At 61.8% G+C, this 57,091-nt stretch carries 53 protein-coding genes; 13 read left to right on the top strand and 40 right to left on the bottom strand.

The window, feature by feature from the left end; translation table 11 throughout:
- Positions 1-139: 139 nt before the first annotated feature.
- Together pepN and T424_RS0100565 are read left to right on the top strand one after the other, a co-directional pair.
- Positions 140-2,788 (top strand): aminopeptidase N, encoded by a 2,649-nt coding sequence (gene pepN, locus T424_RS0100570; RefSeq protein ID WP_027485988.1) that lies wholly within the window; start codon positions 140-142, stop codon positions 2,786-2,788.
- Positions 2,789-3,030: 242 nt separating this feature from the next.
- A complete protein-coding gene (locus T424_RS0100565; protein WP_027485987.1) occupies positions 3,031-5,382 on the top strand; it encodes a PAS domain-containing sensor histidine kinase in 2,352 nt (783 codons plus the stop codon).
- A gap of 16 nt (positions 5,383-5,398) precedes the next feature.
- Here T424_RS0100565 and T424_RS0100560 read toward each other — a convergent pair whose 3' ends face one another.
- The 30 genes from T424_RS0100560 to T424_RS19860 form a co-directional block, all read right to left on the bottom strand.
- A complete protein-coding gene (locus T424_RS0100560; protein ID WP_027485986.1) occupies positions 5,399-8,371 on the bottom strand; it encodes a bifunctional [glutamine synthetase] adenylyltransferase/[glutamine synthetase]-adenylyl-L-tyrosine phosphorylase in 2,973 nt (990 codons plus the stop codon).
- Between the two features lie 73 nt (positions 8,372-8,444).
- Positions 8,445-9,848, bottom strand: a complete 1,404-nt coding sequence (locus T424_RS0100555) for a sensor histidine kinase (protein ID WP_027485985.1) — start codon at positions 9,846-9,848, stop codon at positions 8,445-8,447.
- A 2-nt stretch (positions 9,849-9,850) separates the two neighbouring features.
- Positions 9,851-10,597, bottom strand: coding sequence for a response regulator transcription factor (locus T424_RS0100550; RefSeq protein WP_027485984.1), 747 nt, complete (start codon positions 10,595-10,597; stop codon positions 9,851-9,853).
- A 126-nt stretch (positions 10,598-10,723) separates the two neighbouring features.
- Positions 10,724-12,286 carry a Do family serine endopeptidase gene (locus tag T424_RS0100545; RefSeq protein ID WP_027485983.1) on the bottom strand — a complete coding sequence of 521 codons (1,563 nt, stop codon included), beginning with the start codon at positions 12,284-12,286 and terminating at the stop codon, positions 10,724-10,726.
- 135 nt (positions 12,287-12,421) lie between these two features.
- A complete protein-coding gene (locus T424_RS0100540) occupies positions 12,422-12,892 on the bottom strand; it encodes a cytochrome c-type biogenesis protein (protein ID WP_027485982.1) in 471 nt (156 codons plus the stop codon).
- Positions 12,889-14,877, bottom strand: a complete 1,989-nt coding sequence (locus tag T424_RS0100535; protein WP_027485981.1) for a heme lyase CcmF/NrfE family subunit — start codon at positions 14,875-14,877, stop codon at positions 12,889-12,891. Before T424_RS0100535 ends, T424_RS0100540 begins: the two co-directional genes overlap by 4 nt.
- Positions 14,874-15,317 carry a cytochrome c maturation protein CcmE gene (gene ccmE, locus T424_RS0100530; RefSeq protein ID WP_027485980.1) on the bottom strand — a complete coding sequence of 148 codons (444 nt, stop codon included), beginning with the start codon at positions 15,315-15,317 and terminating at the stop codon, positions 14,874-14,876. The genes T424_RS0100535 and ccmE overlap by 4 nt, the downstream gene beginning before the upstream one ends.
- Positions 15,314-16,468, bottom strand: coding sequence for a c-type cytochrome biogenesis protein CcmI (gene ccmI, locus T424_RS0100525; RefSeq protein WP_027485979.1), 1,155 nt, complete (start codon positions 16,466-16,468; stop codon positions 15,314-15,316). Before ccmI ends, ccmE begins: the two co-directional genes overlap by 4 nt.
- Positions 16,469-16,703: 235 nt before the next feature.
- A complete protein-coding gene (locus tag T424_RS0100520; protein WP_407921368.1) occupies positions 16,704-17,150 on the bottom strand; it encodes a hypothetical protein in 447 nt (148 codons plus the stop codon).
- Positions 17,151-17,502: 352 nt separating this feature from the next.
- Complete coding sequence (locus T424_RS0100510) at positions 17,503-18,906, bottom strand: sensor histidine kinase (protein WP_027485977.1); 1,404 nt, start codon at positions 18,904-18,906, stop codon at positions 17,503-17,505.
- Positions 18,896-19,570 carry a response regulator transcription factor gene (locus T424_RS0100505; protein ID WP_027485976.1) on the bottom strand — a complete coding sequence of 225 codons (675 nt, stop codon included), beginning with the start codon at positions 19,568-19,570 and terminating at the stop codon, positions 18,896-18,898. Before T424_RS0100505 ends, T424_RS0100510 begins: the two co-directional genes overlap by 11 nt.
- Positions 19,571-19,748: 178 nt before the next feature.
- Entirely contained in the window at positions 19,749-20,045 is a 297-nt protein-coding gene (locus tag T424_RS0100500; protein ID WP_027485975.1) for a hypothetical protein, read from the bottom strand.
- A gap of 172 nt (positions 20,046-20,217) precedes the next feature.
- Complete coding sequence (locus T424_RS0100495) at positions 20,218-20,433, bottom strand: hypothetical protein (RefSeq protein WP_027485974.1); 216 nt, start codon at positions 20,431-20,433, stop codon at positions 20,218-20,220.
- A gap of 29 nt (positions 20,434-20,462) precedes the next feature.
- Positions 20,463-24,302, bottom strand: a complete 3,840-nt coding sequence (locus tag T424_RS0100490; protein WP_027485973.1) for a baseplate multidomain protein megatron — start codon at positions 24,300-24,302, stop codon at positions 20,463-20,465.
- Positions 24,302-24,736, bottom strand: coding sequence for an NlpC/P60 family protein (locus tag T424_RS0100485; RefSeq protein ID WP_027485972.1), 435 nt, complete (start codon positions 24,734-24,736; stop codon positions 24,302-24,304). The genes T424_RS0100490 and T424_RS0100485 overlap by 1 nt, the downstream gene beginning before the upstream one ends.
- 470 nt (positions 24,737-25,206) lie before the next feature.
- Positions 25,207-26,097, bottom strand: a complete 891-nt coding sequence (locus T424_RS0100480) for a DUF2163 domain-containing protein (RefSeq protein WP_027485971.1) — start codon at positions 26,095-26,097, stop codon at positions 25,207-25,209.
- Between the two features lie 428 nt (positions 26,098-26,525).
- Positions 26,526-27,161: a DUF2460 domain-containing protein gene (locus T424_RS0100475; RefSeq protein WP_027485970.1), complete on the bottom strand. Its 636-nt coding sequence runs from the start codon at positions 27,159-27,161 to the stop codon at positions 26,526-26,528.
- A gap of 94 nt (positions 27,162-27,255) precedes the next feature.
- A complete protein-coding gene (locus T424_RS0100470; RefSeq protein ID WP_027485969.1) occupies positions 27,256-27,852 on the bottom strand; it encodes a phage tail tape measure protein in 597 nt (198 codons plus the stop codon).
- A gap of 57 nt (positions 27,853-27,909) precedes the next feature.
- Positions 27,910-28,104 (bottom strand): rcc01693 family protein, encoded by a 195-nt coding sequence (locus T424_RS0100465; protein WP_027485968.1) that lies wholly within the window; start codon positions 28,102-28,104, stop codon positions 27,910-27,912.
- Positions 28,101-28,484 carry a gene transfer agent family protein gene (locus T424_RS0100460; RefSeq protein WP_027485967.1) on the bottom strand — a complete coding sequence of 128 codons (384 nt, stop codon included), beginning with the start codon at positions 28,482-28,484 and terminating at the stop codon, positions 28,101-28,103. The genes T424_RS0100465 and T424_RS0100460 overlap by 4 nt, the downstream gene beginning before the upstream one ends.
- Positions 28,481-28,891, bottom strand: a complete 411-nt coding sequence (locus T424_RS0100455) for a phage major tail protein, TP901-1 family (protein WP_027485966.1) — start codon at positions 28,889-28,891, stop codon at positions 28,481-28,483. Before T424_RS0100455 ends, T424_RS0100460 begins: the two co-directional genes overlap by 4 nt.
- Before the next feature lie 227 nt (positions 28,892-29,118).
- Positions 29,119-29,517, bottom strand: coding sequence for a DUF3168 domain-containing protein (locus tag T424_RS0100450; RefSeq protein ID WP_027485965.1), 399 nt, complete (start codon positions 29,515-29,517; stop codon positions 29,119-29,121).
- The gene (locus tag T424_RS22375) at positions 29,498-29,635 is read right to left on the bottom strand and encodes a hypothetical protein (protein ID WP_154664753.1); all 138 of its coding nucleotides are present in this window, start codon (positions 29,633-29,635) and stop codon (positions 29,498-29,500) included. Before T424_RS22375 ends, T424_RS0100450 begins: the two co-directional genes overlap by 20 nt.
- Entirely contained in the window at positions 29,632-29,970 is a 339-nt protein-coding gene (locus T424_RS0100440; RefSeq protein ID WP_051558703.1) for a phage head closure protein, read from the bottom strand. The genes T424_RS22375 and T424_RS0100440 overlap by 4 nt, the downstream gene beginning before the upstream one ends.
- Entirely contained in the window at positions 29,967-30,536 is a 570-nt protein-coding gene (locus tag T424_RS0100435; RefSeq protein ID WP_027485963.1) for a head-tail connector protein, read from the bottom strand. Before T424_RS0100435 ends, T424_RS0100440 begins: the two co-directional genes overlap by 4 nt.
- A gap of 191 nt (positions 30,537-30,727) precedes the next feature.
- Positions 30,728-31,972: a phage major capsid protein gene (locus T424_RS0100430; RefSeq protein WP_027485962.1), complete on the bottom strand. Its 1,245-nt coding sequence runs from the start codon at positions 31,970-31,972 to the stop codon at positions 30,728-30,730.
- A 124-nt stretch (positions 31,973-32,096) separates the two neighbouring features.
- A complete protein-coding gene (locus T424_RS0100425; protein ID WP_027485961.1) occupies positions 32,097-32,669 on the bottom strand; it encodes an HK97 family phage prohead protease in 573 nt (190 codons plus the stop codon).
- Positions 32,670-32,698: 29 nt separating this feature from the next.
- Entirely contained in the window at positions 32,699-33,013 is a 315-nt protein-coding gene (locus tag T424_RS0100420) for a DUF6107 family protein (RefSeq protein WP_027485960.1), read from the bottom strand.
- A gap of 155 nt (positions 33,014-33,168) precedes the next feature.
- Positions 33,169-34,341 carry a phage portal protein gene (locus T424_RS0100415; protein ID WP_245269372.1) on the bottom strand — a complete coding sequence of 391 codons (1,173 nt, stop codon included), beginning with the start codon at positions 34,339-34,341 and terminating at the stop codon, positions 33,169-33,171.
- Positions 34,341-34,952, bottom strand: a complete 612-nt coding sequence (locus tag T424_RS19860) for a glycoside hydrolase family 19 protein (RefSeq protein WP_051558702.1) — start codon at positions 34,950-34,952, stop codon at positions 34,341-34,343. The genes T424_RS0100415 and T424_RS19860 overlap by 1 nt, the downstream gene beginning before the upstream one ends.
- A gap of 252 nt (positions 34,953-35,204) precedes the next feature.
- On the opposite strand from T424_RS19860, the gene T424_RS22800 reads away from it, so the two are divergent.
- Entirely contained in the window at positions 35,205-35,357 is a 153-nt protein-coding gene (locus T424_RS22800; RefSeq protein ID WP_154664752.1) for a hypothetical protein, read from the top strand.
- An 81-nt stretch (positions 35,358-35,438) separates the two neighbouring features.
- Here T424_RS22800 and T424_RS0100400 read toward each other — a convergent pair whose 3' ends face one another.
- From T424_RS0100400 to T424_RS0100370, 6 genes are all read right to left on the bottom strand, one after another.
- Positions 35,439-36,695 carry a DNA-packaging protein gene (locus T424_RS0100400; protein ID WP_027485958.1) on the bottom strand — a complete coding sequence of 419 codons (1,257 nt, stop codon included), beginning with the start codon at positions 36,693-36,695 and terminating at the stop codon, positions 35,439-35,441.
- Positions 36,696-37,533: 838 nt separating this feature from the next.
- Positions 37,534-37,980, bottom strand: coding sequence for a hypothetical protein (locus T424_RS22925; protein ID WP_051558701.1), 447 nt, complete (start codon positions 37,978-37,980; stop codon positions 37,534-37,536).
- Between the two features lie 512 nt (positions 37,981-38,492).
- Entirely contained in the window at positions 38,493-38,699 is a 207-nt protein-coding gene (locus tag T424_RS0100390; protein ID WP_027485957.1) for a heavy-metal-associated domain-containing protein, read from the bottom strand.
- A 58-nt stretch (positions 38,700-38,757) separates the two neighbouring features.
- On the bottom strand, positions 38,758-39,186 hold the full coding sequence (gene cueR / locus T424_RS0100385) for a Cu(I)-responsive transcriptional regulator (RefSeq protein ID WP_027485956.1): 429 nt from the start codon (positions 39,184-39,186) through the stop codon (positions 38,758-38,760).
- A gap of 394 nt (positions 39,187-39,580) precedes the next feature.
- On the bottom strand, positions 39,581-40,633 hold the full coding sequence (locus T424_RS0100375) for a hypothetical protein (protein ID WP_027485955.1): 1,053 nt from the start codon (positions 40,631-40,633) through the stop codon (positions 39,581-39,583).
- Between the two features lie 142 nt (positions 40,634-40,775).
- Positions 40,776-41,246, bottom strand: coding sequence for a YcgN family cysteine cluster protein (locus tag T424_RS0100370; RefSeq protein WP_027485954.1), 471 nt, complete (start codon positions 41,244-41,246; stop codon positions 40,776-40,778).
- A 210-nt stretch (positions 41,247-41,456) separates the two neighbouring features.
- Between T424_RS0100370 and T424_RS0100365 the strand changes: the two genes are divergently transcribed.
- From T424_RS0100365 to T424_RS19845, 5 genes are all read left to right on the top strand, one after another.
- Positions 41,457-43,592, top strand: coding sequence for a transglycosylase domain-containing protein (locus tag T424_RS0100365; protein WP_027485953.1), 2,136 nt, complete (start codon positions 41,457-41,459; stop codon positions 43,590-43,592).
- A gap of 104 nt (positions 43,593-43,696) precedes the next feature.
- Complete coding sequence (locus tag T424_RS0100360) at positions 43,697-44,287, top strand: DUF1214 domain-containing protein (protein ID WP_027485952.1); 591 nt, start codon at positions 43,697-43,699, stop codon at positions 44,285-44,287.
- Positions 44,280-44,894: a DUF1254 domain-containing protein gene (locus T424_RS0100355; RefSeq protein ID WP_245269370.1), complete on the top strand. Its 615-nt coding sequence runs from the start codon at positions 44,280-44,282 to the stop codon at positions 44,892-44,894. The genes T424_RS0100360 and T424_RS0100355 overlap by 8 nt, the downstream gene beginning before the upstream one ends.
- Positions 44,895-45,077: 183 nt before the next feature.
- Positions 45,078-45,500: a helix-turn-helix domain-containing protein gene (locus T424_RS19850; protein ID WP_154664751.1), complete on the top strand. Its 423-nt coding sequence runs from the start codon at positions 45,078-45,080 to the stop codon at positions 45,498-45,500.
- A complete protein-coding gene (locus T424_RS19845; RefSeq protein WP_037066199.1) occupies positions 45,493-46,317 on the top strand; it encodes a DUF6456 domain-containing protein in 825 nt (274 codons plus the stop codon). The genes T424_RS19850 and T424_RS19845 overlap by 8 nt, the downstream gene beginning before the upstream one ends.
- A 546-nt stretch (positions 46,318-46,863) precedes the next feature.
- On the opposite strand, the gene T424_RS0100340 is transcribed toward T424_RS19845, so the two are convergent.
- On the bottom strand, positions 46,864-47,460 hold the full coding sequence (locus tag T424_RS0100340; protein ID WP_037066196.1) for a hypothetical protein: 597 nt from the start codon (positions 47,458-47,460) through the stop codon (positions 46,864-46,866).
- Between the two features lie 454 nt (positions 47,461-47,914).
- On the opposite strand from T424_RS0100340, the gene T424_RS0100335 reads away from it, so the two are divergent.
- Positions 47,915-49,072, top strand: a complete 1,158-nt coding sequence (locus T424_RS0100335; protein WP_154664768.1) for an efflux RND transporter periplasmic adaptor subunit — start codon at positions 47,915-47,917, stop codon at positions 49,070-49,072.
- A 3-nt stretch (positions 49,073-49,075) separates the two neighbouring features.
- Complete coding sequence (locus T424_RS0100330) at positions 49,076-51,031, top strand: MacB family efflux pump subunit (protein WP_027485948.1); 1,956 nt, start codon at positions 49,076-49,078, stop codon at positions 51,029-51,031.
- Between the two features lie 162 nt (positions 51,032-51,193).
- Here T424_RS0100330 and T424_RS0100320 read toward each other — a convergent pair whose 3' ends face one another.
- Positions 51,194-51,610 (bottom strand): SufE family protein, encoded by a 417-nt coding sequence (locus T424_RS0100320; RefSeq protein WP_027485947.1) that lies wholly within the window; start codon positions 51,608-51,610, stop codon positions 51,194-51,196.
- A 186-nt stretch (positions 51,611-51,796) separates the two neighbouring features.
- Positions 51,797-52,270 (bottom strand): DUF5330 domain-containing protein, encoded by a 474-nt coding sequence (locus T424_RS0100315; RefSeq protein WP_027485946.1) that lies wholly within the window; start codon positions 52,268-52,270, stop codon positions 51,797-51,799.
- A 428-nt stretch (positions 52,271-52,698) separates the two neighbouring features.
- Here T424_RS0100315 and T424_RS0100310 point away from each other — a divergent pair, with 428 nt between their 5' ends.
- The 3 genes from T424_RS0100310 (at position 52,699) to T424_RS0100300 (ending at position 55,557) form a co-directional block, all read left to right on the top strand.
- Entirely contained in the window at positions 52,699-54,267 is a 1,569-nt protein-coding gene (locus T424_RS0100310) for a sensor histidine kinase (protein ID WP_027485945.1), read from the top strand.
- The gene (locus tag T424_RS0100305; RefSeq protein ID WP_027485944.1) at positions 54,239-55,126 is read left to right on the top strand and encodes a peptidoglycan-binding domain-containing protein; all 888 of its coding nucleotides are present in this window, start codon (positions 54,239-54,241) and stop codon (positions 55,124-55,126) included. Before T424_RS0100310 ends, T424_RS0100305 begins: the two co-directional genes overlap by 29 nt.
- 95 nt (positions 55,127-55,221) lie before the next feature.
- Positions 55,222-55,557, top strand: coding sequence for a DUF1491 family protein (locus tag T424_RS0100300; RefSeq protein ID WP_027485943.1), 336 nt, complete (start codon positions 55,222-55,224; stop codon positions 55,555-55,557).
- A 360-nt stretch (positions 55,558-55,917) separates the two neighbouring features.
- On the opposite strand, the gene T424_RS19840 is transcribed toward T424_RS0100300, so the two are convergent.
- Positions 55,918-56,967: a DUF2336 domain-containing protein gene (locus T424_RS19840; protein ID WP_051558723.1), complete on the bottom strand. Its 1,050-nt coding sequence runs from the start codon at positions 56,965-56,967 to the stop codon at positions 55,918-55,920.
- Between the last annotated feature and the right edge of the window lie 124 nt (positions 56,968-57,091).

Raw genomic sequence — 57,091 nt, 5'->3', positions numbered from 1 at the left:
CATCTAAAAAAGTGAAAATTCCGCCAAATGACGGAACAAGATCAGATTTTAGCAATCGTTCAGGAATTCCTGCCATATTTCCGGAAATTGCGCGGGGAGGTCTGCGCAACACCTTGCAATAGACGATCAGGATTATTTGATGCGTACAGAAGCGGGCCAGGTGGTTAATCTGGCGGATTATCGCCCGACTGATTTCGTCCTGGAAAGAGTCGATCTTACTTTCGAACTGGATCCGACCGAAACCAAAGTCGAAGCCCGTCTCATCTTTCACCGCCGCGAAGGTGCCGATACCAAGGCGCCGCTGGTGCTGGATGGTGAAGATCTGGTGCTGGTCAGCCTGTTGTTCGACCAGATGGAAATGGAACCGGAGCGCTATCAGGCCGCTGCCACCCATCTGACCATCCGGGATCTGCCGGAAGCCGAGCCCTTCGAGATCACCATCACCACCCTGCTCAATCCGCAAGCCAATACGCAGCTGATGGGGCTATACCGCTCCAACGGCATTTATTGCACGCAATGCGAAGCGGAAGGCTTCCGGCGCATCACCTATTTCCCTGACCGTCCGGACGTTCTGGCCGTCTACACGGTCAATATCATTGCCGACAAGGCCGCCAATCCGCTGCTTCTGTCCAATGGCAACTTCCTTGGCGGCGCAGGCTATGGCGAGGGCAAGCATTTTGCCGCCTGGTTCGACCCTCACCCCAAGCCGAGCTATCTGTTTGCGCTGGTTGCCGGCGATCTTGCCCTGGTCGAAGACAGTTTCACCACCATGTCCGGCCGCGAGGTGGCACTGAAAATCTATGTTGAGCATGGCAAACAGGGCAATGCCGCCTATGCCATGGATGCACTGAAGCGCTCGATGAAATGGGATGAAGAGGTTTTCGGCCGCGAATACGATCTCGATATTTTCATGATCGTTGCCGTTTCGGACTTCAATTTCGGCGCCATGGAGAACAAGGGCCTCAACATCTTCAACGACAAATACATCCTTGCCGATCCGGAAACGGCCACCGATCAGGATTACGCCAATATCGAAGCCATTGTTGCGCACGAATACTTTCACAACTGGACCGGCAACCGCATCACCTGCCGCGACTGGTTCCAGCTTTGCCTGAAGGAAGGCCTGACCGTTTATCGCGATCACGAATTCTCGGCAGACCAGCGCTCTCGCGCCGTCAAGCGGATTGCGGAAGTGCGCACTCTTCGCTCGGAGCAGTTTGCCGAGGATGCAGGCCCGCTTGCCCATCCCGTGCGCCCTGCCGCCTATCGCGAGATCAACAACTTCTACACCACGACCGTCTATGAGAAGGGCTCCGAAGTCACGCGGATGATTGCGACCATTCTCGGCCCGCAGGCGTTCAGAAAAGGCCTCGACCTCTATTTCGAGCGCCATGATGGGCAAGCCGTGACCGTGGAGGATTTCGTGCAATGCTTTGCCGAGGTATCGGCCAGGGACCTTGCGCAATTCTCGCTCTGGTATAACCAGTCCGGCACGCCAGCCGTTGCGGTGGAAACCGCCCATGACGCGAAGAAGAAGCAATTTACCGTCACATTGACCCAGACCATTCCGGCAACACCCGGCCAGCCGGAAAAGCAGCCCATGCACATTCCGCTGCGCTTTGCCCTGATCGACGCGAAGGGAAAATTGGTTGCCGCATCGGCCTCAGCCGGTTCTGCGATCGAAGGCGACGTGCTGCACCTGACCCGAGAGCGGCAGAGCTTCGTCTTCGAGGGCGTGGCAAAGCCTCCGGTCCTGTCCCTGAACCGTGGTTTTTCCGCACCCGTCATCATCAGGTTTGCCCAGAGCGGCGATGCGCTGGCGCTGATCGCCCGGCATGAAAGCGACCTCTTTGCCCGCTGGCAGGCGCTGACCGATATGGCGCTTCCCGCACTTGCCGCGGCGGCCCGCAAGCTTGCCGCAGGGGAAGCCGTGCAGGTCGATCCCGTGCTGAAGCAAAGCCTGCTGGCAATTCTGGCCGATGACACTCTGGAGCCCGCCTTCCGCGCCCAGGCACTCTCATTGCCCTCCGAAATGGATATTGCCCGCGAACTTGGCTCGGACATCGACCCGGACGCAATCCACGCCGCGCGGCAGGCTATCATCAGCCAGATCGCGCAGGATGGCTCCGAAATCTTCCTCGCGGTCCACAAGGCTATGGCGGAGGCGGGCGCCTACAGTCCCGATGCGCCCAGCGCCGGACGGCGCGCCCTGAAGAATGCCGCCCTCTCCTATCTCGGCCACGCCATCAAAACCCCGCAGCTTGCGGCTGAGGCCTATGCAAATGCCAACAACATGACGGACAGATCGCAGGCGCTCACCGTGCTGGCGCATCAGTTTGCCGGGACCAACGAGACGAATGCGGCTCTGGCAGACTTCGAAAAGCGGTTCGGCGATAACCCGCTGGTCATGGACAAATGGTTTGCCATTCAGGCGACCGTGCCGGGTGGCACGGCCCTTGAGCGCGTTCGTTCCCTGATGACAAGCCCGCATTTCAACAGCGGCAACCCGAACCGGGTGCGTGCGCTGATCGGTAGTTTTGCGGCGGCAAACCCCACCGGCTTTCACCGGGCAGATGGTGAGAGCTACCGTTTTCTGGCGGCAGAAATTCTGGAAATCGACAAACGCAATCCGCAGCTTGCCGCGCGGCTGCTGACCTCCATGCGAAGCTGGCGATCGCTGGAAACGCGCCGCGCCGGTGAAGCAAGAAAGGCCCTGGAGACCATTGCCGCCTCCGACGGTCTCTCTAACGATGTGCGCGACATCGTCGATCGCATCTTGAAAGACTGACATCGGGAAAGGGCCGGGCGAGACCGGCCCTGCCTTGGCTGCTTTGTGCCAATGCCCGCAAGTCTCGAGCGAGGCCCGACCCTTATTGATTCCCGTGACCGCTGCGGGCGAAAAAATGCGATTCTTCGCAAGGGGTTAACAAAGGGTTATTTTTTCCTCTGGACAGGCAGAATCACAAATGATTCATTAGCTTAGATTCGGGCGAGCGGCGCGTCGAATCAGCGAGGATCAAGGCAGGAAGAATGGTGGACGTGCAGCGGGCAACCGCAGCCGATGAGCGGTTGCGTCTCAGATTTCCCCGGCTGATGGAATGGATTCTATCGGTTGTTCGGAAGATGCAGGCGGCCGAAAGCCTGTCCGTTACCCATACGGATGCGGCCTTGCGCCACATCATTCCCGTTCTCGTTGTCGCCTTTCTCATTGTCATCGCGCTGGCGCGCGGGCTTGGGCTTTTGTCGGAATATTCCCGCATGGAAAGCGCCATTCGCCATTCCACGGCAATGATGGCAAGCGTGGCGGCAACCGCCCTTTCCAGCACGCAAACGCCTCCCGCCGCGCTGTCGCGCCAGGAGGCGGAGGCGTTGATTTCCCGTTTCCTGCCGCAGTCACGGCTCGATAACGAAAGCTTCGTGCTGCTGCTCAATCCGGAGGGCAAGGTGATGGCCGCCTCCGATGCAGGCGCAGGCTTTATCGGCTCTCATGTCATGGATCTTTTCCCGGAGGTTGCCACCTTCCGGACCTATGCCGACCAGACCGGCGCCATTGAAACGGACATTAACGGTCTGAGCCATATCGCCGTTCTGACGCCGACCGGCACGGAGGGCGCGCTGGTCATGGCGGCTCATTCGCTGAAATCGGCGGCTGACTACTGGCGAGCCGAGATTGCGTTGAATGTCACGCTGTTTTCGGCGATCTCGCTCATTCTCATGGGCATTCTCTATGCCTATTTCACCCAGGCGCGCCGGGCGCGTGAAACCACCGATATTTTCCTGGAATCCAATCGGCGTATCGAGACGGCGCTGTCGCGCGGGCGTTGCGGTTTGTGGGATTTCGATCTCGCCAGCCGCAAGCTCGTCTGGTCACAATCCATGTATGACATTCTCGGGCTCTCGCCTCGTGCGGGCGAGGCTTTGGCCTTTGCCGACGCCGCAAGGCTGATGCATCCCGACGACGGCAATCTTTATGCGCTGGCGAAGGCGGTGGGGCGTGGCGAAAGCCGCCAGATCGATCAGGTCTTCCGTATGCGCCATGCCAATGGCCATTATGTGTGGCTTCGCGCCCGCGCACAGGTCATTCGCACCAGCAGCGGCGCACCGCATGTCATCGGCATTGCCATGGACGTCACCGAGCAGCATCGGCTGGCGCAGCGCTATGCGGAGGCCGATCAGCGCCTGGCCGATGCCATCGAATGCACGTCGGAGGCCTTCGTGCTGTGGGACAAGCATGACCGGCTCGTCATGTGCAATGCGCATTTCCAGCAGGTCTACGGCCTGCCCGATGGGGTTCTGGTGCCCGGCACGGAACGCGCCGTCGTCAATGCGGCAGCCGCCCGGCCCATCATCCAGCGCCGCGTCAGCGACCCGTCCGGTTTCGGCAGCGCCCGCACCATGGAATTGCAGCTTGCCGATGAGCGCTGGCTGCAAATCAACGAACGGCGCACCCGCGACGGCGGCATGGTATCCGTTGGCACGGATATTACCCAGCTGAAGCGCCACCAGGAGCGCCTGCGCGAGCAGGAGCGGCGATTGATGGCGACGATCGGCGACCTTTCCGCCTCGCAGAAAAAACTTGAGCGGCAAAAATCCGAGCTTTCGGAAGCCAATGAAAAATACCTTGCCGAAAAACAGCGCGCCGAAGCCGCCAATAAGGCGAAATCCGAATTCCTCGCCAATATGTCGCATGAGCTGCGCACGCCGCTGAACGCCATTCTCGGCTTTTCGGAAATCCTCTCCACCGGCATGTTCGGCCCGTTGGGCTCGCCGAAATATTGCGAATATGCCCGCGATATTCACGATAGCGGCAAGCATCTGCTCAATGTCATCAACGACATACTGGATATGTCGAAGATCGAGGCCGGGCACATGGTGCTGAAATGTGAAACGATAGACTTCGCGCCGCTGATCGATGAGACACTGAGGCTGACGACAATTTCCGCCACGGGGAAAAACATCTCCATCGAGCCGAAAATCGACAGCGGTCTGACGCTCACGGCAGATCGCCGCGCCATAAAGCAGATATTGCTCAATATTCTCTCCAATGCTGTGAAGTTTACGGATGAAGGCGGCAGGATCGCGGTGCGCGCCCGCAAGGTGGCGGGCGGCGTGTCGCTGATTATCGCGGATACGGGAATTGGCATTCCGCGGCAGGCCATCGGCAAGATCGGCCAGCCGTTCGAACAGGTGCAAAGTCAATATGCCAAGAGCAAGGGCGGCTCCGGCCTTGGGCTGGCCATTTCACGCTCGCTCACCATGATGCATGGCGGGCGGCTGAAAATCCGCTCACTGGAAGGCCGCGGCACCGCCGTTTGCATTGCCATGCCCGATTGCCCGCCCGCCATGCCGCTGGAGCGCTATCGCGGGACGCGGAAAAACTGATCTCCCGGACCTTTTTCTACCCCGCCACCAGCGCCAGAAATATCTTGCGCACCGCCTTTGCGGTTTGTCGCACATGCGCTTCAAGCGTCTTGATGTCCGGGCAATCGCCAAGGCGCAGCAGCCGGTCCGTCAGCCCAGCCGGAGCATTGGCGCTATCCATCCCGCCTTCGATCGAGGCACGGATCAACTGGGACAGTTCGGTGTAAAGCATCAAGGCTTGCAAGATGGTCTCTGCATCCGAAGGGCTGAGCGTTTCTGGCGCAAGCTCTTGCAGGGCCTCCATGGTCGTCAGGCCCAGTTTCATCGGCCGGTCATCCGTCAGCCGCAGATATTGCGCCATGAACTCCAGATCGATCAGGCCTCCGGCCATCAGCTTGAAATCCCACACCCCCTGCGGCGGCTTTTCCTTGTCGATCAGGTCGCGCATTTCACGCACATCCGCCGCCACCTTTTGCCGGTCACGCGCAAGGCCCACCATTTCGCGAATGATCAGGCCCGCTTCGTCAATCAGCATGTCGTCGCCGGCAATCAGCCGTGCCCGCGTCAGCGCCATATGCTCCCAGGTCCAGGCCTCTTCCCGCTGATAGCGCGCAAAGGATTTAAGCCTTGTGGCGACCGGCCCCTTGTTGCCGGAAGGGCGCAGCCGCATATCCACTTCATAGAGCACCCCTTCCGCCGTGGGCGCGGACAAGGCGGCAATCAGCCGCTGCGTGAACCGCGTGTAATAGCGCACGGGATCCAACGACTTTGCCCCGTCGCTTTCGCCTGACTCATCGTCATGTTCATACAGCAGGATGAGATCGACATCCGAACCGGCAGTAAGCTCCCGTGAGCCAAGCTTGCCCATGCCCACCAGCGCCACGCGCCCCCCGGCAATGCGGCCATGCGCCAGTTCCATTTCGCTGCGCACGGCGCGATAAGCCTCCGCGATCACCAGATCGGCAAGATCGGTGAAGGCAAGGCCTGCGGCATCGCCGGAAATGGCACCCGTCAGCAGCCGAATACCAATCAAAAAGCGCTGCTCCGCCGCAAAAATGCGCAACCGGTCGAGAATATCCTCATAGATCCGCGCTCCACTCAGAAAGGCCGACAGCCGAACGGAAAGATAATCCCGCGTCGGAAGATCGCTCATGAGGCGCGGGTCGAGCATTCCGTCGAAGACATGCGGGCGCGCTGCAATCAGTTCCGCAAGCCTCGGCGCCGCAGCCATCACATCCACCATGAGTTCCAGAAGCGGCGGATTGCTGGCCAGCAGCGAAAACAGTTGGATACCTGCCGGAAGGCCGGAGAGAAACTGATCGAAACGCAGCAAGGCCTCATCGGCCCGCCGGCTCTTGCCGAAGCTTTGCAGGAGAAGCGGCGTCAGTTCCGTCAGCCTTTCGCGCGCTTCCACCGATTGCGTGGCGCGGTAGCGGCCATAATGCCAGGTGCGGATGACCCTCGAAATATCCCCGGCTCGCTCGAAGCCCAGCTTTTCAAGCGTGCGCAGCGTATCCGGATCGTCCTTCTGGCCGGTAAAGACGAGATTGCCGTCAACCGACAGCCCCTCCTCATGCTCGAAAAGCTGCGCATAGCGCCGTTCCACCACCCGCAGCCGCCTTTCCAGCGCGGCGGAAAATGCGGCCGCGCCATCAAAGCCCATCATCAGGGCAATGCGCTTCAATTCGGCTTCCGTCGTGGGCAGCACGTGGCTCTGCTCATCCCGCACCATCTGGATGCGGTGTTCGACATCGCGCAAAAACCAGTAGGCTTCCGTCAGTTCACCGGCGGTCGCGGCATCGATCCAGCCTGCCACCCGCAAGCCCTCCAGTGCAGCCTCGGTGCTGCGCAGCCGCAAATCGGGCATTCGTCCGCCTGCGATCAATTGCTGGGTCTGGGCAAAAAACTCGATCTCGCGGATGCCGCCGCGACCTAGCTTGACGTTATGGCCCTTGACCGCAATGGCCCCATGCCCCTTGTGAACATGGATCTGCCGCTTGATCGAATGAATATCGGCAATCGCCGCATAATCGAGATAGCGCCGATAGATGAAGGGCTGCATTTCCTTGATAAAGCCGCGTCCGGCGGCCAGATCCCCGGCCACGGGCCGCGCCTTGATGAAGGCGGCGCGCTCCCAGTTCTGCCCGCGCCCCTCGTAATAGATCAGCGCGGCCTCCACCGGAATGGCCAGCGGCGTAGACCCCGGATCGGGCCGCAGGCGCAGATCGGTGCGAAACACATAGCCGTCTGCCGTGCGTTCCTGGAGAATGCGGATCAGGCGGCGCATCATCCGCCCATAGGTTTCGCTGGCATCGTCAGGATCGATCAGGATTGCGCTCAGCGGCTCGAAAAACACCACGAGGTCGATGTCGGACGAGTAGTTCAGCTCCATGGCGCCGAGCTTGCCCATGCCCAGCACCACCAATCCGCTGCCGGTAGATGGCGCCGCCCGGTCCGGCAGGCGAAGCTTGCCGCCGTCATGGGCCTGAAGCAGCAGATGGTCGATGGCCGAGGCAATCGCCGCATCGGCCATGCGGCTGAGCCAGGCTGTGGTGCTGCGGGCATCATGCACGCGGCCAAGATCGGCCAGCGCCAGCAAAAAGGCCAGCTCCCGCTTGGCACGGCGCAGCCGCGCCATCACCTCCGCTTCGGCGGGGGCTGGCCCCTCTCCCTCTGGCATCCAGGCCGTTCGGGCTGCCTGAACAAGAGCCTCCAACCGGCCTTCCAACGGCTCCTTGGCAGCCGATAGCAGCAAGGCAGGCCGAAACTCCAGCGTCTCACGCAGAAAAGGTGAAAGCGTCAACGCCGCCGCCAAAAAGGCGCGCGCCTCGTTTTCCGATCCGGTATCAGCTGCCAGCAGATCGGCAAGATCAGGCTCGGCACGGGCGAGATCCTTGAAAATGGCGTTCACCGTCTTCAATTCCGTCTTGTTCAAAGGCTGAAGAACCCCCGGCCTCACCCGTGAAAGAAGGCTCGCGCCCTCCCCGCCACCCGTTGCCTCATCCCTCATCATGCCTTGCCTCCCAGCCTTGGCCTTGCAGCCCGTCTTCCCGATCTCCGTTTCGCTGCGGCCGGATTATGGCCTATCCCTTGAAGACAGGGAAAAGCATGGTCGCCGTCAGGCCCGGAGAGGACGGGGCATCCTCTCTGGTGGCAGACAGTTCCAGCCTGCCGCCATGCAGGGCCATCACCGCCTCCACCAGCGAAAGTCCAAGCCCGGTGCCCGGCTTGCTGCGGCTTTCATCCAGCCGCACGAAGCGCTTGACGGCATCCTCCCGCCGATCTGCCGGAATGCCCGGCCCCTGATCCGCCACCCAAAGCCGCACATTCACGCCATCGCAGACAAGGCCCAGGCGAATTTCGCTGCCGCCGTCTCCGGCATATTTTATCGCATTGTCGAGAAGATTGAAAATGGCCTGACCGATCAATTCACGATTGCCGCGCACCTGGCAGTTTTCCGCGATGTCGGATCGCAGCAGATAATTTGCCTCCTCCGCCACCGGCTCGTACAACTCCACGGTTTCTGCGGCGATGGTGGAAAGATCGAGATCGCTGAGTTCGGCAGCAATCGACCCTGCCTCCACGCGGGAAATCATCAGCAGGGCATTGAAGGTGCGGATCAACTGGTCGGATTCACCGATAATGCCTTCCAGCGCTTGGCGCCGCACCTCGCCGTCATCATGATCCAGCGCATCGACGGCGCGGTTGCGCAGCCTTGTCAGCGGCGTCTTGAGATCATGGGCAATATTGTCGGATACCTGCCGCAGCCCCTCGTTCAGCTTGCCGATACGTTCCAGCATTTCATTGAGCGACACCGAAAGCCGGTCGAATTCATCGCCGGAGCCCGTGACCGGCAGCCGCTGGGCAAGATCACCGGCCATGATCTTCTTGCTTGCCGCCGAAACCCTGTCGATACGCTTCAGCGCATTGCGGCCAATGCCGAACCAGATCACCACCGCCCCGCCGCCCATGATCGCCAGCGCCACCATCAATGCCCGGCGCACCAGATAACGGAAACGGGTGGGTTCGCCGAGATCACGGCCCACCAGAATGCGCAAGCCGTTATCGAGAATGATGACATGGGCAATCGCCAGATGATGCGGCGCGTTGCCGCTTTCCTCGTAGCGGTCGTAAACGAAGGGAAAATCCGTCCAGCCTGCATGATCCAGCACGCCGGGTTGCAGCGAGGCGACGTTACCGGCCATCATCTCGCCATTGGGCCCGGCAATCACGTAGAGATTGGCACCGGGCTGGCGCATCCGCCGTTCCATCAGCTTGAGAAGCCCGTTTACGCCCGCCCGCTCATAGACATTCTGGATGACGTTGACTTCCTGCTGCAAGCCTTCCCGCGTCTGCTGGTTCAGCAACCGCTCAGACAGAGCCGTGACGTAAAACACGAGAAATGCAGCACACAGCGCAAAAAGCAGAATGTAGAGCGCTGAAAACCGCACCGCCGTGGAGCGGAACATAACCCCCATCCGGCCCATGCTCAGCCTTCATCCTTGATCATATAGCCCGCGCCGCGCACGGTTTTCAAAAGCGGCTTGTCGAAATCCCGCTCGATCTTGGAGCGCAGCCGCGACACATGCACATCGATGACATTGGTCTGCGGGTCGAAATGATAGTCCCAGACATGTTCGAGCAGCATGGTGCGCGTCACCACCTGACCGGCATTTTTCATGAGATATTCCAGCAGGCGAAACTCACGCGGTTGCAGCAGGATTTCCTTGCCGCCGCGCCGCACTTCGTGGGAAAGCCGGTCAAGCTCGAGATCGCCGACGCGATAGACCATGTCCTGTTCCGGCGCGCCCTTGCGCCGCCCCAGAACCTCGACACGGGCCAGAAGCTCGGAGAAGGCATAGGGCTTGGGCAGATAATCGTCACCGCCTGCCCGCAGACCCGTAACGCGGTCATCCACCTGGCCGAGAGCCGAGAGAATGAGAACCGGGGTGTTGACGCCGCGCTTGCGCAGTTCCGAAATCACCGAAAGTCCATCGCGGCGCGGAAGCATCCGGTCGATAATCAGCACGTCATAGCTGTTTTCGCTGCCCATGAACAAACCCGCCTCGCCATCGCTGGCGTGGTCGGCGGTAATGCTGGCCTCGCGGAAAGCCTTCACCATATAGGCTGCGGCTTCCAGATCGTCTTCAATGACAAGTATCTTCATGCGCTGGACATTATCGGCCTCGCTCTTTTCTGCCCAGCCTGTTCTTTCCGTTTCAGCCATTTGTCCCATTGTCATCTTTCCCGGCGCTGAGGTTCTGGCGCATTTCCCGAGCAATAGCGCCACGCACTTTTCCCGAAACTGAAAAGGGGCCGCCGAACGCATCCGGCCGCCCCTTCCATGGTGAAGCAGAAAGGATCAGCCCTGGTTGACCGGCAATGCCACGAAGCGGCTGCCCTTGTCGGTCTGGATCTGGAACAGCGCCTTGCTGCGGCCGTCCTTCCTGGCCTGCTCGATGATCTTCGTGACGTCGGCGGGCTTGAAGACCTCCTGATTGTTGACGGAGGTGATCGTCTCGCCAGCCTTGATGCCCTTGTCGGCGGCGTCGGAGTCGGGATCGACATCGGTAATCGTCAGGCCCTTGCCGCCTTCGGCGGGCTGTACGGTAACGCCGAGACCTGCCAGCGCCTGTTCGGTTGCCGGAGCGCCACGATCTTCCTGGCTCTGATCGTCTTCGGGGCCGGTTGCCGCCTTGTCGTCTGTCGGCAGCTTGCCGAGATCGACCTTCAGCGAGGTTGCCTTGCCACCGCGCCAGACGGAAACGTCCACCTTGGTGCCGGGCGCGAAGGAGGCGATGCGGCGTGCAAGATCACGCGGGTCCTTCACCGGCTCGCCATTGACGGCGGTGATGACGTCGCCCTGCTTGATGCCAGCCTTTGCACCGGGAGAATCTGTCTGCGGTTCGGCAACCAATGCGCCGCGCGCTTCCGATAGGCCAAGCGAGTCGGCAATATCCTTGGTGACGGGCTGGATCTGCACGCCCAGCCAGCCGCGCTGGACCGAACCATTCTTCATCAGCGAGGCCACGACATCCTTGGCGGTGGAGGCGGGAATGGCAAAGCCGATGCCGACGCTGCCGCCGGACGGCGAGAAGATCGCGGTGTTGATGCCCACCACCTGGCCGCTCAGATTGAAGGCCGGACCGCCGGAGTTCCCCCGGTTCACGGCCGCATCGATCTGAATGTAATCGTCATAGGGGCCGGAGCCGATGTCACGACCGAAGGCCGAAACGATACCGCCCGTGACGGTGCCGCCAAGGCCGAAGGGATTGCCCACGGCCACCACCCAGTCGCCGACCTTGACCTTGTCGTCATCGGCCCATTGCACATAGGTGAATTTCTTGTTCGGCTCGTTGACCTTCAGCACGGCAAGATCGGTGCGCGGGTCCTTGCCCACCAGCTTGGCGTCGAGTTCCGTGCCGTCGTTCATCACCACCGTATAGGCCTCGCCATCGGAGACGACGTGGTTGTTTGTGACGATATAGCCATCTTCGGAAATGAAGAAGCCGGAGCCCTGGGCGGTCGGGCGCAGGCGGCGCGGCCGCTCGGCGCGCTGGTCGCCATGCGGGCCGCGCTCGGCGCGGGGACCGCCGTGACCGTCGGGGCCGGGCATTCCCCATTCCCGGAAGAAGCGCTTCAGCGGGTCGGGCAATTGATCGAAATCGCGGCCATTGAAGGAGAAGCTGTTGTCATCGGCCTCCTGTCGCGCATTGGACTGCACGCGGATGGACACGACAGCAGGCAGAACGGCCTCGACAACGCCGGAGAAGCTCGGCATCTGCGGCGCCTGCACATTCACCGGCGCGGCATAGGCGGGCATGGTCAGCGGCGCTGCACCTGCCAGCATCACAGCCGCCAGGCCCGCTGCCGTTCCGGCTTTCATGACCGACTTGAAACTGCGCGGGGTGTTCGTCTTCGACATGGGATCACCTTCATCTGTTATCTGAGAAATCGCAAACCGCTTTTCCTCGGTGGATGATCCACATATAGGTCAGCACATGTTACAGCGAACTGTCCGGCAGATGAAAATTTCGTAATGCGAAAGGCAATCTTCCGGTCAGGTTCCCGGCTCCTCTTCCATCAGCCGCTTCAGCCGCGCCTCTTCCTGTGGGGTCAGCGCCGCTATTGACCCGCGATCACCCCGGCGGCGCAGGTAAAGCAGGGCCGCCGCCCCACCAAAGGCCAGAAACAGGACTGGCGCGCCCCACAGCCCCAGAGTTTCGGGCGAAAGGCGCGGCTTCAGCAGCACAAACTGGCCATATCGGGATACGAGATAATCGATCACCTGTTCGTCGCTGTCGCCCTTGGAAATGCGCTCGCGCACCAGCAGGCGCAAATCCTTGGCCAGTTCCGCGTTGGAATCGTCGATGGACTGGTTCTGGCACACCATGCAGCGCAATTGCGTGGAAAGGTGGCGGGCGCGGGCTTCCAGCGCCGGATCGGCCAGAACCTCATCCGGGTTGACGGCCAGCGCCTGCGGCGCAAGGCTCAGGAGAAACAGGAGGATGGCGGCGCCAAGACGTTTCACTCCGCCGCCTCCAGCCCCTTTGTCGCAAGCGCTGCCCTGCGGCGCGGCGCGCCGACCCGCAGCCGCCGGTCGCTGAGCGACACCAGCCCGCCCAGCATCATCACCAGCGCCCCGCCCCAGATACAGGTGATCCACGGCTTCCACCAGATGCGCACCACCATGCCGCCATTGTCCATGGCATCGCCGAGAGAGACGTAAAGCTGGCTGAAGCCGAAGGTGCGGATCCCGGCTTCGGTTGTAGGCATCCGTCGCGCGGTGTAAAGGCGCTTGGAAGACCATACATCCCCCTTGGAAACCCCGCCACGGCGCAAGGTGAAGTGGCCCCTGTCTTCCGTGAAATTCGGACCCTTGCTGGAGCGCAGCCCGTCATAGGTAATGGCATAGCCACCGGCTTCCACCGTCTGGCCGGGCACCATTTCCACCACGGTTTCGGTCTGGAAGGTCGTGACCGCGACAATGCCCAGAACCGTCACGCCAAGCCCGGCATGGGCAAGGGCCGTGCCAAAGGCCGAGCGCGGCAGACCCGCCAGACGGCGCAGGGCAAGGGCAAAGGTCTGCTTGCCGAAACCGGCACGAAACCAGAGATCGGCACCTGCGCCGAACAGCAGGAAAAAGCCCGCCGCAAGGCCCGCAATTGCCAGAACCGGCCCGCCATTTTCGGCATAGTAAAGCCCAAGCCCCACCAGCAGCGAAAGACAGGCGGCCATGTATAACCGTTGCAGCGCCCCGGCAAGATCACCCCGCTTCCATGCCAGCATCGGCCCGAAAGGCACGGCAAGGATCAGCGGGATCATCAACAGGCCGAAGGTGAGGTTGAAGAAGGGCGCGCCGACCGAGATCTTTTCCCCCGTCAGCGTATCGAGAACCAGCGGATAGAGCGTGCCGATCAGCACGGTCGCCGTTGAGACCGTCAGGATGAGATTGTTGAGAACCAGCGCTCCCTCGCGGGAAATCGGGGCAAACAGCCCGCCCGCCTTCAGCCCCGGCGCGCGCAGCATGAACAGAAACAGCGCACCGCCAATGAACAGCATCAGAATGCACAGGATGAAAATGCCCCGGCTCGGATCGCTGGCAAAGGCATGAACCGAGGTCAAGACGCCGGAGCGCACCAGAAAGGTGCCGAGCAGCGAGAGCGAAAAGGTCAGGATCGCCAGCAGCACGGTCCAGATTTTCAGCGCATCGCGCTTTTCCATCACCAGCGCCGAATGCAGCAGCGCCGTTCCGGCAAGCCACGGCATGAAGGAGGCATTTTCCACCGGATCCCAGAACCACCAGCCGCCCCAGCCCAGTTCGTAATAGGCCCAATAGGAGCCCATGGCGATGCCAGCGGTCAAAAAAGTCCAGGCGGCAAGCGTCCAGGGCCGCACCCAGCGCGCCCATGCGGCATCGATGCGTCCTTCGAGAAGTGCTGCAATGGCGAAGGAGAAACAGACGGAAAAGCCGACATAACCCAGATAAAGCAGCGGCGGATGCACCGCCAGCCCCGGATCCTGAAGCACGGGGTTGAGATCCTGCCCCTCTGCGGGGGCGGGGTTGAGCCGCAGAAAGGGATTGGACGTCAGAAGAATGAACAGCAGAAAGGCCACCGTAATCCAGGCCTGCACCGCCAGCACATTGGCCTTGAGCCGCACCGGCAGGTTGACGCCGAACCCCGCCACCATGGCGCTGAACAGGCACAAGATCAGCAGCCACAGCATCATGGAGCCCTCGTGATTGCCCCAGACACCGGAGAAACGATAGATGGCAGGCATCAGCGAATGCGAGTTCTGATAGACGTTGAGCAGCGAAAAATCCGACACCAGATAGGCATGGGCCAGCACGGCAAAGGCCAGCACCACCAGCAAGAACTGCGCGAAGGTGCCGGTAACGGCGGTTCGCATCAGGGCCTGATCGCCACGCCTTGCGCCGATCACCGGCAGAATGGAGGTGACGATGGCCGCCGCCAGCGCCAGCACGAGGGCATAATGGCCAAGCTCGATTATCATTGCCCCTCTCCCTTCCAGACGCCGTCCTTCTTCATCCGGTCGGCCACTTCCTTGGGCATATATTTCTCGTCATGCTTGGCCAGCACGGTATCGGCCGCAAACAGTGAACCGCCTGCATCGAACACGCCTTCCGTCACCACGCCCTGCCCCTCGCGAAACAGATCCGGCAAAATGCCGGTATAGGTCACGGGCACGCGGGCGCTGCCATCCGTCACGGCAAAACGAACGGTGGAACCGCCCCCGCGCTCTACGGAACCGGCCTCGACCAGCCCGCCCAGCCGAATGCGCGTGCCGGGGCCAACGGGGGTCTTGGCAAGATCGGAGGGCATGTAGAAATAGGAAACCGATTGGCCGAAGGCGAAGAGGATGAGAATGACCGCGGCCATGATGAAGCTCATGCCACCGGCAATCACCGCCAGACGTTTCTGTTTGCGCGTCACTTCAATGCCTCCTTCACCGGCAGGCCCAGTTCTTCGGCCATGGCCAGCAATTGCTGCCCCTGTGCACCCGCCGCCGGAAAGGCCTTGAGGCTTTCCTTCAGGGTGGCCATGGCCTTGTCCTCTTCCTTCAGCACCGCATAAGAGCGCAGAAGCCGCATCCAGCCGTCGAAATTGTCAGGTTCGGCCTTCAGCTTCGCATCGAGGCCATCCACCATGGCGCGGATCATCTGCTGGCGATCGGCGCCCGAAAGGGCGCTGGCGGCCTTCACATCGTCCGGCGTCGGGTTGCCGGGCGCCGAAGACGGCGCCTGCACCGGCCCGCCGGCCAGCGGCCCACCGCCATTCCTGGCAATATGCCGGGCCACGATCTCCTGCCAGGGTGCGTTTGGCGGCGAGCTTTCGGCAATCGCCCGGAAAGCCTGCAAGGCCTTCTGCCGCTCGCCGGACTGTTCCAGCGCCAGCGCAAGATAATAGGCTGCGCGCGGATTGCCGGGCTCCAGCGCCAGAGCCTGCCGGAAAAGCGCCTGCGCCTCGTCGCTCACCACACCGTCGCGACCGGCCAGCAGCACCTCGCCCAGCCCGTTCAGCCTGTCGGCACTGGGACCGTTCAGCCGCACACTGTTGCGATAGGCAAGCTCGGCATCGCCCATGCGGTTCATGCGCGCATAAATCGGCGCCAGCACATCCCAGCCAGCCCCGTCATCGGGGTTCTGCATCAAATGCCGCTCGGCCTTGGCAACCAGCAGGTTCATATCATTGCCGGGATTTTCCAGCCGCGCCTCCAGCGGCTGCGACGGCATACCGGGCGTACCGATCAGCAAATAAAGACAAAGCGAAACGGCAGGGATCACCACCACCACGAAAGCCTGCGCCAGACCATTTCCAGAAAAAGTGGAAACCGCCCCGGCTTCCCCCCGCGCATCGGCGGCCAGAAGCCGCCTGGCAATCTCGGCGCGGGCATTGTCCGCATCTCCGGCCGGAATCAGACCTGCGGCCTTGTCCCGTTCCAGCTCACGCAATTGATCGCGATAAATGGCGATATTCGCCGCACGGGCATCGTCGATCCCTCGCGCCGCCGTGCGCGTCAGGGGCAGGAGAAAGGCCGCCGCCACGCCAAAGGTCAAAACGGCAATTGCAATCCAGAACAGCATGATCCCGTCATTTCCGCCCATGGGCTCGCGCCCATAATGTCACATGGGCTCGCGCCCATATCATGTAAAATGGGCTCGCGCCCATATCATGTAAAATGGGCCCGCGCCCATATCAGGTCCAACAGACCAGCCGTCCATGCCAGGCATGGAGCGAAGCCGTCCGCAAACCGCTATAGACGGGAGTGGTGCCGCGAACCTTGACGCAAGTCAAATAAACTTCGGCAAATTGCCCGCCTCAGTTCAGGGGTGTCCAGGTGCCGTCCTCATTGCGGCAGGCGGCCCCCTTGGCTTCGAAGGTCCGCGCCTTGACGGATACGCCATGGGTATATTGCCGGCAGTTCTGGTTGCCCACCTGATAGGGTGCTGCCGCAACGACCTTGCCGGACACGTCGTCATCTTCCCAGGTCACGGCCTGACCGCTTGGAGAGGTTTCCAGCGCGCGATATTCGGCTTCCAGCGCCCGCTGCGTCTCGCCCTTGGAAAGACTTGCGCCCGAGCGGGAAACGATGCCGCCCTGCAAGGCCGCAAGATAGACGGCGGAGCGGTTTTCCTTGCGCGGACCGAACAGGCCGCCACCGGCATTTTTTGTCGTAACACAGGAAGAAAGGCCGAAAACCACCGCCATCAGCGACATCATCAATCCGGTCCGGCCGCATCTGTTCATCATTCCTGCCTGTGTCATGCCGCAACTCGCTTTGCCCCGTCCCAAACCCGGCATTCAGAACCACAGCTTTTTCCAAACGCACGAAATTGGCTCTTATGCATTGAAATCCAACATTATTTTTAGAGCGGTTCATTGTTTCACGGAAACATTGAACCGCTCTGACTATTTGCTTTTACGCATTTTCAGACGGAAAACCGGCTTCCACTTTTCCTGAAAATGCTCCAGCGCCCGCCCGATTCCGGCACCAATTACCGGCCAGTAGAGCATTTTTCGCCGGAACAGGAAATAAAAAACACTCTAACCCTTTGTTTTAAAGGATAACTCAAAGCGTCAGTCTTTTGCCATATGAATGGCGATGCGAGATCGCCGCTCAGGCCAGACCGTCGCGGCCGATTGCCGGCAGCACCAGACGGGCCTTCAGCCCCCCGGCCTGCGACCGCATCAGGTCAAGCGTGCCCTGATATTCCGAGGTGATTTCCTTGACGATGGACAGGCCAAGACCGGTTCCGGGCTTGCTTTCATCGAGCCTTCGGCCACGTTTCATCGCCTCGACGATCTGTCCGGGCTCAAGGCCGGGGCCATCATCCTCCACCACCACCTCCACCCAGCTCTTGCGGGCCGGATCGAGCCCCGCCTCTCCGGGCGGAAGCTGACTTATGGTGATCGTCACCGTGGTTTCGGCATGACGGGCGGCGTTTTCCAGCAGGTTGCCGATGGTTTCCTCAAGATCCTGGCTTTCCATGGCGAGTGCTGGCGGCGAAGCCTCGATCTGCATGTCGAACGTCTTGTCGGGGTTCAGCTTGCGCATCACCCGCACCAGCCGCTCCACGACCGGCTCCACCTCGGCGCGCGATAGCACGGATTCGCGCTGGGCGGCAATGCGGGCACGGTTGAGATAGGAGCTGACCTGCGCCTGCATGGCGTCGGCCTGCGCCTTCACCACCTCGTCATGCGGGGCGCTGATCGCCCGCGCCTCGTTGACCAGCACGGCAAGCGGCGTTTTCAGCGAATGGGCCAGATTGCCCACCTGCATTCGCGCCCGCTCCACGATGCGCCGGTTGCTGTCGATCAGCGCATTGATCTCGTTGGCCAGCGGCTCGATTTCACGGGGAAAATCGCCCTCGATGCGCTCCGCCTCGCCGCCGCGAATGCGCTCCAGGGCGCGCCGCGCCCTGTCCAGCGGCTTCAGCCCGAACACGATGGTGATGGCGTTGACGAACAGGCCGCCAAAACCGAAAAGCGCAAGGGCGGCGTAGAGCCTGCGCGAAAAGCCCTGAATATCCTCTTCCACCACCTTGAGATTGCCCGAAACGCGAAAGCGCGCCGCCCGCCCGCTTTCATCCAGAATAACCTCGGTTTCGGCAATGCGCAGACGGTTGCCGAACGTGTCGGTCATGCCATAGAAGCGCTCGTAATTCTGGTCGAAGGGGGCCTGTTCGAAGCTCGGCACCGGCAGGTTGGTCAGCCCCAGCGAGGTGGAGGCCAGCGGCGCGGCATTAAAGGAGCCCAATGGCTCCACCAGCCAGTACCAGCCGGTTCCCGGCTGCGAAAAGCGCAGATCGCCAAGCGCCGGACTGCCGGTCAGGCTCTCATTGTCGCCCACCGAAACGGAATTGACGACATTATAGAGCTGGGCGCGCAAGAGATCGTTGAAGGAGCGCTCCGCCCCCTGCCGGTAAAGCGCCGAAATGACCACGGCAATGGTCACAAGCGCAATGGAATACCACAGGGTCGCAAACAGCAGAACGCGAAGGGTGAGCGATTTAACCCGCAGCATTGTCCGGCGCTTTGATGCGATAGCCAAGCCCGCGAACGGTTTCGATCATATCCAGCCCGATCTTCTTGCGCAGACGCCCGACAAACACCTCGATCGTGTTGGAATCGCGGTCGAAATCCTGGTCGTACATATGTTCGACCAGTTCCGTGCGCGAGACGACCTCATCCATGTGATGCATGAGATAGGACAGAAGCCGGAACTCGTGCGAGGTCAGCTTCAGCGCCTTGCCCGACAGCGTGACCTTGGAACTCTTGGTATCGAGCCGCACGGGGCCGCAGGCAATTTCGGACGAGGCGTGACCGGCAGCCCGGCGAATGAGGGCGCGAATGCGCGCCAGCACCTCCTCCACATGGAAGGGCTTGGTCACATAATCATCGGCGCCCGCATCGATGCCCGCCACCTTGTCGGACCAGCGGTCGCGGGCCGTCAGGATCAGCACCGGCATGGTGCGCCCTCCCGCACGCCATTTTTCCAGCACCGTGATGCCATCCATGGATGGCAGGCCGATGTCGAGAATGACGGCATCGTAAGGCTCGGTATCGCCCAGAAAATGACCTTCCTCGCCATCGGTGGCCTGATCGGTCACATAGCCGGCCTCCTGAAGGGCCTCGACCAGCTGGCGGTTCAGATTGGCATCGTCCTCGACGACCAGTATGCGCATGGGGGTGCTGTCTCCGTGGAAGAACCACCGGCGCGTCCGCCAGCGGCTGGCAAAGGGTTTACAGCGGTTCAGGGTTTCACGGAAGCGCTGAACCGCCTTAAGTTTTTAATTTACGCATTTCCGGACGGAAAACCGGCATCCACTTTTCCCGATAACCAGCCATGCACGCACACGGACGCTATTTGGAAACCTGAACCGTCATCTTGCGCGGGCGCGCATTGTCGCCAGAGCCCGGCACCAGCATGGTGATAACGCATTGGCCGCCGGAAAGACGAACGGAAAGAAGCTGGCCGCCGGTTTCCTCCACGGCGCGGGAGGCGGCGCTGCGGCAATCGACGCGGTCGTTGCCATCGGCATTGTCGGCGTCGCTGCGCTGGTTGTCCACCGGCACGACCAGCCCGGAAATGTCGGGCACGCTCGTCGTTGCGCCGGGCAACATCACCCAGGCAATCAACGCCGCCGTAATACTGGCCATGATCGACTTTGATCGCATTTACCGCCACTCGCCGCATTTCAAATCCTGACATGATTTTTACGCGCTTGCGGCTGAATGGCAAATGAATGCTTCGCAATCTTGCCGGAGAGATGGAAAAAACCACGCAAATTCAGCGACCTGCACGGTGTTCCGTCGCCCCGGCAAGGCCTCTTTACTTGGCGGGAGCAATCTCCTTTTTCGCCCGCAGGCGCCCGTAAAGGGCAAGCAGGCCGCCTGCCGCCCCGGCCAGCGCTACCAGCTGGTCGCTGAGTGCGGCCTGATCGGCCACCGCAAGATCGATGCCGGACATATGCAGCCCGGCTGCGGCAATCGCCACCAATGCGCCCCAGACGGTGCGCGATACATACCACGGTTTCGTCTCGTTCATGTCCTGTCCTTTCCTCGTTGAAAAACCCGTCACCATGAAAATGTCCGGCTGGCCGCAATGCCCGCCGCATAGCGGCCAAGCTGGCGCACGCTCAGCGTCAGCCCGGCAGGCGCCTGACCGAAATCGGCAATCTGCGCCAGCAGGCCATAGGTGTAGGCTGGCGATGTCAGCGTCACGCTGCGCCGCAGGCCACCGGCCTGATCGGCAATCTCCAGCCGGTAGCTCTCGCTTTCCTCCTCCAGCGGAATATCGCTTGCCGTCCAGTTGTCGGCATCCACCCGCCCGCGCCGCACGAAGCTTATGGCAATATCACCGCCGGAAAGCCGCCTTGCCCTGAGATGCGCTGGCGAAAGCGGCGTTTCGGCCCTGATCCCGCCGGTGAAACTTTCCGGGCCGATGCTGGCAAGCGTGGTACCGGCCGCCTCGGCAATCAGGTTCATCGTCAGGCCTATTTCACTGGTGGACAGCGAAAGCGACTGCGCCGCCCCATCCAGCGCCACCACGGTTGCGCCGCTGGATGCGCCTGCCGCCATGGCGTCTTCCGTGCCGTAAAGTCCGCGCAAAAGGCCCGAAAGCTGCCATTGGCCGCTGGCAATCTCGCTGGCATCGGTGAAGGACAGAAGCTCCCACACGCCGTTATCGGCCAGCACCGCCAGAAGATTTGCGCCGTTCAGCACCGAAAGCTGCGAGGCTGCGGCAAAACTGCCAAAGGCAAGCTCCACCACCATGCGGTTGGCCCGGTCAAAGCGCCCGCTGACGCCTGCGGCAAGGGCGCCCGCCAGCGTGCCCATGCTGGCGGGCCGCGACAGCACGGCGCGGCTCTCATAATTTTCCGTGGTGGCGGAAGAGGAAATCACCATTTTCCGCCAGGGCTTGGCAAAGCCCGCCACGCGGGCAAAGCTGCCCGTATCGCCACTTTCGAAACGCGGCAGATCCATATAGGCAATGAGCGGCGAAAAGCCCTGTGCCGCGCGGTTTGCGCTTGCCCGCCCGGTGGCCGCCACCGAAAGTGCGAGGGGAACAGGCGGCGCCACTTCGCGCAGTTCCAGCGAAAGCCCGTCGCTCTCTTCCAGCCGGGAAATCATGAAGCGGCCCGCCGGTCCCTCGTTCAGCGTCAGCACATCGCCCGGCTGCAAGGCCAAATGCGACGGCGCAAGCGAAAGCGTCAGCCCGCGCCGCGACAGACGGTGATCGCGCAATTGCGCCTCAGCCGCCGCAAGCGCCAGCCCCTCATCCAGCACGGCCGGCAGGCTAAGCGAGATCAGGCTTGCCGCACTGCCCGCCAGTTGCCGCGAGCGGGCGCTGGCATCTTCGTAATCCTGCGCCGGATCGGCAAAGCCCAGCACGGCCTGCCCGGCATAATCGGCCAGATCGCCACGGCTTTCCTGCCAGAGCGGCTGATCCTCCTGATCGACAAAGGCCTCCACCCCGATTGCCGGCAGGCTCACCGCCTGGCGGGAGCGAAAGGCAAGCTTGCCCTCCACCTCCATCACATCCAGAAGAAAGGCCTGCAACAGAGGCTCGATCAGGCTGCGGGCGGAAGCCACATCTCCCTGCACATAGCCCGGCAAATCGCCGGTGACGGCGGAAACGTCGAAATCGGCAAAGCCGTGATCGGTGAGAATGGCGGCAATCACCTCAGCCAGCGTGCCAGCGCCAAGCCTGCCATTCAGCCAGTGGCCGGTGCGCCAGTTATCGCCATCGGTCCAGAGGCTGGTATCGTAGGGAAAGGCGGGAAAGGGCCGCGCATCCCAGGTCCACAGAAAGATATGCGCCGGATCCACCATGCCCGCGGGCGCATTTCCCCCCGTCCACCAGTCGAGATGCGCCTCCAGAAACCGCCGCTGCATGGCATCGGAGCGCGCACCCGAGGAAAAATAGGGCAGCGCGTTTTCCGAGGATTTCTGATCGGGAAACACATTGGGCTGGTTTGCCGCCCGCTCCACCGCCGCGCAGCCGAGTTCGGTAAACCACAGCGGCTTCATCTTCGGCTGCCAGGCCGTCGGGCTTGCCACTTCCACGCCGTTGAAGCGGTTATAATGAAGATTGCTCCACCAGCCCTCCAGATCCTTGTAGCGATAGAGCCAGTGGCGGCCCTTCAACCCGTCGGAAATGGCGCTGCGGCGGCGCACCTGCCGGTCGGCCTCGCTTGCATAATACCAGTCATAGCCCTCCCCGGCGACAATCTGGCCCTGCAAACCCGCCCTGTCATCGGCCAGCACGAAACCATCGGGATGGGCGGCGGTAAAATCGCCATCCTGCCAGTCGGCCAGCGGCATGTAATTGTCGATCCCCACCGCATCGATGGCCGCCGATGCCCAGAGCGGATCGAGATGAAAGAACACATCGCCCGAACCGTCGGCGGGGTGATAGCCGAAATACTCGCTCCAGTCCGCGCCATAGGTGATGCGGCTTGCCTGCCCCAGCACGGCACGCACGTCTTCGGCCAGTGTCATGAGACCGTCCACGAAGGGAAAGCGGTTGGCGTCGTTGCGCAGTGTGGTCAGCCCGCGCAGTTCAGAGCCGATGATGAAGCCATCCACCCCGCCCGCCAGCGCTGCCAGCCGGGCATAATGCAGAACCATCCGGCGATAGCCGCTATCGCTGCCGCCATAGATCAGGATATTGCCGATGGCGGCGAAGTCCGATGCCTTGGCCGAGCCCAGAAAGGCCGTAACGATTGCATCGGTCGCAGCCGTGCAATCCGGCGTTCCCGCCCTGCCGGGGGCGGGATGGCAGGTAATGCGCCCCCGCCAGGGATAGGCCGCCTGTTCGGTGCCGCCATAGGGGTCGGGCAGGCCGTTGCCGCTTTGAATATCCATCATCACGAAGGGGTAGAGAAACACCTTCAGCCCGCGTGCCTTCAGATCGGCAATGGCTTCCCGCACGCTCGTGTCGCAAGGGGTGCCGCCATAGGCGGGGCTGCCCTCCGGCTGGCTTACCAGATAGGCGCGCTCGCGTGTCAGCCCGCCCACGGTCCAGGCGCGGCTTTCCTTGCGGCTGGCCTGTTCCACGCCGGGTAAAATGGCGCAGTGGTCGGCCCTCAGATCCGTGCCGAACCAGCTGACCACCAGCGCCACGCTTTCCAGATTGGGGCAAAGCGCCTGCAATTCGTCCAGCGAGGCCGCCCAGTCGCTTGCCGCCACCAGCGTATTGCGGTTGATGACGCGCGAAGAGCCGCTGCCGGTCTTTTCCGTCACTTGCGTGGTGGCATAGCCATGCTCGGTTGCGCCGGGAATGATGGTGATGGCGCGAACGGCGTCTTCCAGCCCGCCCACCGCCCGCATCACCTCGAATTGCAGCACGGGTATACGGTTGCCGTAATCGTCGAGCGGCAGGCGTTCGAACACCACATAGGCAAGGCCGCGATAGGCCGGGCAATTGTCCTCGCCCTGTTTTGCGGCAATCAGCGGGTCCAGCGGCTGGTCTTCGGTGCCTGTATAGAAGCGCATCTCCACGTCCGTCAGGTCCAGCTCCTCGCCATCGGCCCATACCCGCCGCAGGGCCGAAACCGGGCCTTCGCACAGCGCCAGCGCAATATTGGCATAATAGCTGTAGGTCTTGGTGGTGGTGCTGGAAGCCTTGCTGCCGCTGCGCTCCTTCGTTACCTCCTCTTCAAAGCGCGTGGCCCAGATCAGCGTGCCGCCAAGGCGCGAGGTGCCGTAAAGGCGCGGCACCACCGCACCGTCGCTTGCCCCGCCGATCCGCGCCGTGGAAAGACGCGATCCCGTCACCGTCGTGCCGCCGATCAGGGCGCTGTCCACCGCATAGCCCGCCAGCGCGCCCGCCGCACGGCCAAGGATCGTCCCCACCGGACCAAACAGGCTGCCAAGCGCTGCCCCCGCCGATTGCAGAACCAGAGTCGCCATCATTCCACCTCAGGAAAACGAAAAATTCCGGCAATCCGCCGCTTCCACGACGGCACCAGCGCCGAGCGCGTCACCGCCGCCTGTTCGTAAGCGTGGATGAACACACCATCCCCCGCCCATATCCCCAGATGCTTGGCGGCATGGTGGGCGCGAAAGCGAAAAACCAGCACATCCCCCGGCTCCACGCTGCCAAAGCCCGGAACCGGCAAGAAATGCCGCCCTGCCGCATCAAGCAGCCGCTCCTCGCCGGAGCGCTCGGCCCAGTCCGGGCCATAGGCAGGCACCGCCTCCGGTTCGCAGCCGTAAAGCTCGCGCCACAGGCCACGCACCAGCCCCAGGCAATCGGCCCCCACGCCCTTTTCGCTTGCCTGATGCCGATAGGGCGTGCCGATCCACCCTTCGGCCAGCCGCAATACACGCTGCCCCGTCTGCATGGCCGCACCCCTCCAGGATCAAGTTTTCGCGATTTTATTGAAAGCCCACAGTACACGACGCTACGGTTTTGCGTGTGGTTTACCCCCCTCTGTCCTGCCGGACATCTCCCCCTCAAGGGGGGAGATCGGGCAAGATCAAGGCCCTGCCTAAATTCCTGAAAAACGCCGTCATCACACCTATTCTTTGAAGAATGGCGCTTTGTCCGTATTGCAATCTCCCCCCTTGAGGGGGAGATGCCTGGCAAGGCAGAGGGGGGTAGGCCACGCCACATACCTCAGCGTCGTGTACTGTGTTGAAACCCGCCTTCGCCACGCATTCCCGGACGCAAAACCGGCATCCACTTTTGACTGGGAATGCTTCTTTCAACGCATTCCCGGACGCAAAACCGGTTTCCACTTTTGACTGGGAATGCTTCTTTCAACGCATTCCCGGACGCAAAACCGGTTTCCACTTTTGACTGGGAATGCTTTTACTCAAACAGCACCGATCCATCATGCGTGGTCTTGCCGCTGACATAGGAATAGGCGAAATCCGAGCCCGGCATATGCGGAAAGCCGCGAAAATTGGCGGCATTGGCAAAGCTGTCGCGGCAGGTGGCAAAGCGTTTGTCGCAGCCAATATCCAGCCGCAGGCCATCGCCCGGCGAAAGCGTCACCTCCAGCGGCAGCCACAGGCTCAGCATCAGGCCGTCATCGGTGCTATTGCTGTCTTCGACATCCACTTCCAGGCCCTTTTCCGCCCCGCTGGTCACGCTCAGCCTGCCATGGCGAAAGGCCCCATCGGCAAAGCCCTCCACCCCGCCAATCAGCAGCCGGTCGGCGGCGGGCATGGAAAGAAGCGTTCCCGTCGCCCGTCGCCCCGCCTGCCCCATGTCGATGCCGCAGCGCTCATCACCCAGCCGGGCATCGCAACGGCGGCTGTACAGCCTGCCCTGCTGGCGCTCCAGCACGGCGGTAAAGCTGCGCAGCTCGGCGGAAAATTGCCCCGCCTGCCGCTTCACCTCGCCAATCAACTGCACCTTCAGCAGCGCATATTGCTCCGGCTCCTGCCAGTTCACCCGAAAAAGCTCGACCTTCGCCCCGTCATAACGGCCAGCCAGCAAATCGGCCTCGGTAATCGCGACACTGGAAAAGGCCCCAACCACCTCTGCCGCGGCGGCGGAAAGATCCGCCACCGCCTCGCCATCACTCATGGAAAATCCGCTTGCGGCCAAAAACACCGTGCCATCGAAGCTCAGGTCGCGATCATGATCGGTAAAGCCCAGCACCACGCCGTCGCTGCGCGTCACGCGCCAGGCCGTGGCAAGCGTCGTCGCCTCACCCGCGATATGCGCCGCGAAAGCCTCGGAAAATCCGCGCATCCGTCACTCCTTTCCTCATATCGCCGCCCGGTAGACGGCCCAAAGACTGTCCAGCGTCCCCGACGAGAGCGCACTCCCGCCGTGCCAGGCATCTTCCCCACTCGCCACGAGATTGGATAGCAAGTTCACTCCTTGTCGATCTCCACCCGTGAGGGGGAGATGCCTGGCAAGGCAGAGGGGGGTAGGCCACGCCACATGCCTAAGCGTCGTGTACTGTGCGCATCGGATGACCCGAAAACCGGTTCCCACTTTTCGGTCCGATGGCTTTTTTCACGCATCGGATGGCCCGAAAACCGGTTCCCACTTTTCGGTCCGATGGCTTTTTTTCACGCATCGGATGGTCCGAAAACCGGTTCCCACTTTTCGGTCCGATGCTTTTTTCACGCATCGGATGGCCCGAAGACCGGTTCCCACTTTTCGGTCCGATGCTAGGCCAATATCTCCACCAGCGGGATCGACGGAATGCTCCCCGCATTGAAGGCTTCCAGATTGACCTCCATCGTGTCGGTGTCGAAGCGTACCGGCACGTCGAATTCAAATCCCGCCTGTACGGCCACGCCCGTAGCTGGCGCTGTTGCAAGTGTCACCGTTCCGCTTGCCGCATCCAGCGTGAAATCGCCGGAGGCAAGCGCCACCCCGCCCACGGCAAGCTTCACCGTGCCGCTCACCGGCTTGGCGATGCTGCGGGTAAAGCCGCCCGCCGCATCGCCATAGGTTTTCAAAAGCTGGAAGCGCCGGTTGGCGCCGTCGCCATTGCCGATAAGCTGATCGAAAGCCGTCACCGCCTGTCCGGGCCGCGCTGACGCATGATCCAGCGGATCGCGAAAGCGAAAGCCGGTCAGCCGCCCCCGCCGCGCCTCGAAAAATTCCAGCACGGTGTAGAGATCGGCCAGGGATTTCACGCCCGAACCGGCATCATAGCTGCGGCGTGAACCGGCCCAGCGCTGGTTGCGGCTTTCCCGCCCGTTGGAAAGATTGACAATATCGGTGCGCCGCACCGGGCCGCCGCTGGTGGTCAGCGATACCCGCAGCGGAAAGCGCACCTCGTGAAACGCATCCGTCATCGGCCTGTCCGTTCAATGAGTAAGTGCTTTTTGGTATTTCCGTCGCACGACGGTTCCATGAAGTGTTCTCGGCAGAATGCTTCACCCTGAAACCTCACAGCCCGCGCTGGCCGCGCCGCACGCTTCTGGCCAGCATGGCGGAAATCTGTCCCTCGCTTTTGCGAAAGCTTGCCGCATCCTGCGCCTGCACGTTGAAGGTGACTTGCGAGCCACCGCCGCCGCCATGCATGGCAACGCCCAGCGAACCGTCGGCGCCGCGCTTCAGCGGCATGATCGCCTCCGAGCCCGCCTCGCCCATCAGCCCGAGATTGCCGCCATTCATGCCGAAATAGGTGGGGCTGGACACCACCCCGCCATTGGCAAAGGGCGTGATGGAGCCCGGCACGCCACCCTTTTCAAAGGCAAACAGCGAGGAAAGCCCGGAAGACAGGCTGGAGGTGGCGCTGCCCGCCAGCGAAGACAGCGCCGATTGCAGCGGCTGCAAGCCGGAATTAAGCGCAATGCCCGCCAGATTGGAGGCAAGCGATTTCAGCACGGTTTCAAGATCACTGCCGCCCACCGTGGCGCTTTTCAGCGCCGAGGTCAGCGCCGTGCCAAAGCTTTTCGAGCGCCCCTCGAGATCGGCGAGCGCGCTGGCCGCCGCCGAGGTGTCGAGGTTCAGCGCCAGCGAAAGGGTTTCGTCATCCGCCATGAATTGCCTCTTTCATATTCGGTTGTCGGAAAAATCGGGCCGCCGCCGCCATGCCGGTCAGTCGGGAAAGGCGGCCATCAGCGCGTCCAATCCGGCGCGGCTGAAGGCAGCGGGTGCGGGCTGCAAGGTGCCGCTCATGGCGGCAAATTCCAGCGGGCTCAGCCGCCAGAACAGCTCCGGTGGAAGCCGCAACAGGCACAGGCCAACATGCATTGCCGCCCCCCAGGGAAAGGGGGGCGGCGGCGATGTCACGTCCTGGCCTGTTGCGGCTCGCAAGGGTTTGGCCCCGCCTCCGGCGTGTCGCCCACGCCAAAGGTCAGCATCAGAAGATCACGCACGATGGCCGCACAGGCGCTGACGCCGCCTTCCACCACCATGTCCTCCACATCTTCATCGGAAAAGCGGTTGCCGCCCCCGCGCAAGCCCGCCGCCAGAATGCGGATGAGATCGCGGCTGCCCAGCCGCCCAGAAGAAAAGCGCGTGGCAAGCGCCGCCAGGCTTTCCGCGGCAAACGCGGTTTCCAGTTCGGCCAGCGCCCCCAGCGTCAGGCACAGAATGCGCCTTTCGCCGTCGATCACCGCCTCCACTTCGCCGCGCCGCCGGTTTGCACGTCCTGCAAGGGTCATGGTCATGCTGCCGCTCCGAAGCTGAGTTCGCCAGCCGATTCCAGCGCGATTTCGAATTTCAGCTCGCCGGAATGGTCGCCGGAATAATCCAGCGCCGTCACCTGGAACGGCCCGCTGACCGTACCAAAGGCCGGAATGATTACCTGCCACGACAAAATGGCCCCGGAAAAAAACGCCGCCCGCACCAGCGCATCGGACGACTGGTCCTTGAAAAGCCCCGCCCCGGAAACGGATGCGCGTTGCGCGCCCGCCCCCGCCAGCAGCTCGCGCCAGCGCCCGGCGCTGTCGGCATCCGTCACATCGACGGTCTCGGCATTGAAAGAAAGCTTTTTCGACCGCAAACCCGCAACCGTCACATAGACGCCGCCATCTGCAATCTTCAGCAGCAGGTCCTTGCCCTTCTGCACAACCATGGAAAACTCCTATCTCGAATATCTTGCTTGATAATGGCTCCGGCAGCTTGCGGCTGATCACCGCCACCTGAGCGATGGTCAGCCGCTGTCCCCTGCCCCCGGAAACCGCAGTCTGTTATTGACGCGAGAAGGTTTCAACTTGATTCTCTCTTTACGTGTATAAATTCGAAAAATATTCAACTTAAAGTTGATTTATTCATATCTCAATCGATTTGAGCGCGATTGCCTCAGGCAAGAAGGCTGCGAAACTGAATGTCGGCGCGGTAAAGCGCGCTCTTCTCCTCGCGCCGGCTGGCGGTTTTTTCATGCAGCAGCGAAACCGCCACCGCCGTCGGCAGAACGAGCGCTGCATCGTCCAGCACCGCCCTTATCCGGGCGGCAATGGCTTCCACCTGCCGCCTGCCTTCCGCCGCCCAGGCCGTCAGCGTCAGGTGGCAGACAATCAGCCCGTCATCGTCGCTGGACATGTCCTCGCATTCCACCTCGCCCAGCATCACATAGGGTTCGCGCCCGCGCGGCAGGCGGCGGTCGCAAATCCGGCCCGTGCCGATCAGGCCCACAAGGGCAACATCTGCCTCCAGCCTTGCGGTAACAGCGGCCAGCAATTCATTCACCGCTGCGCTCATCCTTGTCCTCCTCGCGTTCGGCCATGCGCTTTGCCGCCTGCTGCCTTGCCTTGTCCTTCACCATGCGCCGCAGGGCATCGCTCAATTGCTGCATGGTGGCGTTCACCGCCTCGCTCATCGGCTTTCCTCCTCGCAGACCAGCAGCAGAAAGCGGCGGGCTGCATCCGGCTCCAGCACGGCGCGGATCGCAAGCTGCCTGTCGCGCCATAAAAGTCTTTGCCCGGCGGCAAGGTCGTCGCGGTAATAGACAGTGACGTGACAGGTGGTCACGGCACGCTCTGCCCCCGCCAGTTCCGAAAGCGCCACGGCCTTCAGCTCGACGCGCCCCCACAGCCGCGCCACATCGGCAAAATTGCCCAGAAGCCCGCCCTGTCCATCCGGCTCCTCCAGCAGCGCCTGTAGGGTAAGCCGCGCCTGCATCTCGCCGGGATCGGGAATGGTAAAACCGTTCACAGCCGCCTCCGGCAAAAGGGGGCGATCAGCCGGTCGTAACCGGGCGGCACCAGCGCCGGCTGGTCGGCCAGCGTCACCGCGCCCCGGCAGGCAAACATGGCCGCCACATGCAACAGCATGGCCCGCTTCAACCCATCGGGCACGTCGGCGGCGGCCTCGCCGAACCCGGCGGTGAAATCAATCTCGATGCCGTTCAGCACCCGCCCCGGCAGCGGCCGTTCGCGCAGCCACAGACGGGCGGGACGGGCCACGCCATCCAGCAGGTGATCTTCAAGCGACACTTGAACGGGCACGCCCGTCTCGTCATAAACCGTCACCGCATCAAGGGTTTGCACGGGGCCGCTGGCAATCTGAATCACCTCGTCGCGCGGCCAGTCGTCAAGGTAGAGCCGCATGGGGCGGCTGATGGTCGTCAGCCCGGTTTCGGCCTCCACATGGCGGCGGGCAACGCTGATCAGCCCGCTCAGCAGATCGTCTTCATCGGTATGGTCGATCTTCAGATGCGCCTTGACATCGGCAAGCGAAACCGGCTCGGACGCGGGCGCGGCGAGTTCAACACAGGTCATGATCGTCTCCGGGAAATGTCTCTGGAAAGAAGCACAGCCAGCCAGCCAGCCGCTCCTTGCGTCATTCCCTGAGCCGTTTCCGGCTCAGGGTGAACATCATGCAGCAGATTTAAAGTGTTACAGCGTCCTTCGTGCGTTTGATAAAACGCACGGCGCTGTAACATCATGCAGCAATGGCGGGCCATGCGGCCTCAGGAGGCGGCGAATTTCACCAGTTTGATCGCCTCGAAATTCTGCACCCCGCCGCCAACCCGGCGCGTGGTGTAAAACAGCACGTAAGGCTTGGCCGAATAGGGGTCACGCAGCACCCGCACGCCCATGCGGTCCACCACCAGATAACCGGCGCGGAAATCCCCGAAGGCGATGGCCGCCGCATCGGCGGCAATATCGGGCATGTCCTCGGCTTCGGCCACGGGAAAGCCCATGAGCGAGGCCGCTTCGCCCGCCCGCTGCGGCGGCAGCCACAAATAGTTGCCATCGCCATCCTTGAACTTGCGGATCTCCCCTTGCGTCTTGCGGTTCATCACGAAGGTGCCGTTCTGGCGGTGTCCGGCCTTCAGCGCATAAATCGTATCGATCAGCACGTCGGAAGGGCCGCTTGCGGCAAAGGCGCCTGCCGCCCCCGTGGCCCGATAGCCGATCCGGCCCCAGGCCCAATTGCTGTCCGCCACCCGGTCATAGGCCAGAAAGCCCTTGGGCTTGTTCACGCCATCGCCGGAAACGAAGGCCGCGCCCTCCTGCTCGGCAAAGGCAATGTCCACCTCGGCGGCAATCCAGGCCTCCACATCCACGGCGGCATCGTCCAGCAGGCTCTGGGTGGCCGCCGGCATGGCGTAAAGCTCCATGGTGGGAAAGGAAAGCTCGGTCAGGTCCGGGGTTGCCGTTTCCGGGCGCGCCGCCGTTTCGGCCACCCAGCCGGAAGCCATGCCGGTGGGTGCGAAGGGCTTTTTCAGCACCGCGCCCGAAACCTGCCGCACCGTTGCCAGCCCCCGAATGGGCGAAACCGCCGAGAGCCTGCGGCCAATCTCGCCATCGGTTTCGTCCGGCACCAGATAGCCGCCTTCGCCATCGGCGCTGTTGCTCATGGATTTCGCCTGCAAATCGCGCAGGCCGCTTTCATCGCCCCGGCGAATATAGGCATCGAAGGCCGCCTTGCGCTCGGCATCGGCAATGCTGCTTCGCCCGCCCAGTTGCGGGCGAAGCTTCTTCAGCGCCAGCTGGTCGATGACACGGGACTGGTCGTCCAGCGCCCGGTTGATGCGCTCCACCTTGTCGCGCGTGACCACATCGGCGGTCAGCTTCTGCTCGATTTCCTCCAGCCGCCGGTCATTGGCCTCGCGAAAGGCCTCGAAGGCGCCCATGAAGTCGTCGAAAGCCGCCGTCATGGTTTCCGGCACGGCCTTGATTTCGGGTGCTGTCACGTTGGTTTCAGTCATGAATAACTCCTTTGCGGTGAGTGGAAGTGTCAGAGCGCTTTTCGATCCGATTGAATGAGACAATCTCTCTAACTATCTGTTTTTAAAGCATAATCTTTTCGATCCTCGTTTCGCTCCGGTCGGATTATGCTCTGAAGGAACGCGCCGCCATGGCTTTGGCGGCGCGGCGCATGGCGCGGGCCAGCTCGGTTTCCCGGTCGCGGAAAAACCGCTGATGCTTGACATTGGACACCCGCGCCGAGGGCGCCATGGGAAAGGTGACGACCGAGATTTCCCAAAGATCGGCCTCCAGAATGCGCCGCACGCCGCTTTTGGCCTCGCTGCGCGCCTTGACCGTCTGGAAGCCGATGGAAAGCCCGTCCAGCGCGCCTTCGCGCATCAGGGCCAGCACTTCGCGGGCGCGGCCCACCTCCGGCGAAAGGCGCCCTTCGACATAAAGCCCGCGCTGGTCCTCGCGCAGCGCCGTCCACCGGCCGATCGGTTCGGCGGGATCGTGCTGGTAGAGCATCCTGATGCCGGATGCGCCCCGCAGCCTGAGCGAATTGGCAAAGGCCCCGCGCTCGATCACGTCCAGCCCCAGATCCACCTCGCCGAACACGCTGGCATAGCCGGAAAAGGAGCCGTCCTCGGCCACGCCCTTCAGCGTCAGGCCGGAAAATTTCTGCACGAGCGTCATCGGCCCGCGAAAAGCGTGCATGGCTTTCTCCCTCTGTTTGAAAGCTGGAATTATCTGTCCCGCCCGAAGCGGGCGGCCAGGCGCGTCAGCGCGCCCAGCGCCCACCACGCCATGAGGCTTGCGGTGGTGGCGCCCGCCAGCATTGTTTCCTGGCTGGAAAGTTGATCGGCAATGCCCAGCCTCATGCCCAGCCACTGCCCGGTCGGCCCGCCGAAAATCAGCCCGAAGACCACGCCGGTCACAAAGCGGCTGGCCGCCTCACGCCGGCTTTGCGGCAGGAGGTAGACCAGCGAGATTGCCGCCCCCGCCATCGCCCCCGTCATCCGCGCCGACCACAGATGCGGATCGCTGCCAAAATCGCTCATAACTGCCCCCACAAACAAAAAGGACGCCTGCGGCGCCCTTTGGAAATCAAGATTGCTGATTTTGGAGAATCCCTTGGCGGGTTCTCTTCACCCATGGCTTTCACACCGTCACAGATTGAGTCCGCACATCCGCCCATCTCTCTGAGAAAAAAGCCTTATCCGTCATAGCCCACCGCCTGCCGCTTCTCTTCGTCGCTCAGGAAATCAGCCGCCCCTACCCTTGCCCAGAGCGCGTCGCGTTCCAGCGAAAGGCCTTCCACCTGGTCGAGATCGGGCGCAAGGCGCAGGCTCTCGCCATAGTCCTGCGAGAGGAAAAGCGAGAGGCTTTGGGCGGTGCGGCGCACCAGCGGCAGCACGGTGAGCCGGTAGAGCGCGCGGTTGGCCTCCTGATAATTGGCATAGGTATTGTCGCCGGGAATGCCCAGCAGCATGGGCGGCACGCCCAGCGAAAGGGCAATGTCGCGGGCCGCACCGTTGCGCGCCTCGATGAAATCGAGATCACGCGGCGAAAGGCTCATGGCCTTCCAGTCCAGCCCGCCTTCCAGCAACAACGGACGGCCCGCCCGCATGGGCCCGGCATAGCCCTGTTCCAGCTCGTCCTTCAGCCGCTCATATTGATCGGGCGAGAGATTGCCACCCTCCTTGGGCTGATAGACCAGCGCACCGGAGGGCCGGGCCGAATTGTCCAGCAGCCCCTTGTTCCAGCGCAGGGCGGCATTGTGCAGGTCGAGCGCGCCTGCCGCCGCCGCCAGCGGCGCAAAACCGTCATGATCGGAAAGCGGGTGAAAAAGCCGCAAATGCAGAATGGCCGGGGGTTCGGCCTCGGCGGGGATGCGCCGTGAAACGCCGCCCGCCCGGTAATCATAGGCCACCGGCCAGCCATCCGGCCCCTCGACAATGCCAACCCGGTCCGGCCGCAAAAGATGCAGCTCCCGCAGCCGCCCGCCAAGCCGCAGCGGCTCGACATAGGCATTGCCAGAAAGCGCCAGATGGCCATAAAGCGCCTCCAGAAAATCCGCCCCCGTCGCCCGCTGATTGGGCCTTGCCAGAAGCGTCAGCGCGGCATGATCTTCCACCTCGCGGTCATTGGCATAAAGCAGCCAGGGCACGGCGGCGGCGGCCTCCGCCACCAGCCGCACGGCCCGGTGCGCCACGGGATTGCCCATGAACCCTGCCCGCGCCAGCCCGGCATAGTTTCGGCCCGCATCACGGCCCGCCACCGCATCCATCAACAGCGCCAATCCGCCACCACGGCGGGAAGCGGACTTGGCGTGCTCCGGAGCGGAACCACGCCGGAAATACCGCATCACATCCATCATTTTTCCCATCACGAAAGTCCTTCCCGAATGGTCTGCGCCAGCAGGCCAAGCTTTTCGGCCCGGTCGAGCCCGTTGACGATGCGCCTTGCCCCCACCCAGTCCTGCCGCTCGCCCTGTAGAAACTCATCCAGCCTGCGGCCGGTAAAAAGCCCCTGCCGCATTCCCGCCACCAGGGCGTCCGCCGCCACCTCAGGCTTCAGCGCCAGATCGGGATCGGCCACCAGATCGAGACCAAGCGCCTCGCCCATGCGCTCGTAATTGCAGCGAAAGGTCAGTTGCACGAAGCCCCGGCCAAACCAGCTTTTCCCCTCTTCGTCAGGGCGCCAATAGGGTTGCGACACCTGCGGCAGGCGTCCCGCGCCATAGGCCGCCTCCAGCCGCGCCACGGCCTCGGCATCGCTTTCGGCCAGGGTTTCGCGCACCGGGGCAAGCCTGCCTGCCGTCTCATGAACGGCCGTGGCCAGCACATAGGCAAGCTGGTCGGGATTGCCGCCTTGCCCATGCTGGCGCCAGCCGCGCAGAATCGCATTCACCCCGTCCACCTGCCCCTGCGTGAGCCTGCCGCCAAACAGGGCAGCCCGAAGATGGTTAAACAATCGCCTCGACACCATGTCATTCATGGACACCCCCCCAATCCTTAGGGTTAACGTCAAACTTGCGGCTTCGCGCCGAACAAAATGTGGAAATCTAATCGTTTAAACTATTTTAAATCGTTTAATGGCCTGCGCCGTTAACTTTACAATTGCTTAAGCCTATGGAACTTTTGTCCTCGCCGCAGGTTAAGGGCGGCGATCAGCAAGCGCGGCTGAAGCCTGCGCAATCACTGCCAAACCAGTGCCATGACGGCACCGGGGACCAGAAGGAAAGATGAGATGGACGCCAAGAGCTCTGCACAAGTGAAGACGCCCGCCCAGGCAAGCCAGACTGTTCCCAGCCAGACCATTCCCAGCCACATCGTCGAGCGGCTGGAAGCGGAATGGCGCCAGATGCGCATGGCCGCACCGCAGCCCGCCAACGACAAGTAAGTTATCTTCCGCCAAGTTATTTTCCGCGGCCCGCCATTCGACGGGTCGCCGCCATTCTGGCCCGGTTTTTCTCGCCCCTTCTCAAAGCCCTCTCACCCTCGGCTCGCCCACGCCCTCCAGCAGCAGGGCCGTCAGCGCCCATACCAGCGCGTCCAGCCGGTCGGGAGAGCGTCCGCTTGAAAGTCCGTCCGGCCCGAAATCACACATCTGGTCTTCCAGCGCCTGAAACCGTCCGGCGTGCAGCACACGGCCCTGTTCGTAGAGGGCGGCCACCGGCTCGGCGCGCAGGAACTTGCCCCGCGTGGCCCGCACCAGTTTCAGCGGCAGGCTGGCCTCTACGCTTTTCAACAGCGCCGAGACCATTTCACCCCCCTGATTGATTTCGGCCACGACCCGATCGGCCTCGAAACGGCGGAAGGCCTTGACCACAGCCCCCGCCCAGGCGGCAGGCGTCGCGCTTTCCACCGAGCAATCGGCCAGCACCACCGCCCGCCCCCGGCCATCCAGCCCGGCAACCACAATGCCACAGCAGGAGCCCGCGCCGGAACCGGCGGGCGGATCGACAGCCACGACAATGCGGGAAAGCGGTTCCACCAGCCGCACGGTCAGCTCTTCCAGCCGCTCGCGCCGCCACAGCGCATCCTCCCTGTCTTCTATCAGTTCGCCATCCAGCTCCTGACGCCCCAGCCACGTGCCGCCATAGCGGCTTTGCAGCGCATCGATAAAGCCGGGCGCCAGATTGGCCGCATTGCCCAGTGTTGAAAGCCGCGCCAGCCGCGTGCCGGGGTCGGCCAGCAAACGCCTGAGGATCGGCACCGGGCGCGGCGTCGTGGTAATCACCTGCCGTGGATCCTCGCCCAGCCGCAGGGCAAATTGCAGCATGTCGAAGGTTTCCTCGGCATGTTTCCATTTGGCGATCTCATCGCACCAGGCATAATGAAATTGCGGGCCGCGCAAGCTTTCCGGGTCTTCGGAGGAAAAGATCTGCGCCACCGCGCCATTCGGCCACACCAGCCTGCGGCGGGAAATCTCCAGCTCGGGACGGCGAAAGCGGGCAATGCGCAAAATGCCGGAAAGCCCGTCGATCATCACCTCCCGCGCATCGCCCAGCGTTTCGGCCACCAGCGCAATACGCAGGCCCGATTTTTCGCCGCGCGAGGCCAGTTCATGCACCCATTCCGCGCCAGCCCGCGTCTTGCCGGAACCACGCCCGCCCATCAGCAGCCAGTTGCGCCACGCCCCTTCCGGCGGCGCCTGGGCGGGATGGCGCAAAAGCGCCCAGCTTCGCGTGAGCCGCCGCAAAACCAGCGGATCGAGCGTTGCAAACAGCGCCGCCATGCTTTCAGGTGCTGGCCGTCCTGCCGTGCTTTTCTCTGTCATCGCCCGCCCCGTATCGCGAATACGCCCGCAAAGCGTGCTGTAAAGCCCGGCAACCTCATCCAGCGCCTGATGCGCCTGAGTGCCATGCCGCACCATTTCCGCCAGCAAGGCCCCGCCCGCCACCCCGGCCAGAAGATCACCCCTGCCGCCAGCCCCGGCCATCACCGCACCCGGCCCATCGTGCAGGCCATTGGCGCCGTTACGATGTTCGCCATGCTGGTTTTCGCCCCGGAGCTTTCCGGAAAACGGCTGCCGCTTTCCTTCAGCCGCCTTGCGCGCCACGCCCCGCCCCTGCGCGAAGCTTACCGGAAAATCCATCGCCACCTCCGCCTCTCACGCCGGGCCTGCCCCAATCCCCGCCAAAACAGCAAATCTGGTTTCACTCCGATCCGATCACGCCCTCATGCCGGTTTCCGCAGTCCCCGGCGCTACTGCATAATTCCTTAAATCGGAATCGATTTAAGGTGAAAATTATGTAGCAGCTTTAAAGTGTTACAGCGTCCTTCGTGCGTTTGATCACAGTACACGACGCTACGGTTTTGCGTATGGTTTACCCCCCTCTGTCCTGCCGGACATCTCCCCCTCAAGGGGGGAGATCGGCAAGATCAAGGCACTGCCTGAATTCCTGAAAAACGCCGTCATCACACCTATTCATTGAAGAATGGCGCTTTGTCCGTATTGCAATCTCCACCCTTGAGGGGGAGATGCCTGGCAAGGCAGAGGGGGGTAGGCCACGCCACATGCCTCAGCGACCTGTACTGTGGATCCCGTTTTCACCGGAAATGCTCCAGGTCCGTCATCCATCCGGCACCTGCCCTGCCTGCCACTCAGCCAGCAGCATCCTTGCCCGCGTTTCCGCCTGGGTCTCCACCAGCGCCAGAAGGGCAGCCTGCGCCTCTTCCACGGGTCTGTTGTCCAGAGCGCGCTCCTCTTCAAGGTCGCGATCCCGCGCCAATTGCCGTTGCAACTGATCGATCTTTTCCAGCGTCCGCACGATCAGCGATATGGCATCGCTCGCCGCCTTCATATCCGCCCGGGCCAGCTTTGCCAGCGCCTCGTCCGCACCGTCAATCAAGGCCTCCGCATTGGCCCTGAGTGCCCTGAAGAGATCGAACTGGGCGCGCATCTCCAGCATGAGATCCGCCAGCAGCCGGGCATATTGCTCATTGAGCGCCGCCAGATCCGCCGCCTTCATTTCCAGCACAAGAGCTTCGGCTATGTCACGCCGCAACGCATCCCGCATGGCAGACCTCCATCCAGCGACAGCAACATCCAAAAAGTGAAAAAGCCGGTGGGAGCTGTGCGGCGCGCAGCACCGCGACCCGCAATTTCCCGACCATACATAAACCCTAGCAAATCACCGTGACGCCGTCAAGGACTTTATTCCTAGTTTTTCGAGATTTTCCCGTGATCGGAAAAAATCATGCGACAAATCCGCCTGTAAAGCGCCTTCCGTCGCCGACACGCCAAAATTACCGCCAGAATTTTAGGATTTTATTCTCATAAAACACCGCAGCCCCGTGCGTTTTATCAACCGTGCAAATTACGCTGTAACGCATTCTTGCCCGGAAGGATTTCCACGATCTCACCAGCATCAGCGGCTTGGGATATTCGCAAAGGAAAAAGAAGACGGGCAGGCCCCGCCTGAAAACCGCAGTCCCGGATACGCCGCACAAAGCCGAAAGGCCTTGTAACGAGTGACGGCCGGAGTCCGAAGACTGCCGGCCGTCCGCCCCATCCCCCCGCCCCCAGGGTTCAGGTGCGTTTCTGAACAGGCGTATAGCCCGCATCTCTGATGACCGCTTCCGCGGCCATGGCATCGCCTTCCACCGTTACGGTCCGCGCGTTGATGTCGATGGACACTGCCGCACCCGGAAGGCCTTCCGCCAGCGCTTTCCGCACCGTGGCCTCACAATGACCGCAGGTCATGTCGTCTACGACAAATTCAACATTTCCAGTCATGGAAAACTCCTTTCGAACCGCACCAGCCTGATCCCTTCCCAGAGGGGAAGGTCAAGCCTCATGCGTCTTCAAAGGCAGAACTTTCCTCAGCGCCGCATTGATCCCCCGACAACTCATCGAGAATAGGGCAATTGGGGCCGGTCTCATCCTCGCAATTATCGACCAGATGCTTCAAGGTATCCACCATGGCGCGCATGGCATCCATCTTTTCTTCCAGCTCGCGTACATGGCTCATCGCCATTTCCCGCACATCGCCACGCTTGCGGGCCGGCGCGCTCCACAAAGCCAGCAGTCGCTCGGTCTCTTCGAGGGAGAAACCCAGCATACGCGCTCTTCTTACGAAACGAAGACGGTGCACCTCGTTGTCGCTGTAAACGCGATAATTGCTCGCTGTACGGCGGGCCGGCATGACCAGGCCGATTTCCTCGTAATACCTGATCATCTTAGCGGAAACGCCGGAAGCGGCGGCGGCTTCTCCGATATTCATCGCCAAATTCCTTCCAACTCAAGCACCAACCGAAGCACAACCGGTGAAGGCCTTTCCTTCCCTATCGCACCAGTCTTAATACCTAGCAATACAGGAAATCTTAACAACCAAAAAAAGTTGAGGACTATTCACAACACCTTTATTGAAAATGCAAAAAGGCAAAAACGTCAACGGCTTCGGGGCCTGTGCCAACACTGGCCAGGCAGGCAGGAACACAAGCACCGGAATAAAACAACCGTTCCACATCCATACGGAATTGTGAATTTTCATGCCGTTTTGCAGCAGGGCGGCACAAGAAATCCCCGCCGAAACGACGGGGATCGCTGTTTGACCAGTAATTCCAAATAAATGCAGGAAGGATTTTACAGCGCCCGCCGCAACAATCGCCAGAAGCTCAGCCGGTCAGCGGCGTCATGTCGCAGTCGGCCGCGTAGCGTTCGAAAATGCGCATGGCCCTGTCACGCACGGCCACCGGCACCGCCGCCCCGCGCCCGCTGACCCCTTTGTTGATCCGCTTCCTGTCGGCATCGGAGGTATCGCCAAAGGCTGCCAGCAGCTTGTCGGCATCGCAATAGCCATTGCCGATGAACTCGGCGATGCGCGCACTGAGGACCTTTTTGTCGCCCAGAAAATCCGTTTCGTAACGCACCCAAAGAGGCTTTACCCTCCCCTCGCGTTCGCAGCGCGTCCAGCTCAGCAGGAATTGCGCATACCACACCGCCTGCTCCGCCACGAGAAGATCGAGCCGCTCCTCCAGACTGTAGCTGGCATAATCGGCAGGCAGGCCATCATCGTAAAAACCACTGCCGCCACTTGCCCGCCAGGACACAAGCATATCATCGAGACTGACCAGAGTATCGAAGAAATTGCGAATGGTGACGATGGTGCGAATATTATAAACCTGCAATTGCGACGCCAGAAACGGCGTGCAGCGAATGTGATGCTGCCCCACATAGCCACGACCATTCAGCCCGACCCGCAAAAGCGCCAATTCGTCCGTCTCCTGCGAGCGAAGATTGCCGCCGAGATTGGAGCTTGCCAGCGGCGTCAGGGCAGGAAGGGCAAGACTGGCTGTCGGAACCTGCATCGCCTGGCAAAGCGCGGCGGAAATAAAGGTGGAGGCGGATTTCGGCGCACAGGCAACCAGCACATTGGGCTGCTTCGCATGATGGGCCGTCAACTTGGCACGAAAGACAAGCTCGGCAAACTGATCCAGCGACACCGAGAGCTGGCGTACACTGTCTTCACCCATGGCCGGCAGGAAGAAGGGGTTGGCATGGGCAAGCGAGGCCGCCGCCTGCAAGCGGCGATTGGCGGGCAGGCCGGAAAGAAAATCCATAAGAACCGGCAGAACTTGCGGCATATCTTGGACGGAGGAAAGCCGATCCATCATCGACAGGATCGCCTCATCCACCGATAACTTGCCTACCTGCGCAATAACATTCATCGACGCGCCCTCGCTATCCAAAATTTCATTGAGGATAGTGGCCGAGCCTTGCGCGAGACTGGCTAATTGTGTCAAAATTCGAAAATACTAACGTTTCTTTACCTTGAGGGAATGCCAAGGGTTAATTTCATTGCCCCTGGCATCACCGCTCTCCCACCGTCAGCGGCCAGTCGCAGATGTAATCCTCGAAATCGTCGAGATCGACCTCTTCCTCGCTGATGGTGCGCCCGCGCGCGGAAATGCCTGCGGTATGAACAGTTTCACTATCGCCCGACACCAGCGGATGCCACCAGTAAAGGTCACGCCCTTCAGACACCAGCCGATAGGCGCAGGTGGGCGGCAGCCAGCCGATTTCCGAAACCTGCTCCACCGTCAGCTGAATGCAATCCGGCACCGTGGCGGCGCGGTTTTCGTAATCCTTGCACCGACAGCTCTGCCCATCCAGAAGCCGGCAGGCCACGGAGGTGAACACCACCTCGCCCGTATCCCAATCCTCCAGCTTGTTGAGACAGCACAGGCCGCAACCGTCACACAGGCTTTCCCACTCGCGCGCGCTCATTTCGGCCAGGGTGCGGGCTTTCCAGAAGGGAACGGTTTCGGCATTGCTGCTCACGGCAGGCTCCTTGACGACATTATCTGTTCGTTAAAATTTGACTCGCATATGATGTTTTTCATTATAGAGCATGATGCTCCCGCGCAGCACCGGACAAACCGGGTGGAGGCGTTTATGCGAAGGCTGACAGATGCGGAGGGTTTCGCCCTCTGTCAAGCTTGAACACGCATGTTTGGCGTTTTGTGGCGGAAACGGTCGTGAGAACCGGCGATGAATGACAAGAAACCGCGGCGAAAGCGGCATATTTTTCTGAAGATCGATGCCTGGCTGGACTCCACCGTCTGGAATGCGGGCTTTCGCGCCGGTGAAATCTGGGAAGAGCTGACGATCTTCTTCCGGCGCTTTCGGATGCGCGGCTGGAAAAAGCTGGTATTCGAGGCCGCTGGCGAGGCCATGACGCTTGGCACGGCGGGGGCCGTGGTGCTTCTGGCGCTGGCAAAGCCCGCCTTTCAGGAAACGGAGAAGGACTGGCGCAATCGGGGCGATTTCGCCGTGACCTTTCTCGATCGTTACGGCAATGTCATCGGCCATCGCGGCATCATCCACGAAAATTCCGTTCCCTTCGAGGATCTGCCGGACAATCTGGTCAAGGCGGTTCTGGCGACCGAAGACCGGCGATTTTTCGACCATTACGGCATTGATTTCATTGGCCTTGCGCGCGCCCTCTCGGAAAACGCCCGCGCCGGCGGCGTGGTGCAGGGCGGCTCCACGCTGACACAGCAATTGGCCAAGAACCTGTTTCTCACCAATGAGCGGTCCATCGAGCGCAAGATCAAGGAGGCTTTTCTTTCGGTCTGGCTGGAAGCCAATCTGTCGAAAAAGGAAATCCTCTCGCTTTATCTCGACCGTGCCTATATGGGCGGCGGCACTTTCGGGGTGGCGGCGGCCTCGCAATTTTATTTCGGCAAGAGTGTGCGCGATGTAAACCTGGCGGAAGCGGCGATGCTGGCGGGGCTTTTCAAGGCGCCCGCCAAATATGCCCCGCATGTCAACCTGCCCGCCGCACGCGGCCGTGCCAATGAGGTGCTGAGCAATCTGGTGCAAAGCGGGCTGATGAGCGAGGGGCAGGTCATTGCGGCACGGCGCAATCCGGCCACCGTCGTTGACCGGGCAGAGCAGGAAGCACCGGATTTCTTCCTGGACTGGGCCTTTGACGAAGTGCAGCGCATTGCCGCACGCTTTCCCGAACATTCGCTGATCGTGCGCACCACGCTCGATCCCAGCATCCAGAAGGTTTCGGAACACGCGGTTGCCACCATGCTGCGCGACAATGGCGAGCAATATCGCGTCAAGCAGGCCGCCACCGTCACCATTGAAAACGGCGGGGCGGTGCGCGCCATGGTCGGCGGCCGCGATTATGGCGAAAGCCAGTTCAACCGCGCCACGCGCGGGCTGCGCCAGCCGGGCTCCTCCTTCAAGATCTACACCTATTCGGTGGCCATGGAAGCGGGGTTGAAGCCCGACACCATGGTGGTGGACGCGCCGATCAGCTGGGGCAACTGGAGCCCGAAAAACTACGGCAACAGCTATGCCGGGCGCATCACGCTGACAACGGCGCTGGCCAAGTCCATCAATACCATTCCGGTGCGGCTGGTGAAGGAAAGGCTTGGCATCGATTCCGTCATCCGCATGGCCAAGGCCATGGGCGTGGAAAGCCCGATCCGCAAGGATGTCACCATTCCGCTCGGCACCTCGGAAGTCACCGTGATGGATCAGGCCACGGCCTATGCCGTGCTTCCGGCCGGTGGCGTGCAATCGCGCCGCCATGGCATCGAGGACATTCTCGATTATCGCGGCCATGTGCTTTACAGTTTCAGCCGGGACGAGCCCGCGCCAAAGCGGGTGCTGAGCGAACAGGCCGCAGGCTACATGAACCAGATGCTGACCAAGGTTCCCTATATCGGCACGGGCCGCAAGGCGGCGCTGGAGGGCATTCTCACCGCCGGCAAGAGCGGCACCACCCAGGCCTATCGCGATGCCTGGTTCGTGGGCTTCACCGGCAATTTCACCACGGCGGTCTGGTTCGGCAATGACGATGATACCTCAAGCAATGAAATGACCGGCGGCTCCCTGCCCGCCATGACCTTCAAGCTCATCATGGATTATGCCCATCAGGGCATGGCGGTGCGCCCCATTCCCGGCGTGCTGGAGCCTGCCGTCATGACCGTGCAGGCAAAGCCTGCCCCCAGAACCGCCACGCCACAGGCTCAACAAACGCCAGCCGATCCCGTCTTTATCCGCCCGCGCAGCCTTTCAGCCTCCACCACGCAACTCATGCGCTCCCTCGCCGCCATGCTGCGCAACGCCCCACCCCTTACCGAAACGAAAAAGGCGGCATCGCTTTAGGTCGTGCGTGCGCATTCAGTGCTGCCCCCTTCCGGCTCCCGCCATTTCCATGCCATGCTTTTGCTGTTAGGCAGGAAGCATACGCAACAGGGTCGAATCAGCGCGTGTTCCGGGTTCCCATTCTTGTCGCCGTGGCGCTTCTGGTCGCCTTCGGGCTCGGCATCCAGTCCACGCTGGTGGCGCTGAATGCCACGGTGGGATTTGGCGAAATCAGCATTGGAAGCTGGCGGGCGTTTCCGCAGGCGCAGACGGCTGAGGCCGATCCTTATGCGCGCTCGCACCGGGCGCGCGCCGGACGCCTGCTGATGGGCTCTGCCGAAGGCCTGACCTTCATTGCCACCACCGACGATCGCGGCGAAGAGCTGACCACAGCCTGCCGCTACCGCATGGAGGGAAGCCTGCCGCCGGCGCGGTTCTGGACGCTTTATGCCGCCGATAGCGATGCCGCCGCGCTTGCCGTGGCAGAAGGCCTTCCCGGCGCGCTGAATTCGGTGATTGCGCAAAAACACCAATCCGGCGGCCTGACCGTGACTATTTCCGCCCGCGCCGAACCGGGCAACTGGCTGGCCCTGCCCGCTTCGCCCCGTGCTTTCATGCTGACGCTGACGCTTCTGGATACGCCTGCGGCAGGCAATTCCGGGTTGGTGGATGTATCCATGCCCAAACTGGCAAAAATCGGGTGCGGCGATGATTAGAGCCCGAAAATCCGGGAAAAAATCCGCATCCCTTCGCCCGCCCGTGCCGCGGGAAAAGCCGTTCTTCAACCTTGCCCTTGCCCTGCTTCTGGGACTTGTGGGGGCGGCGGTTCTCCACATCGTCATCATTCTGGCGCTGCCGCATTTTACCGGCAAGGATGCCTATGCCCGCATTACCCGCGAAGGCAGCGCGCACCGTTTCCACACGCTCGGCCTCACGGCGGACGCCGCAGGGCTGGCGCAGAACGACCCCTTTCTGCACACCGCCGTCTGCGCCTTCGATGTCTCGCTCAATCCGGTGCAACTGACAGCCCAGGGGGATGTGACCTTCTGGTCGGTTGGCGTGTTCGACGCAGCCGCCAACGAAGTCTACAGCATGAATGACGCAACCGCCGTGGAAGGCCGTCTCGATGTCATTCTCGGCACCGCCGCCCAGATCGCCGGGCTGCGCGCCAGCCAGCCGGAACTGGCAGGGCAGACCGTGCTCATGGAAATGCCGCAGGCCCGTGGCTATGCGGTGCTGCGCGCACTTGCCCCGCAGCAAAGCCAACTGCCCGCCGTTCAGGCCTTTCTGGCTGAGGCCGGATGCTCGCCCATTGCCAATTGAGCGGCCATGAGCCACAAAAAAGAGCGGCGGTGCAACGTGGCGTGGAAAATAATCCTTCCTTGGCATCCGTTTTTCCATTAATATGTAATTATTTCAGATTGATGGCGATTTTCGCCCCTTTCCGTTTTCCTCTTTCCCTTTGCTGGGGATTATGAATATAATCCTATATCGGGAGAAATCGACATGTGTGAAACGGAAAAGCCTATTCCTGAAATTGTGCCGGGCCTGGCGGACAGGCGCGCAATTGCCGCCGGCGATGGCGTGCTGCACCCCCGGCACACGGGCAAGCTGGAGGCCTTGTGCCAATGCGTTCTGGCAATCATCGAGGAAATGCTGGGCATGACCGAGGCCCAGGCCGAGGGGCGCGGCAGCCGCCGGCGTCGCTGCCATGCGCGGCAGATGGGCATGTATCTGTGCCATGTGGCTCTGGGAATCCCCCAGAGTGATGTGGCCCGCGCCCTTGGCTATGATCGCAGCACCGTAAGCTATGCCTGCCACGTGGTGGAGGATCGCCGGGAGGACCGGGCGATGGACCAGTTTCTCCAGCGTGTGGAGCGCGTGGTGGCAACCCTCAAGGGATTGTGTGCGGAGAAGGCCGATGGCTGATCATTGCACGGGAACCGCAGGGGCGGAGAAGGCGTTGCTGAGGCTGCTTGGGCTTTGTCGCAAGCCGAGGCAGATCAGAGAGGAAGATGGCATGGCTGACGTGATCGACGCAAAAGAGGACAGGTTGCTTGGGAAATTCGACGCAAGGCTGATTGGAAAGGCCGAGCGTGACGGGCTTTTGACCCGTATGAACGGCGAGCTGTTGGCCACGCCGCAGGCCGACGCCTTTGCCCGCCGCGCCGCAGCCCGCCGCGAAGACGCATTTGCCGCGCAGCATGGCGAGCGCGCCGAGGAAATCGTACGGACCGGAGCCGAACCGCAGAGTGTGCGCCGCAATCTCGACCATTCGCCACTGGCAAGTTTTTCGCGCCTGCGCGATGCCACGGGCAGCGCGTATTTCTCAGCCGATGCGCTGGCGGCAGGCGAACGGCTGGCCGAGGATTTCGAACGCGGCCACATGCAGCCGCGCATCACCGCCAGCTGGGAACCGCGTCTGGCGCAGAAGGTCAAGGGCCAGCGCCCCGCCGGACCCGACCTCAATGACAGCGCCCTTGCAGCCCGCAAGCGCGTGAGCCAGGCTCTGATGGCGCTTGGCCCGGAACTGGCCGGGGTGGCGCTGGATGTATGCTGCTTTGGCAAGGGGCTTGAAATCATCGAGCGGGAACGGCAATGGCCGGCACGCTCGGCAAAGCTCATGCTGCGCACGGCCCTTTTGTCGCTGCACCGCCATTACTGGCCGCAGGCCCGCAAGGCCGCCGTGCCGCTCCACTGGGGCGCGGAGGATTACCGCCCCGCCATGCCCGCCCCTCATGGGTGAGAAAGCCTGAGGCCAAGGCGAGGCTTCGCGACCGAATATGCGCTGAAGGCCGACCAGTTCCAAAGGAACCTGACCAGCCCGGCTTTCATGCCGCCTGTCGATCTGACTCCATCACAGTACACGACGCTGAAGAATGCGGCGTGGCCTACCCCCCTCTGCCTTGCCAGGCATCTCCCCCTCAAGGGTGGAGATTGCAATACGGACAAAGCGCCATTCTTCGATGAATAGTTGTGGTTACGGTCTTTTTCAGGAATTTAGGCAGGGCCTTGATCTTGCCGATCTCCCCACTTGAGGGGGAGATGTCCGGCAGGACAGAGGGGGGGTAAACCACACGCAAAACCGTAGCGTCGTGTCCTGTGCTGATTGAATCAGATCAGCACCCTGAAGCTTTCTTTTTGAAGCATGATCTTATCGATCCCCGCTTCGCTCCGGTCGGATCAGGCTTTAGAACGCCGGTCGATCTGACTTCATCAGATCGGCGCCCTAAAGCTTTCTTTTTGAAGCATGATCTTATCGATCCTCGCTTCGCTCCGGTCGGATCAGGCTTTAGAGCTGCTGCTCTTCGCCAAAGACGGAGTTTCCGTCCAGCATACCTTCCTCAAGCTGCGACAGCATGTTGTTCATGCTGTTGAGGAAGGAGAAACTGGAGGAGTCGTCGGAACTGGAAAACAGCGATTCCGCGCTCTCGTCGCTGCTGTCATCCGTCGAGCTGGTGGTCGAAGAGCTGGTCGTCGTCGTGGTCGAGGTGGAGGAAGTCTCGGTCTCTTCGCTATCTTCGGACGGCGGCGGGCCGGGCGGCGGACCGGAGGGGGGCTCGGAGGCGCTGACGCTGGAGGTTTCATCCTCGCTGCTGTCACTGTCGCTATCGGTATCCGTCGTGTCACCGGCACGGAACTGCGCAAGCCAGGCTTCAAAGCTGGCCGCCAGGTCCGAAGTCGTGCTGGTGCTGTCGGAACTGCTGGAATCGTCCTCGCTGTCGTCGCTGGTCAGGGCTTCCAGCACCGAGTCTTCCGATGTCGAGCTGGAGCTTGAAGAACTGTCGTCTTCCATCAATGACAGAAACTGCGAGCTGGCGTCGCTGGACGTTTTCGACTTGGTGGTGCTGTAGGAATAGGTGCTTGAACTGGTGCTGCTAACCTGCATCGGCCTGTCTCCATTGTGGCCCGGTTTGATCTGGAGCGGCATTCTCGCCCACCCGCGCACGGCGGCCCTCACCTCGGTAACGCAAGACTCAAAACATGGCGGCCTGTCCGAATAATTATTGTTTATAATAATTTACCTTGTGCGAAGCTGACCGTCCTTTTTCGTCGCACCTACACTCTCGAAAGCCATCTTATTGAAACAGAAGTATTTTTCAGAACAATCCCCACGATCTGAATGGGTTTTCGATAAAACGCCCCGGTTTTCTAGCCGCAACCTTTCCGAGATTTAATGCTTGGCATGATTGACTTTGCCGCTTTGAAATCCCTTATCGCCAGAAAAGATGGGCGGCCCGAAAGACAAGTGGCCCGAAAGACCAATTGAAGGACCTGACGTGAAACGGCCTGTGTTGATTCTGGTGTTTGTTCTGGTGCTTGGCGCTTGCGCGGCCCTTTACATGCTTTCCCATCGCTCCGGCGGCGCCGATACCGCCGATCTTTTGACCGCAACGGTTTCTCGCGGCGATGTGGAGGAAACGGTGCTGGCCACCGGCATATTCAAGCCCTCGCGGCTGGTGGCCGTCGGGGCGCAGGTTTCCGGGCGCATTACGGCCGTGCATGTCAAGGTGGGCGACACCATTCGCCAGGGCGCGCTGGTTGCCGAAATCGACAGCGTGACGCAGAGAAACAGTCTGCGCACCGCCCGCGCCTCGCTGGCGGATGTGAAGGCCCAGCGCGTGGAAGCACAGGCAACGCTGGTCAATGCCGAGCTGGCGCTGACGCGGCAGGCAAATCTCCGGGCCGGCAATTCAGGCACGCAAGCCGATCTGGAATCGGCCCAGGCCACCCGCGACAAGGCGCGCGCCGCCATCGACGCGCTGGACGCGCAGATTATCGAGGCGGAAGTGGCGGTGGAAACGGCGGAAGCCAATCTGGGCTATACCAGCATCACCGCCCCCATGGATGGCACGGTTCTGGCCGTGGTGAACCAGCAGGGCCAGACGGTCAACGCCACGCAGTCCGCGCCGACCATCGTCATTCTCGGCGATCTCGACCGGATGATCGTCAGGGCGGAAATTTCGGAAGCCGATGTGGTGCGCGTCAAGCCGGGTCAGGCGGTCTATTTCTCCATTGTCGGCGATCCGGGCAAGCGGCACGATACGACGCTGCAATCCATCGAGCCCGCGCCGGAATCCATCACCAGCGATTCGGCCGTGACCACCTCGTCCAGTTCCTCCAGCTCCTCCAGTTCGTCCAGTTCCTCCAGCTCTTCGGCCATTTATTATAATGGCGTGCTGGAGGTGGACAATGCCGACCGGCGTTTCCGCACCTATATGACGGCGGAAGTCCATATCGTGCTGGCCAGCGTGCAGAATGTGCTGACCATCCCGGCCTCTGCCCTTTCCGGCGCCGAAAAGAACGGCAAGGCCACGCTGAGGGTGCTGGACGCAGAAGGCAAGCTGACTGAGAAAGAGGTGGAGGTGGGCCTGAGCGACGGCGTGCGCGTGGAAATCCGCTCCGGCCTTGCCGAAGGCGACAAGGTGGTCATCGGCCAGGGTTCGGCCCGCGCCAGCGGCAGCGGACAGGCAGGCGGACCGCCGCCCATGGGGCTCTAGGCCATGGCACTCATAAACCTGAAGGGCGTTACCCGCATCTACCGCGCCGGTGAAGACGATGTGGCCGTGCTGAAGAATGTCGATCTGTCGATCGAGAAGGGCGAGATGGTGTCCATCGTCGGGCCTTCCGGTTCCGGAAAATCGACGCTGATGAATATTCTGGGCCTTCTCGACCGGCCAAGCCACGGCACCTACGAGATCGGCGGCAAGCGCACCGACCAGCTGGATTCCGATGCGCTTTCAGCGCTGCGGCGCGAGCATTTCGGCTTTATCTTCCAGCGCTACCATCTTTTGTCCGATCTATCGTCGGTGGGCAATGTGGAGATCCCGGCCATCTATGCCGGACTTTCGGCAGATGCCCGGCGCGAACGCGCCAGGGCGCTTTTGCAAAGGCTCGGCATGGGCGAGCGGTTGCGCAACCGCCCCGGCCAGCTTTCCGGCGGCCAGCAGCAGCGTGTTTCCATTGCACGCGCCCTCATCAATGGCGGAGACGTCATTCTCGCCGACGAGCCGACCGGCGCGCTGGACAAGAGCAGCGGCGAGGAAGTGCTGCGCATTCTCGACGAGCTGAATGCCGAAGGCCGCACGATCATCATCGTCACGCATGATCTGAATGTCGCCGCCCGCGCCGGACGCATCATCGAAATTGCCGATGGCGAGATTGTCGCCGACCGCGTCAATCCGCACGACAGCGCAAGGACCAAACCCGCCGCATCTCCGGCAGCCGCCATGCCCGCCGGTCGCCACCGTTTTCCCTGGGCCGACCGGCTGCGCGAAGCGGCGGTCATGGCCATGAAATCGCTGGCCTCGCACCGGCTCCGGACTTTTCTGACCATGCTGGGCATCGTCATCGGCATAGCGTCGGTGGTCTGCGTGGTGGCGCTTGGGCAGGGCACGCAAGAAAAGGTGCTGTCCAACATCAATAATCTCGGCACCAATACGCTGGAAATCTTCCCCGGCAAGAGCTTCGGCGATGTGCGCTCCGGCCGCATCACCACGCTGAAAGTGGCCGATGCGGAAGCCATGAGCAGGCTTTCCTATGTTGCGGCGGTCACGCCCACCGTTTCCACCTCCGGCACGGTGCGCTATGGCGCAACGGTGGCCAATGTGCTGGTGAACGGCGTGGGCGAGCAATATTTCGCCGCCAAGGGCTCCAAACTGCTGGCCGGGCGGCTGTTCGATCGCGCAAGCGTCGATACGCTCAGCCAGGATGCCGTGATCGACCAGAATACCGCCAAGACGCTGTTTGGCGAAAAGCCACAGGATGCCTTGGGCAAGACGGTGTTTCTCGTTTCCGTGCCCGTGCGGGTCGTGGGGGTGATTTCCACCCAGCAGGGCGGATTTGGCGCAAGCTCCAACCTTTCGGCCTATCTGCCCTATACCAGCGTGCAATCACGCTTTCTGGGCAGCATGTCGCTACGCTCCATCACCGTGCGCGTGGCCGACAGCGTCGATACCAGCGTGGCCCAGGAGGCCGTCACGGCCTTTCTCACCAAGCGGCACGGGGAAAAGGACTTCTTCATTCTCAACACCGACGACATTCGCCAGACCATTCTCGCCACCACCCAGACGCTGACCCTGCTGGTGGCGGCCATCGCGGTGATTTCGCTGGTGGTCGGCGGCATTGGCGTCATGAATATCATGCTGGTATCGGTCTCCGAACGGGTCGGTGAAATCGGCGTGCGCATGGCCGTGGGCGCAAGGCGGCAGGATATTCTCCAGCAATTTCTGATCGAAGCCGTGCTCGTCTGCCTGCTCGGCGGTACGCTCGGCATCGGTCTGGCGCTTGGTTTCGGCTATGTGTTTTCGCTGGCGCAGTCGGATTTCCGGCTCATCTATTCCACAACGTCGATGGTGGCGGCTTTCACCTGCTCCTGCCTCATCGGCCTCGTCTTCGGCTTCATGCCCGCCCGCAACGCCTCAAGGCTTGATCCGGTCGCAGCGCTCAGCAAGGATTGACCAGGAACCGGTGGTTGGGCAATGACCGGCCATCGGCGCCACTTTTCCTGAAATGATTTTTTATCCGCATTTCCGGGCGGAAAACCGGTGCCCACTTTTCCTGAAATGCTTTTTTCTTCGCATTTCCGGGCGGAAAACCGGTGCCCACTTTTCCTGAAATGCTTATGCCCCGTGGGCCTTCGCCTCTGCGCGAATGCGCTCCACCATGGAGCGAAGACCGTTGGCGCGCTGCGAGGAGAGATGCTCCATCAGGCCAAGCTTGCCGAACAGTTCCAGCGCATCGAGAGCGGCCACCTCGGAGGCGGGCTTGCCGGAATAGGCCGCCAGCACGATCGCCACGAGACCGCGCACGATATGCGCATCGGAATCACCCTCGAAGGTCAGCACCGGGTCCTGCCCCTCGCCCGCATGGGTCACAAGCCACACCTGGCTTGCGCAGCCGCGCACCTTGTTTTCGGCGCTGCGCTTATCCTCGGCCAGTTCCGGCAGCGCCTTGCCAAGCTCGATCACATAGCGGTAGCGATCTTCCCAATCGTCGAGAAAGGCAAAATCTTCCATGATCCGGTCAATGGAGGTCATGCGGGTCTGAGGCTCCGTGGGTTTTGATGATGGTGTGGATATAGAGCGCATCCCGAAAAGTGTGAAGCGGTTTTCGGACAAGATGCGCGGCTAAAAGCCTCGCATCCCGAAAAGTGTGAAGCGGTTTTCGGACAAGATGCGCGGCCAAAAGCCTCGCATCCCGAAAAGTGTGAAGCGGTTTTCGGCTCAGCCCGCGGGCTTTGGCTTGGGCTTGGGGATGGAGATGACCATGGGGCCGGAGGCGGTGGAGCCGGTCAGCAGCGCATCGGAGGTTTCCTGCTGCGTCAGGCCCTGTTGCGCAATGCCGTGCGGGGCTGCGGCGTCTTCACGGGGATGGCGGGCGGCGGCGGGAGGCGTGGCGATGGGGGCGGGTGCCTCGCCCTCGCCGAACTGACGGTTAAGAAACTGATAAGCGACCAGCGCACCTTCCCGCGCCCGCACACCGATGGCGTGGAGGGTCTGGCTGCCCTTTTCGCAGACATCGGGCTTTTCCTCGCACAGGCCGCGGGCGTAATCATAGGCGCCGGTGACGGCAACGATCGCATTTGCCATGTCGAAAGAGGGCGTTGCGGCGGAATTTTCGCCCTCGGGGCTGCCCATATAGGACAGGACCACCAGCACCAGCGTAAACCAGAACGTGCCCTTGATCAGAAACCACATGCGGTGTCATCCGTCTCGATTCGCAACAGGCCCCTGCCCGTTGCCGCCGGCCAAGCAGCCGATCCGAAGTGGCACTCTAGCCGTGCCGGTCAAATATCGATTTGAAATGTTAGGCGGCATTTTCGTCGAAATTAAATCAAATTCTAAGGAATTACGGCTGACCCATCATATTATAGTCGAATTCGAGCGACCCGGTTAAGGATAATTGCGGCAGCCACCCCGCAGTTCAAGGCTTTGAGACCCCAAGCGCCGTCACAATGGTTAACGTCTGGAAGAATATCACGCAAAATCCGTCGCTTACGCGCCGTTAACCATGTTTTTGAAAGTTGACTTGCCTTGTCTCGAATTGGCGCATCACAACCATTTTCGGGGGCTTTGCGGGCTTTTGCTTTATCCTTTCCTTAAGGCGCACCCCCCTATGGTTGGCCATGCAAAGAGGACCGCTTCGCGGAAGACATGGCGTGAAGGTATTGAGCAAAATCGCTGATCGGGCAGATGCCCTGCTGGCCCCCGCCGCCCGTCTGATGCTGACGGTGCTGGGCGCGTCCGCGCATCCTGCCGAAGGTGAGCTGCGCGTCGTGAAGGCGACGCTTTCGGCAGCCCTTCCCGCCTTGCTGCTACTCCCAATTGCAATGACCGCCTTCATGAGCCCTGCCCTTGCCCTGCCGCTGGGCGTGGCGCTGGTGGGTGGGCTGGCCTTGCTGGCCATGATGGCGGGCCTTTCGCTCATGCGTCTGCTGGAGCCCGCAACGGTGGAGATGCCGGCGGCTATAGACCGGAGCTGGCTTCTTCCCGGCCTTGTCGTGCAGCTCGATACGCATGGCCGCGTGGTTTCGCTGGGCGGGCGCGATAGCGGGCTGTTCATGCCTTTCCTGCGCGAACCGGCAGGCCGCCCCTTCATCGAGCAGGTGCATGTTACCGACCGGATCGACTTCGGACGCGCGCTGGATGAACTGCGTCAGGGCCATCAGCACACCCGGCTGGCGCTGCGCCTTGGCCGGCCGCAGGCCGATGCCGCCGATCGCACCCTGTTGCATGTGGAGCTGGACATCAGCGCGGAGCGGGATGGCGATGGCGCTTTGACCGGCTTTTTCGCACAGATGCTGGACCGCAGCCGCGAGCAGGAACTGGCCGAAACGCTGGCCCGGCTTGAAGTGCAGGTGCAGGACGCGCATGAGGCGAAATCCCGTTTTCTGGCGGCGGTCAGCCATGAATTGCGCACGCCGCTCAATGCCATTCTCGGCTTTTCCGACATTCTCGGCAGCGATCTCTTTGGCCGGATGGAAAATGAACGCCACCGCGAATATGTGCGCCTGATCCGCCAGTCCGGCGGGCATCTTCTCTCTGTGGTCAACACCATGCTGGACATGTGCCGCATCGAGGCAGGCCGCTACGAGCTGATCGTCGAGGCCTTTCCGCTGGCGCAAACCGTGCTGGATTGCGAAAAGATGCTGAGCCTTCAGGCGCGTGAAAAAGGCGTGGCGCTGACCAACCGCCTGCCGCGGGAGCTGGGCGAGATTACCGCCGATCCGCGCGCGCTCAGCCAGATCCTCATCAATCTTGTTGGCAACGCCATTAAATTCACCGAAGCGGGTGGCGTTGTCACCATAGATGCGGCACGATCGGGCCGTGACGTGACGATTTCTGTCAGCGATACCGGCATTGGTATTGCCGCCGACAAGATTGGCCAGCTTGGCCAACCCTTTACGCAGGCAGATGGCGGCCATTCCCGCCGGCATGAGGGTGTCGGTCTTGGCCTGTCGCTGGTCAAGGGGCTGGTGGCGCTGCATGGCGGCCGCTTCACGCTTGAAAGCCGGCAGGGCGAAGGCACTGTTGCAACCATTATTCTGCCGCTGGACGGTTCCGGCGCAAATCGTGTGGAAAATCTGGAAGATCACCGCCGCATCGAATTTCCGCCACGCTTGCAGGTCAATCTGCCTGAGGCGCAGGTGGAACTGGAAGGGTTGAATGACGACGCGAAAGCGAAAATCGCCTGAAAGGAAGCCCGCCCGCAAGGCGCCGGGACTTCTTGTTCTGGCCGGTTCCGCGCTTGGCGGAATTGTTCGGCGCTACCCGCTGACCGTGGGTGGCGCTTCTGCTTTTCTGATCGTCTTCGGTTTCGTCTCCGCCAATGCCTTCTGGTATCAGCCGGGCCAACACCCCTCGCCCTTTCTGCGCACCCGCGATCCGCATAATTTCACCGCTCTCCTCGGCCTGAACCGCGCCCATATGACTCGGCCCGACCCGAACGACGTGACCACCTTCCGCATCCAGCGCGAAACCGCCGCCAGCGCGCCGGAAGATGAGGTGGCCGCCGCCATTGCAGCAGGCAATAGCACAGCCACGCCACAGCCAGTGCACGCCTCTGCGCCAGTGCCGGATGCCGCATCCCTTGCCGCAGCAACCGTCCCGAAGACGCAAGCCCCCGGCCAGCAGACCGCCCATATAACACCGGCGGCTGTCACCCCGGCGGAACGGCCCCTGCCCGCCACGGCCGATGAAAAACCCATTGACCCGGTGGCAGCCGCCATTCGCAGCGCCGAACGCAATCTCGTCACCGCGCCGCAACCGGCCAGGCTTTCCACCCAGAAAACCAAAGCCTCTTCACCCTCTCCTGCCGCCCCGGCCCCGCCTGCCGCCATTGCCGCCAGCGGCGCCATGGGCCAGACGGGCCTTGTCATGGATATTCAGCGCGGTCTGGTGAACATTGCCTATGCCAATGTCAACGTCGATGGCGTGGCAGGCGACCAGACCCGCGCCGCCATTCGCCATTTCCAGCGGCATTACCGCATGGCCGAAACCGGAGAGCCGGATGCCGCGGTTCTGGCCAAGCTCAAATCCATCGGCGCACTTTGACCCCACCGTCCAGCGGACAAGAGCCGTTGTTTTTCGAAGTTGCGAATGCAAAACACCATCCACATTTTCAGGAAAATCCCCTTACCGGAGGTTTGATGCGGCTTCGCAGCGATATGTTTGTCTCGGCCCTGATGCGCCGGGTTTTTGGCGAAGGCGGCTTTGCGGCCATCGAGCGGCGCGGGATGGAAGAAGCCGGGGCGATCTTCATTCGTCAGCGCTTTCGCGACGGGCTGGAAACGCTGTATGGCCCCGCCCCGCAGAGCCTTGTGGATGACGAGGGCGCGGCAAGCCGCCGCTTTGAATTGCGGCTGGACCGTGCCGAGCCGCAGGCTTTGGAAGCCCTGATGGAGCGGGAAGTCCGTTTCGATCCGGATCTCTGGCTGGTGGAAATCGAGACCGACCGGCTGGACGACCTGCTGACGCTGGTTTGATCTAGAGCATTTTCAGGAAAAGTGGAAGCCGGTTTTCCGCCTGAAAATGCGTAAAAACAAATAGTTAGAGCGGTTCAATGTTTCCGTGCACAGTATACGACGCTGAGGAGTTTGGCGTGGCCCACCCCCCTCTGCCTTGCCAGGCATCTCCCCCTCAAGGGCAGGGCTATTGCAATACGGACAAAGCGCCATTCTTCAAAGACTATTTGTGATGACGACCTTTCTCAAGAACGTAGGCAGGGCCTTGATCTTGCCGATCTCCCCCCTTGAGGGGGAGATGTCCGGCAGGACAGAGGGGGGTAAACCACACGCTAAACCGTAGCGTCCTGTCCTGTGGTTTCCGTGAAACAATGAACCGCTCTAGCGCTTGCCGGAAGACCTGGTTTTTTCCGCAGCGCTGCCTCTTGCGGAGGTAAGGGCTTCGCTGTTTCCGGTTTCATAGGTATAGGCATCGGCGCGCAGCCAGGCTTCCAGCCGGGCCTCGCAATCACCGCCATTCATCGACGCCAGCAGGCGGGCAATGCCGGGCTCGCCATTTTCCATCTGCGCCAGATCCGGGAAAAAGCCGGTGAGAATAAAGATGATGTCGGCAATATCCATGGCAAGGCCCATCAGGGCCGTGGCCAGTTGCCGCCCGGACATATCCAGCATGATGCGCTCCACCAGCCAACGGCTGGAGGTGAGCGCATCGGCAAGCGTGGTGGCGAAATGATCCGCCTCACGGGCACGGGCAAACCGCACAAGAAGCGCTGCCTGCGTCTCGCTCAACGCCCTGGCCCCCAGACGATCGTGATCGGGACGGTTGAGGTGACGGTCCAGCGCCTTGATGGTCTGGCGCAACCGCTCCTCGCGCTCACGGCTCAGCCGGGCGCCATCATCCGGCGCGGGCGCGGGTGCCGCCGCGGCGGTCTGCGGCTGCGGCCTCGACTTTGCCTGCCCTTGGGCGGAGCGGCGCGGCAATGCCGGACGATCCGGCAGATCGGTCATGTCCAGCGCCACACCCTCGGACAGCGCCGTATCGGCTGGCTGCTGCCGGTTTGCGAACTCAGCTCCAACGGGCATGGCATAGCGCAAGCCCACCAGCGCATCGATAACCGTAGCGGAAAGGTTTTCCCGCTGCATGATGGCATGGGCATGATCCCGACCCTGACTGCGGGCAATGGTAATCAAAAGCTCATCGGAAAGGCAGGGAGAGGACACCAGAAATGGCGCGGCAACCGCCAGCGGCTGGCTGGCGATGAATAGCGCCACCGGCACCGGCACATGGCGCGATTGCGAAAGTGCTGCCACCGCCTCTCGCCGGGCCTCCTGCGTGGAGGCCTGAAACAGCGGCTGGAACAGCAGGGAAAACTGCTTCAGATCGGTTTTTGCCGGATGATCCAGGCTTTCGAAACTTGAAACGGTCGCCATCAGGACAACATCCTTTTTCCGGCCGACTCTTGGATTTTCCAGCGCTCGAAATTGATGGTCCACGACATTTCCGTCCCACTCCATGTTCTGCCCGATCCCGGAAGGGGCCTTGCCGAACACGCTT

The organism is Allorhizobium undicola ORS 992 = ATCC 700741 (genome assembly GCF_000621665.1).
Lineage (GTDB): Bacteria > Pseudomonadota > Alphaproteobacteria > Rhizobiales > Rhizobiaceae > Allorhizobium > Allorhizobium undicola.
This window is presented reverse-complemented; position numbering and strand designations above follow the sequence as displayed.

What these genes read in the sequence shown, in the direction of transcription:
- T424_RS19840 (WP_051558723.1), bottom strand. Translation starts at nt 56,967, where the DNA reads ATGGCGACCGTTTCAAGTTTCGAAAGCCTGGATCATCCGGCAAAAACC.
- T424_RS0100490 (WP_027485973.1), bottom strand. Translation starts at nt 24,302, where the DNA reads ATGGCGACTCTGGTTCTGCAATCGGCGGGGGCAGCGCTTGGCAGCCTG.
- T424_RS22925 (WP_051558701.1), bottom strand. Translation starts at nt 37,980, where the DNA reads ATGCGGGATGCGTTGCGGCGTGACATAGCCGAAGCTCTTGTGCTGGAA.
- T424_RS19860 (WP_051558702.1), bottom strand. Translation starts at nt 34,952, where the DNA reads ATGAATGACATGGTGTCGAGGCGATTGTTTAACCATCTTCGGGCTGCC.
- T424_RS0100390 (WP_027485957.1), bottom strand. Translation starts at nt 38,699, where the DNA reads ATGACTGGAAATGTTGAATTTGTCGTAGACGACATGACCTGCGGTCAT.
- T424_RS0100305 (WP_027485944.1), top strand. Translation starts at nt 54,239, where the DNA reads ATGACGACGCGAAAGCGAAAATCGCCTGAAAGGAAGCCCGCCCGCAAG.
- T424_RS0100335 (WP_154664768.1), top strand. Translation starts at nt 47,915, where the DNA reads ATGCTTTCCCATCGCTCCGGCGGCGCCGATACCGCCGATCTTTTGACC.
- T424_RS0100460 (WP_027485967.1), bottom strand. Translation starts at nt 28,484, where the DNA reads ATGACCATGACCCTTGCAGGACGTGCAAACCGGCGGCGCGGCGAAGTG.
- T424_RS0100425 (WP_027485961.1), bottom strand. Translation starts at nt 32,669, where the DNA reads ATGCACGCTTTTCGCGGGCCGATGACGCTCGTGCAGAAATTTTCCGGC.
- T424_RS0100375 (WP_027485955.1), bottom strand. Translation starts at nt 40,633, where the DNA reads ATGAATGTTATTGCGCAGGTAGGCAAGTTATCGGTGGATGAGGCGATC.
- T424_RS22800 (WP_154664752.1), top strand. Translation starts at nt 35,205, where the DNA reads ATGGACGCCAAGAGCTCTGCACAAGTGAAGACGCCCGCCCAGGCAAGC.
- pepN (WP_027485988.1), top strand. Translation starts at nt 140, where the DNA reads ATGCGTACAGAAGCGGGCCAGGTGGTTAATCTGGCGGATTATCGCCCG.
- T424_RS0100500 (WP_027485975.1), bottom strand. Translation starts at nt 20,045, where the DNA reads ATGGCCAGTATTACGGCGGCGTTGATTGCCTGGGTGATGTTGCCCGGC.
- T424_RS0100545 (WP_027485983.1), bottom strand. Translation starts at nt 12,286, where the DNA reads ATGTCGAAGACGAACACCCCGCGCAGTTTCAAGTCGGTCATGAAAGCC.
- T424_RS0100300 (WP_027485943.1), top strand. Translation starts at nt 55,222, where the DNA reads ATGCGGCTTCGCAGCGATATGTTTGTCTCGGCCCTGATGCGCCGGGTT.
- T424_RS0100315 (WP_027485946.1), bottom strand. Translation starts at nt 52,270, where the DNA reads ATGTGGTTTCTGATCAAGGGCACGTTCTGGTTTACGCTGGTGCTGGTG.
- T424_RS0100430 (WP_027485962.1), bottom strand. Translation starts at nt 31,972, where the DNA reads ATGACTGAAACCAACGTGACAGCACCCGAAATCAAGGCCGTGCCGGAA.
- T424_RS0100415 (WP_245269372.1), bottom strand. Translation starts at nt 34,341, where the DNA reads ATGGGAAAAATGATGGATGTGATGCGGTATTTCCGGCGTGGTTCCGCT.
- T424_RS0100400 (WP_027485958.1), bottom strand. Translation starts at nt 36,695, where the DNA reads ATGGCGGCGCTGTTTGCAACGCTCGATCCGCTGGTTTTGCGGCGGCTC.
- T424_RS0100450 (WP_027485965.1), bottom strand. Translation starts at nt 29,517, where the DNA reads ATGAGCGCAGCGGTGAATGAATTGCTGGCCGCTGTTACCGCAAGGCTG.
- T424_RS0100340 (WP_037066196.1), bottom strand. Translation starts at nt 47,460, where the DNA reads ATGCAGGTTAGCAGCACCAGTTCAAGCACCTATTCCTACAGCACCACC.
- T424_RS0100320 (WP_027485947.1), bottom strand. Translation starts at nt 51,610, where the DNA reads ATGACCTCCATTGACCGGATCATGGAAGATTTTGCCTTTCTCGACGAT.
- T424_RS0100555 (WP_027485985.1), bottom strand. Translation starts at nt 9,848, where the DNA reads ATGGGCCGGATGGGGGTTATGTTCCGCTCCACGGCGGTGCGGTTTTCA.
- T424_RS0100310 (WP_027485945.1), top strand. Translation starts at nt 52,699, where the DNA reads ATGCAAAGAGGACCGCTTCGCGGAAGACATGGCGTGAAGGTATTGAGC.
- T424_RS0100435 (WP_027485963.1), bottom strand. Translation starts at nt 30,536, where the DNA reads ATGACCTGTGTTGAACTCGCCGCGCCCGCGTCCGAGCCGGTTTCGCTT.
- cueR (WP_027485956.1), bottom strand. Translation starts at nt 39,186, where the DNA reads ATGAATATCGGAGAAGCCGCCGCCGCTTCCGGCGTTTCCGCTAAGATG.
- T424_RS0100355 (WP_245269370.1), top strand. Translation starts at nt 44,280, where the DNA reads ATGATTAGAGCCCGAAAATCCGGGAAAAAATCCGCATCCCTTCGCCCG.
- T424_RS0100485 (WP_027485972.1), bottom strand. Translation starts at nt 24,736, where the DNA reads ATGCAGACGGGGCAGCGTGTATTGCGGCTGGCCGAAGGGTGGATCGGC.
- ccmI (WP_027485979.1), bottom strand. Translation starts at nt 16,468, where the DNA reads ATGCTGTTCTGGATTGCAATTGCCGTTTTGACCTTTGGCGTGGCGGCG.
- T424_RS0100550 (WP_027485984.1), bottom strand. Translation starts at nt 10,597, where the DNA reads ATGGGACAAATGGCTGAAACGGAAAGAACAGGCTGGGCAGAAAAGAGC.
- T424_RS0100365 (WP_027485953.1), top strand. Translation starts at nt 41,457, where the DNA reads ATGAATGACAAGAAACCGCGGCGAAAGCGGCATATTTTTCTGAAGATC.
- T424_RS0100480 (WP_027485971.1), bottom strand. Translation starts at nt 26,097, where the DNA reads ATGCGCGGATTTTCCGAGGCTTTCGCGGCGCATATCGCGGGTGAGGCG.
- T424_RS19850 (WP_154664751.1), top strand. Translation starts at nt 45,078, where the DNA reads ATGTGTGAAACGGAAAAGCCTATTCCTGAAATTGTGCCGGGCCTGGCG.
- T424_RS0100420 (WP_027485960.1), bottom strand. Translation starts at nt 33,013, where the DNA reads ATGAGCGATTTTGGCAGCGATCCGCATCTGTGGTCGGCGCGGATGACG.
- T424_RS0100535 (WP_027485981.1), bottom strand. Translation starts at nt 14,877, where the DNA reads ATGATAATCGAGCTTGGCCATTATGCCCTCGTGCTGGCGCTGGCGGCG.
- T424_RS22375 (WP_154664753.1), bottom strand. Translation starts at nt 29,635, where the DNA reads ATGAGCGAGGCGGTGAACGCCACCATGCAGCAATTGAGCGATGCCCTG.
- T424_RS0100470 (WP_027485969.1), bottom strand. Translation starts at nt 27,852, where the DNA reads ATGGCGGATGACGAAACCCTTTCGCTGGCGCTGAACCTCGACACCTCG.
- T424_RS19845 (WP_037066199.1), top strand. Translation starts at nt 45,493, where the DNA reads ATGGCTGATCATTGCACGGGAACCGCAGGGGCGGAGAAGGCGTTGCTG.
- T424_RS0100560 (WP_027485986.1), bottom strand. Translation starts at nt 8,371, where the DNA reads ATGAGGGATGAGGCAACGGGTGGCGGGGAGGGCGCGAGCCTTCTTTCA.
- T424_RS0100455 (WP_027485966.1), bottom strand. Translation starts at nt 28,891, where the DNA reads ATGGTTGTGCAGAAGGGCAAGGACCTGCTGCTGAAGATTGCAGATGGC.
- T424_RS0100565 (WP_027485987.1), top strand. Translation starts at nt 3,031, where the DNA reads ATGGTGGACGTGCAGCGGGCAACCGCAGCCGATGAGCGGTTGCGTCTC.
- T424_RS0100520 (WP_407921368.1), bottom strand. Translation starts at nt 17,150, where the DNA reads ATGACACAGGCAGGAATGATGAACAGATGCGGCCGGACCGGATTGATG.
- T424_RS0100475 (WP_027485970.1), bottom strand. Translation starts at nt 27,161, where the DNA reads ATGACGGATGCGTTTCACGAGGTGCGCTTTCCGCTGCGGGTATCGCTG.
- T424_RS0100505 (WP_027485976.1), bottom strand. Translation starts at nt 19,570, where the DNA reads ATGCGCATACTGGTCGTCGAGGACGATGCCAATCTGAACCGCCAGCTG.
- T424_RS0100495 (WP_027485974.1), bottom strand. Translation starts at nt 20,433, where the DNA reads ATGAACGAGACGAAACCGTGGTATGTATCGCGCACCGTCTGGGGCGCA.
- T424_RS0100330 (WP_027485948.1), top strand. Translation starts at nt 49,076, where the DNA reads ATGGCACTCATAAACCTGAAGGGCGTTACCCGCATCTACCGCGCCGGT.